The 55600-nt window shown below is 63.3% G+C and carries 55 protein-coding genes, 1 pseudogene and 1 riboswitch (1 of these 57 cut by a window edge); of the genes and pseudogenes, 35 read left to right on the top strand and 21 right to left on the bottom strand.

Annotated elements, in window-relative coordinates; all coding sequences use genetic code 11:
• Positions 1-576: the 3' portion of a LysE family transporter gene (locus E3O65_RS01955; protein ID WP_134362076.1), read on the top strand. Its footprint begins 48 nt before the window's first position; the window shows 576 of its 624 coding nt (coding positions 49-624); its start codon lies off the left edge, out of view; its stop codon occupies positions 574-576.
• Here the strand turns inward: E3O65_RS01955 and E3O65_RS01950 are convergent.
• On the bottom strand, positions 573-1277 hold the full coding sequence (locus tag E3O65_RS01950) for a hypothetical protein (protein ID WP_134362075.1): 705 nt from the start codon (positions 1275-1277) through the stop codon (positions 573-575). The two genes, E3O65_RS01955 and E3O65_RS01950, sit on opposite strands and share 4 nt — an antisense overlap.
• 296 nt (positions 1278-1573) lie before the next feature.
• Here E3O65_RS01950 and E3O65_RS01945 point away from each other — a divergent pair, with 296 nt between their 5' ends.
• From E3O65_RS01945 to E3O65_RS01935, 3 genes are read left to right on the top strand one after another with little or no spacing between them, the layout of a single operon-like run.
• Positions 1574-2290: a hypothetical protein gene (locus tag E3O65_RS01945; RefSeq protein WP_134362074.1), complete on the top strand. Its 717-nt coding sequence runs from the start codon at positions 1574-1576 to the stop codon at positions 2288-2290.
• The gene (locus E3O65_RS01940; protein WP_134362073.1) at positions 2287-2703 is read left to right on the top strand and encodes a phage holin family protein; all 417 of its coding nucleotides are present in this window, start codon (positions 2287-2289) and stop codon (positions 2701-2703) included. Before E3O65_RS01945 ends, E3O65_RS01940 begins: the two co-directional genes overlap by 4 nt.
• A complete protein-coding gene (locus E3O65_RS01935; protein WP_134362072.1) occupies positions 2700-3284 on the top strand; it encodes a DUF3618 domain-containing protein in 585 nt (194 codons plus the stop codon). Before E3O65_RS01940 ends, E3O65_RS01935 begins: the two co-directional genes overlap by 4 nt.
• 99 nt (positions 3285-3383) lie before the next feature.
• Here E3O65_RS01935 and E3O65_RS01930 read toward each other — a convergent pair whose 3' ends face one another.
• Entirely contained in the window at positions 3384-4343 is a 960-nt protein-coding gene (locus tag E3O65_RS01930; RefSeq protein WP_134362071.1) for an NAD(P)-dependent alcohol dehydrogenase, read from the bottom strand.
• 245 nt (positions 4344-4588) lie between these two features.
• Between E3O65_RS01930 and E3O65_RS01925 the strand changes: the two genes are divergently transcribed.
• Entirely contained in the window at positions 4589-6004 is a 1416-nt protein-coding gene (locus tag E3O65_RS01925) for an MFS transporter (RefSeq protein WP_134362070.1), read from the top strand.
• 35 nt (positions 6005-6039) lie between these two features.
• Positions 6040-7416: a serine hydrolase domain-containing protein gene (locus E3O65_RS01920; RefSeq protein WP_134362069.1), complete on the top strand. Its 1377-nt coding sequence runs from the start codon at positions 6040-6042 to the stop codon at positions 7414-7416.
• A gap of 11 nt (positions 7417-7427) precedes the next feature.
• On the opposite strand, the gene E3O65_RS01915 is transcribed toward E3O65_RS01920, so the two are convergent.
• On the bottom strand, positions 7428-8354 hold the full coding sequence (locus E3O65_RS01915; RefSeq protein ID WP_134362068.1) for an aldo/keto reductase: 927 nt from the start codon (positions 8352-8354) through the stop codon (positions 7428-7430).
• A gap of 14 nt (positions 8355-8368) precedes the next feature.
• The gene (locus E3O65_RS01910) at positions 8369-10576 is read right to left on the bottom strand and encodes a malate synthase G (RefSeq protein WP_241985828.1); all 2208 of its coding nucleotides are present in this window, start codon (positions 10574-10576) and stop codon (positions 8369-8371) included.
• A 251-nt stretch (positions 10577-10827) separates the two neighbouring features.
• Between E3O65_RS01910 and E3O65_RS01905 the strand changes: the two genes are divergently transcribed.
• The gene (locus tag E3O65_RS01905; protein ID WP_166785616.1) at positions 10828-12177 is read left to right on the top strand and encodes an HNH endonuclease signature motif containing protein; all 1350 of its coding nucleotides are present in this window, start codon (positions 10828-10830) and stop codon (positions 12175-12177) included.
• 245 nt (positions 12178-12422) lie between these two features.
• Here E3O65_RS01905 and E3O65_RS01900 read toward each other — a convergent pair whose 3' ends face one another.
• The gene (locus E3O65_RS01900) at positions 12423-13220 is read right to left on the bottom strand and encodes a carbonic anhydrase (RefSeq protein ID WP_134362066.1); all 798 of its coding nucleotides are present in this window, start codon (positions 13218-13220) and stop codon (positions 12423-12425) included.
• Positions 13221-13410: 190 nt separating this feature from the next.
• Here E3O65_RS01900 and E3O65_RS01895 point away from each other — a divergent pair, with 190 nt between their 5' ends.
• From E3O65_RS01895 to E3O65_RS01880, 4 genes are all read left to right on the top strand, one after another.
• Positions 13411-13977, top strand: coding sequence for an RNA polymerase sigma factor (locus tag E3O65_RS01895; RefSeq protein ID WP_134362065.1), 567 nt, complete (start codon positions 13411-13413; stop codon positions 13975-13977).
• The gene (locus tag E3O65_RS01890; RefSeq protein WP_134362064.1) at positions 13964-14572 is read left to right on the top strand and encodes a hypothetical protein; all 609 of its coding nucleotides are present in this window, start codon (positions 13964-13966) and stop codon (positions 14570-14572) included. Before E3O65_RS01895 ends, E3O65_RS01890 begins: the two co-directional genes overlap by 14 nt.
• A 122-nt stretch (positions 14573-14694) precedes the next feature.
• Positions 14695-14769, top strand: a riboswitch (cyclic di-GMP riboswitch).
• A 17-nt stretch (positions 14770-14786) separates the two neighbouring features.
• Positions 14787-15641: an alpha/beta fold hydrolase gene (locus E3O65_RS01885; protein ID WP_134362063.1), complete on the top strand. Its 855-nt coding sequence runs from the start codon at positions 14787-14789 to the stop codon at positions 15639-15641.
• Complete coding sequence (locus E3O65_RS01880; protein ID WP_134362062.1) at positions 15638-17092, top strand: sensor domain-containing diguanylate cyclase; 1455 nt, start codon at positions 15638-15640, stop codon at positions 17090-17092. The genes E3O65_RS01885 and E3O65_RS01880 overlap by 4 nt, the downstream gene beginning before the upstream one ends.
• Positions 17093-17236: 144 nt before the next feature.
• Here the strand turns inward: E3O65_RS01880 and E3O65_RS01875 are convergent, their stop codons facing one another.
• Positions 17237-17548 (bottom strand): hypothetical protein, encoded by a 312-nt coding sequence (locus E3O65_RS01875; protein WP_134362061.1) that lies wholly within the window; start codon positions 17546-17548, stop codon positions 17237-17239.
• Between the two features lie 126 nt (positions 17549-17674).
• Between E3O65_RS01875 and E3O65_RS16545 the strand changes: the two genes are divergently transcribed.
• The 5 genes from E3O65_RS16545 (at position 17675) to E3O65_RS01855 (ending at position 22823) form a co-directional block, all read left to right on the top strand.
• Complete coding sequence (locus tag E3O65_RS16545) at positions 17675-17821, top strand: hypothetical protein (protein ID WP_166785615.1); 147 nt, start codon at positions 17675-17677, stop codon at positions 17819-17821.
• Positions 17822-17844: 23 nt separating this feature from the next.
• On the top strand, positions 17845-18030 hold the full coding sequence (locus tag E3O65_RS01870) for a hypothetical protein (RefSeq protein WP_134362060.1): 186 nt from the start codon (positions 17845-17847) through the stop codon (positions 18028-18030).
• Between the two features lie 440 nt (positions 18031-18470).
• Positions 18471-20411 (top strand): beta-glucoside-specific PTS transporter subunit IIABC, encoded by a 1941-nt coding sequence (locus E3O65_RS01865; RefSeq protein WP_134362059.1) that lies wholly within the window; start codon positions 18471-18473, stop codon positions 20409-20411.
• Positions 20412-20472: 61 nt separating this feature from the next.
• Positions 20473-21906, top strand: coding sequence for a 6-phospho-beta-glucosidase (locus tag E3O65_RS01860; protein ID WP_134362058.1), 1434 nt, complete (start codon positions 20473-20475; stop codon positions 21904-21906).
• A 35-nt stretch (positions 21907-21941) separates the two neighbouring features.
• Positions 21942-22823 carry a PRD domain-containing protein gene (locus E3O65_RS01855; protein WP_134362057.1) on the top strand — a complete coding sequence of 294 codons (882 nt, stop codon included), beginning with the start codon at positions 21942-21944 and terminating at the stop codon, positions 22821-22823.
• A 125-nt stretch (positions 22824-22948) separates the two neighbouring features.
• Here E3O65_RS01855 and E3O65_RS01850 read toward each other — a convergent pair whose 3' ends face one another.
• Positions 22949-23428 (bottom strand): DUF6326 family protein, encoded by a 480-nt coding sequence (locus tag E3O65_RS01850; protein ID WP_134362056.1) that lies wholly within the window; start codon positions 23426-23428, stop codon positions 22949-22951.
• Between the two features lie 92 nt (positions 23429-23520).
• Here E3O65_RS01850 and E3O65_RS01845 point away from each other — a divergent pair, with 92 nt between their 5' ends.
• The 5 genes from E3O65_RS01845 (at position 23521) to E3O65_RS01825 (ending at position 27845) form a co-directional block, all read left to right on the top strand.
• Positions 23521-24189 (top strand): TetR/AcrR family transcriptional regulator, encoded by a 669-nt coding sequence (locus tag E3O65_RS01845; protein ID WP_134362055.1) that lies wholly within the window; start codon positions 23521-23523, stop codon positions 24187-24189.
• Between the two features lie 832 nt (positions 24190-25021).
• Positions 25022-25318 carry a sugar ABC transporter permease gene (locus E3O65_RS01840; RefSeq protein ID WP_134362054.1) on the top strand — a complete coding sequence of 99 codons (297 nt, stop codon included), beginning with the start codon at positions 25022-25024 and terminating at the stop codon, positions 25316-25318.
• A complete protein-coding gene (locus E3O65_RS01835) occupies positions 25311-26153 on the top strand; it encodes a carbohydrate ABC transporter permease (protein ID WP_134362053.1) in 843 nt (280 codons plus the stop codon). The genes E3O65_RS01840 and E3O65_RS01835 overlap by 8 nt, the downstream gene beginning before the upstream one ends.
• Positions 26150-27202: an ABC transporter ATP-binding protein gene (locus E3O65_RS01830; protein WP_134362052.1), complete on the top strand. Its 1053-nt coding sequence runs from the start codon at positions 26150-26152 to the stop codon at positions 27200-27202. The genes E3O65_RS01835 and E3O65_RS01830 overlap by 4 nt, the downstream gene beginning before the upstream one ends.
• Positions 27195-27845 carry an HAD-IA family hydrolase gene (locus E3O65_RS01825; protein WP_134362051.1) on the top strand — a complete coding sequence of 217 codons (651 nt, stop codon included), beginning with the start codon at positions 27195-27197 and terminating at the stop codon, positions 27843-27845. The genes E3O65_RS01830 and E3O65_RS01825 overlap by 8 nt, the downstream gene beginning before the upstream one ends.
• Before the next feature lie 97 nt (positions 27846-27942).
• Here E3O65_RS01825 and E3O65_RS01820 read toward each other — a convergent pair whose 3' ends face one another.
• Complete coding sequence (locus E3O65_RS01820) at positions 27943-29247, bottom strand: hypothetical protein (RefSeq protein WP_134362050.1); 1305 nt, start codon at positions 29245-29247, stop codon at positions 27943-27945.
• A 68-nt stretch (positions 29248-29315) separates the two neighbouring features.
• Entirely contained in the window at positions 29316-29888 is a 573-nt protein-coding gene (locus tag E3O65_RS01815; protein ID WP_241985829.1) for an RNA polymerase sigma factor, read from the bottom strand.
• 278 nt (positions 29889-30166) lie between these two features.
• Between E3O65_RS01815 and E3O65_RS01810 the strand changes: the two genes are divergently transcribed.
• Together E3O65_RS01810 and E3O65_RS01805 are read left to right on the top strand one after the other, a co-directional pair.
• Positions 30167-31753, top strand: a complete 1587-nt coding sequence (locus E3O65_RS01810) for a M1 family metallopeptidase (protein ID WP_241985830.1) — start codon at positions 30167-30169, stop codon at positions 31751-31753.
• A 53-nt stretch (positions 31754-31806) separates the two neighbouring features.
• On the top strand, positions 31807-32274 hold the full coding sequence (locus E3O65_RS01805; RefSeq protein WP_134362048.1) for a VOC family protein: 468 nt from the start codon (positions 31807-31809) through the stop codon (positions 32272-32274).
• A gap of 234 nt (positions 32275-32508) precedes the next feature.
• On the opposite strand, the gene E3O65_RS01800 is transcribed toward E3O65_RS01805, so the two are convergent.
• On the bottom strand, positions 32509-32949 hold the full coding sequence (locus E3O65_RS01800; protein ID WP_241985838.1) for a TetR/AcrR family transcriptional regulator C-terminal domain-containing protein: 441 nt from the start codon (positions 32947-32949) through the stop codon (positions 32509-32511).
• Positions 32946-33125, bottom strand: a complete 180-nt coding sequence (locus E3O65_RS17055; protein WP_241985831.1) for a TetR/AcrR family transcriptional regulator — start codon at positions 33123-33125, stop codon at positions 32946-32948. The genes E3O65_RS01800 and E3O65_RS17055 overlap by 4 nt, the downstream gene beginning before the upstream one ends.
• Before the next feature lie 99 nt (positions 33126-33224).
• Between E3O65_RS17055 and E3O65_RS01795 the strand changes: the two genes are divergently transcribed.
• The 3 genes from E3O65_RS01795 to E3O65_RS01785 all read left to right on the top strand — a co-directional run bounded on the left by E3O65_RS01795 (position 33225) and on the right by E3O65_RS01785 (position 35598).
• Positions 33225-33737 carry a DUF6326 family protein gene (locus E3O65_RS01795; RefSeq protein WP_134362047.1) on the top strand — a complete coding sequence of 171 codons (513 nt, stop codon included), beginning with the start codon at positions 33225-33227 and terminating at the stop codon, positions 33735-33737.
• Between the two features lie 21 nt (positions 33738-33758).
• Entirely contained in the window at positions 33759-34751 is a 993-nt protein-coding gene (locus E3O65_RS01790; RefSeq protein WP_134362046.1) for an NAD(P)-dependent alcohol dehydrogenase, read from the top strand.
• A gap of 64 nt (positions 34752-34815) precedes the next feature.
• A complete protein-coding gene (locus E3O65_RS01785; RefSeq protein ID WP_134362045.1) occupies positions 34816-35598 on the top strand; it encodes a DUF2306 domain-containing protein in 783 nt (260 codons plus the stop codon).
• 558 nt (positions 35599-36156) lie between these two features.
• On the opposite strand, the gene E3O65_RS01770 is transcribed toward E3O65_RS01785, so the two are convergent.
• Positions 36157-36552 (bottom strand): dihydrofolate reductase family protein, encoded by a 396-nt coding sequence (locus E3O65_RS01770; RefSeq protein WP_198411718.1) that lies wholly within the window; start codon positions 36550-36552, stop codon positions 36157-36159.
• An 812-nt stretch (positions 36553-37364) separates the two neighbouring features.
• Between E3O65_RS01770 and E3O65_RS01765 the strand changes: the two genes are divergently transcribed.
• Positions 37365-38183: a trypsin-like serine protease gene (locus E3O65_RS01765; protein ID WP_134362044.1), complete on the top strand. Its 819-nt coding sequence runs from the start codon at positions 37365-37367 to the stop codon at positions 38181-38183.
• Between the two features lie 322 nt (positions 38184-38505).
• On the opposite strand, the gene E3O65_RS01755 is transcribed toward E3O65_RS01765, so the two are convergent.
• The 3 genes and pseudogenes from E3O65_RS01755 to E3O65_RS17535 all read right to left on the bottom strand — a co-directional run.
• Positions 38506-39117, bottom strand: coding sequence for a hypothetical protein (locus tag E3O65_RS01755; protein ID WP_134362043.1), 612 nt, complete (start codon positions 39115-39117; stop codon positions 38506-38508).
• Positions 39090-39395, bottom strand: coding sequence for a hypothetical protein (locus E3O65_RS01750; RefSeq protein WP_134426025.1), 306 nt, complete (start codon positions 39393-39395; stop codon positions 39090-39092). The genes E3O65_RS01755 and E3O65_RS01750 overlap by 28 nt, the downstream gene beginning before the upstream one ends.
• Positions 39396-39527: 132 nt before the next feature.
• Positions 39528-39665 (bottom strand): annotated as a pseudogene (locus tag E3O65_RS17535) (helix-turn-helix domain-containing protein); the annotation flags it as partial.
• A 440-nt stretch (positions 39666-40105) separates the two neighbouring features.
• On the opposite strand from E3O65_RS17535, the gene E3O65_RS17000 reads away from it, so the two are divergent.
• The 3 genes from E3O65_RS17000 to E3O65_RS01735 all read left to right on the top strand — a co-directional run bounded on the left by E3O65_RS17000 (position 40106) and on the right by E3O65_RS01735 (position 43763).
• On the top strand, positions 40106-40621 hold the full coding sequence (locus tag E3O65_RS17000) for a hypothetical protein (protein ID WP_134362041.1): 516 nt from the start codon (positions 40106-40108) through the stop codon (positions 40619-40621).
• Positions 40622-40735: 114 nt separating this feature from the next.
• Complete coding sequence (locus tag E3O65_RS01740; RefSeq protein ID WP_134362040.1) at positions 40736-42637, top strand: ABC transporter ATP-binding protein; 1902 nt, start codon at positions 40736-40738, stop codon at positions 42635-42637.
• A 556-nt stretch (positions 42638-43193) separates the two neighbouring features.
• Entirely contained in the window at positions 43194-43763 is a 570-nt protein-coding gene (locus E3O65_RS01735; RefSeq protein WP_134362039.1) for a dihydrofolate reductase family protein, read from the top strand.
• 104 nt (positions 43764-43867) lie between these two features.
• Here E3O65_RS01735 and E3O65_RS01730 read toward each other — a convergent pair whose 3' ends face one another.
• Positions 43868-44812, bottom strand: coding sequence for a hypothetical protein (locus tag E3O65_RS01730; RefSeq protein WP_134362038.1), 945 nt, complete (start codon positions 44810-44812; stop codon positions 43868-43870).
• A gap of 40 nt (positions 44813-44852) precedes the next feature.
• Here E3O65_RS01730 and E3O65_RS17050 point away from each other — a divergent pair, with 40 nt between their 5' ends.
• Entirely contained in the window at positions 44853-45128 is a 276-nt protein-coding gene (locus tag E3O65_RS17050; protein WP_338419162.1) for a recombinase family protein, read from the top strand.
• A gap of 312 nt (positions 45129-45440) precedes the next feature.
• On the opposite strand, the gene E3O65_RS01720 is transcribed toward E3O65_RS17050, so the two are convergent.
• The gene (locus E3O65_RS01720) at positions 45441-46868 is read right to left on the bottom strand and encodes an ATP-dependent DNA helicase (protein ID WP_134362037.1); all 1428 of its coding nucleotides are present in this window, start codon (positions 46866-46868) and stop codon (positions 45441-45443) included.
• 683 nt (positions 46869-47551) lie between these two features.
• On the opposite strand from E3O65_RS01720, the gene E3O65_RS01715 reads away from it, so the two are divergent.
• From E3O65_RS01715 to E3O65_RS01700, 4 genes are all read left to right on the top strand, one after another.
• A complete protein-coding gene (locus E3O65_RS01715; protein WP_134362036.1) occupies positions 47552-50020 on the top strand; it encodes an AAA family ATPase in 2469 nt (822 codons plus the stop codon).
• 527 nt (positions 50021-50547) lie between these two features.
• A complete protein-coding gene (locus E3O65_RS01710) occupies positions 50548-50922 on the top strand; it encodes a TIR domain-containing protein (RefSeq protein ID WP_134362035.1) in 375 nt (124 codons plus the stop codon).
• Positions 50923-50929: 7 nt separating this feature from the next.
• Positions 50930-51889, top strand: coding sequence for a caspase family protein (locus E3O65_RS01705; protein ID WP_134362034.1), 960 nt, complete (start codon positions 50930-50932; stop codon positions 51887-51889).
• Entirely contained in the window at positions 51886-52362 is a 477-nt protein-coding gene (locus E3O65_RS01700; RefSeq protein ID WP_134362033.1) for a hypothetical protein, read from the top strand. The genes E3O65_RS01705 and E3O65_RS01700 overlap by 4 nt, the downstream gene beginning before the upstream one ends.
• Positions 52363-52464: 102 nt before the next feature.
• Here E3O65_RS01700 and E3O65_RS01695 read toward each other — a convergent pair whose 3' ends face one another.
• The 4 genes from E3O65_RS01695 to E3O65_RS01680 all read right to left on the bottom strand — a co-directional run bounded on the left by E3O65_RS01695 (position 52465) and on the right by E3O65_RS01680 (position 55320).
• Entirely contained in the window at positions 52465-52788 is a 324-nt protein-coding gene (locus tag E3O65_RS01695; protein WP_134362032.1) for a hypothetical protein, read from the bottom strand.
• A 229-nt stretch (positions 52789-53017) separates the two neighbouring features.
• Positions 53018-53692: an ATP-binding protein gene (locus tag E3O65_RS01690; protein ID WP_241985833.1), complete on the bottom strand. Its 675-nt coding sequence runs from the start codon at positions 53690-53692 to the stop codon at positions 53018-53020.
• Positions 53693-53877: 185 nt separating this feature from the next.
• A complete protein-coding gene (locus tag E3O65_RS01685) occupies positions 53878-55059 on the bottom strand; it encodes a tyrosine-type recombinase/integrase (protein ID WP_134362030.1) in 1182 nt (393 codons plus the stop codon).
• A gap of 6 nt (positions 55060-55065) precedes the next feature.
• Positions 55066-55320 (bottom strand): helix-turn-helix domain-containing protein, encoded by a 255-nt coding sequence (locus E3O65_RS01680; protein ID WP_241985834.1) that lies wholly within the window; start codon positions 55318-55320, stop codon positions 55066-55068.
• Positions 55321-55600 lie beyond the last annotated feature (280 nt).

Genomic DNA, 55600 nt, shown 5'->3' with positions numbered 1-55600 from the left:
AGCTTCACGCCAGGTGCGGGGGCGATCAACACCATGAGCAACGCCCTGAATGCGGGCTTTCGACGCTCCATCTGGGGAATCCTCGGCCAGCAGGCCGCGCTGCTCATCCACATCGCGGTCGTGGCCCTCGGCCTCGGCCTGCTCGTGGCCAGTTCGCCGATCGCTTTCAACGCGATTCGGTACGCGGGTGCCGCCTACCTGGTCTTCCTGGGCATCCGTCAGTTCCTCGCCAAACCGGAACTCGATGGCGAGCGCACCCGAGCCCTGAGCGACGAGCCCCGCTGGTCGATGTTCCGCCGCGGGCTGTGGGTCAACATGCTGAACCCCAAGGCGATCGTGTTCTTCCTGGCGTTTCTGCCCCAGTTCATCCGGGCCGACCGCCCCCTGCCGGCCCAGTACCTGATCGTTGCCGCCACCACGGTCGTGATCGACGTTCTGGTGATGTGGTTCTTCTTCGCCGGAACGGCGCGTTCATTCCAGCGATTCACCCGCGACGCCCACGGTCAGCGCGTGTTGAACCGCGTCTTCGGGGTGCTCTTCGTGAGCGTCGGCGTGCTGCTCGCGGTCATTCACTAGGAGTCAGAGGATGCGTCCGCCTCGACCCGGGCTGCGAACTCCTCCATGCCGCGAGCGATGTTCTCCTGGCGCGAGTCGTCATCTTCAGGGTCGCGAGGGGCATCGTACGGCCACGACATGTACACGTTCGGGTCGATGATCAGGTACGCGGACAGCGAGCCGCTCGGGATTGCTTCATAGTCGCGCACCTGCTCGTCTGACTGGTCCATGCCCATCCACGCGATGCCAGTGTTCTCTGGCAGGACCACCCAGCCCTGACCGCGGAAGACCTCGGCGAGTTCCGGGGGGATACTGGCGTGCACCTGAGCGAAACCGCGGGCGGTGAGAGCCGGCGCGAGCGAGTTGAGGAGTGCCCGGCACACCTCGGAGGATCCTCCGGTGATCAGCAGTTCGAAGACGGCGGTGCCGTGGTCGCTGACGATGGCGTCGTCGATGTCGTCGTCGGTGGAGTCTTCGTCGAGCTGATCCTCGTCGACATAGCTGTCAGGTTCGGTGACGATAGCGCCGAGAAGCCGGCCGTCATCGGTTTCGGCAACCAGAGCAAGTGCCATGGACTCGGTTTGGAGTTCGATGGTGTCGTCGAAGTAGACCTCCGGAGCGTCATCGATCTCGGCCTGAATGTTCTCAGCGAACAACGCGACAAACGCTGCCCGATGCCCTTTGCCCAGACGTCGGACTCGGTAGCCAGGTTGTTCGCTCATGGTAGAGCCTCTCAAAGATGTGTCTGCGCGCTGTGAAGCTCCGGTATCGGAACACTCGAATTTATCACGCGCAGGGCGTGTCGTTGGTTTCCCGTAAGCCACGGGAGGTCGCTCGTCACGGGGTCAGGAACAGAGGTCTTCGGGACGTGATTCTTGCTGATTCGTCACACTCGCTGGCAGAATTCACCAGTTTTAACAGGTTGCTTGCGTCGTATCCCCGGTCGAATAATGATGAAAACCGCTCGGGAATACCGTCGGCGAATGTCGACGGGCCCATCCAAAATCGAAGGAGAGCCATGTCAAACGCCGATCCAACATTCACCCCCGCTACAGCCGGATATGACTTCAACACCTCGGCAGAGACCACCGGCCCTGGTCGCGGCACAATGCCCTCCACTGCGGGACAGGGCCCCTCCACTGCGGGACAGGGCCCCACCGCCGGTGACCGGGCCGCCGACGTGAAGGACACATCGGTCGCCGCCGGTCAGCACGTTGCCGGTGTCACCAAACAAGAGATCCACAATGTCGGCTCCGAGGCCAAGAAGCAGGCGAAGGACCTCTATCGCGAGACCCAGACGGAACTAGCCGACCAGGCCGCAACACAGCAGAAGCGGGTCGCGACGGGCATCCGATCGCTTGCCGACGAAATCGGCGCGATGGCCACGTCATCCGACACTCAGGGAGTGGCCAGCGACCTGGCCCAACAGGCCGCGACGCGAGCGACCGGAGTCGCGGACTGGCTGGACCAGCGCGACCCAGGTTCCCTTCTCAGTGAGGTGAAGGACTATGCCCGGCGCAAGCCCGGAACCTTTATCGCCATCGCTGCCGTTGCGGGCATCCTCGCCGGGCGACTGACGCGCGGAGTGGTCGAGGAGAAGAAGGATTCAGCCGTGGATGCGGCTGAGGAGACCAAGGTCACCGCCGTCAGCGCCGACCACCGCACCAGCGCCGGGTACGGGTCCAACCCCGAGTTCCACTCCGCCAACCCCGACTTCGGTGGGACGCCGCGATGACCGACCTGCCCTCCCCATCTGAACGCAAGGCCGCCGAGACTTCCCTGGGCGACCTCCTCGGCGAGGTCACCCGTGACGTGTCCACACTCATGCGCCAGGAGGTCGCACTGGCCAAGGCGGAAGTTCGTCAGTCCGCCACCCGGGCCGGAAAGGGCGCCGGCCTGGTCGGCGGTGCCGGGTATGCCGGCCACCTCACCGTTCTCTTCCTGTCGTTCGCGGCCTGGTGGGGACTCGGCCAGGTCATCGATATCGCCTGGGCGGCCTTCATCGTCGCCGTGGTTTGGGGAATTGTGGCCGCCGTGCTGTACGTCTTGGGCCGCAAGGAACTCAAGACCGTTCAGGGAGCGCCGCGCACCGTAGACACCTTGAAGCACATTCCAGACGCACTCAAACGAAATGAGGAAAACCGATGAGCACCGACTTCACTTCCAGCTCGACCACCGATCCGGACGTTCTCCGCGCCGAGATCGAAAAGACCCGCCGCGAACTCGGCAGCGACGTCGACGCCCTGGCGGACAAGGTCACGCCGGACAAAATCATGCAACGTCAGGCTGACAAGGTGAAAGGAGCCGTGGGCTCTGTGAAAGATAAGTTGATGGGTTCGGCATCCGACGCTGGCGATTCCCTGACTGGAGTGGCCGATGACGCCTCTGGCCTCGCACACCAGGCTGCCCAGAAGGCGAAGGGCAATCCCCTGGTCATCGGCCTGATCGCCTTCGGCGTCGGCTGGCTGGCATCCTCGCTGGTTCCAGCGAGCTCCACCGAGAAGCGAATCGCCGGGAATATCACCGAAGCAGCCGAGCCGCTGGTCCAGGAGGTGACCGACGCCGCGAGGCAGGTCGGCGAGAACCTCAAGGACCCGCTCAGCGACGCCGCAGAGGCAGTACAGGGGACGGCCACTGAGGCGGTCGACACCGTCAAGTCCGAGACCACCGGCGCTGCCGGCCAGGTGCGTGACGAAGCGAAGCACGCGGGGCTGACCCCGGCCGGATAGCACCGGTTGATCCCTGAGGCACGGCCGGCGAGCTGCGCGACCCGCTCACGCGGCTCGGCTCGACGGCCGTGCCCTCGGCGTTATGGGCTCTCCGCAGAGCTACACACTCCGCGGGGCGACAACCACCTTGCCGTGCGCGCGCCCTTCTCCCACATAGGCAAGTGCTTGCGGAACCTCGTCGAGCGAGAACGTGCGGTCGACTCGGATGCGGAGGTCGCCCGCGACACACAGGTCGGCCGCGGGCATGAAGTGCTCCGGTCCCGTTCTGACGGCGAGAACACCCATCCGGCGCCCGGTCAGCAGGCCGAGCGCGGCGCCGATCGTGCCGACCCCCAGCAGCGTCGGCACTGCTCCGCCGACACAGAGATAGTGTCCGCCCGGGGTCAGGGCCCGCCGGTAGGCGAAGACGGATCGGTGGGCGACGAGATCGAGCACGAGGTCGAACGGTCCGAGCCTCGTGAAGTCCGAACGGCGATAGTCGACCACTTCATCAACACCAAGGTCGCGAAGGTAGTCGAGCTTGCCTGCGTTGTCGACGCCGGTCACGTGCGCCCCGGCGAGGGCGGCGAGCTGGATCGCGAACGTGCCCGATCCGCCACCGGCGCCATTCACCAGGACACGCTGCCCCGCATGGACCTGTGCCGTGCCCTGCAGCGCAATCGCGGCTGCCTGCGGCAACGTCGAGGCCTCGGCGAACGTCAGCCCCTGCGGTTTGTGCGCCAGCATCGTGTCGGGAGCCACGGCATACTCGGCGAACCCGCCCATCAGGGCCAGATTGTCCCCGTACACCTCATCGCCGACGTGGAACCGGGTCACGCCGGCGCCGACCGCGGCGACACGCCCGGCAATATCGGAACCGAGAACCCGTCGCTTAGGGGCGCGGAGACCCCCGATCCGAGCGTATAGCGGTGACCCCAGCAACCCTTCCCAGTCCGAGAGATTGACGGATGTCGCGACGACCTCCACGAGCACCTGGTTCGCGGTAGGCACTGGCACCGGTATGTCCTCGATTCGCAGCACGCCGGGCGGGCCGTAACGGTCGTAAACGACGCCTCTCATGCCGATCGGCCTCTGGAGTCCGTGCGCGGGGATTTGGACATGCTCGCAGTGTAGGCCCGGGGGCGTTTGGAGAACCCTGAGGTGACACCGCGCAGGGGATCCCCCACCAAAATCGCCCGCGACATGCTCGCTGTGCCTCAATAGACTGATGTCGTCGGTCACCTGTTCAGCTGGGACGGTCGAGTCGAGCGGCGCCCGTTCGAACTTCCGACGCGACTCTCAACGCACCCGGGGAGGACGATCACATGAGCAGCACAGACAACGCGCCAGCCGCGTCCCCGTCTCACACTGAACCGCCGCCGGGTGGTGCCCGAACGTTTGCGCAGGTGCTCGTGAACACGGCGGTCGCGAACGTCACGACGAGTTTCCTCTGGTTCGCGCTCACCTTCTGGGTCTACCTGGAGACACGCTCAGTGCTCGCGACCGGCGTCATCGGCGGAGCGTACATGCTCCTCGTCGCCGTGTTCTCAATGGCGTTCGGCACGATCGTGGACCGGCATCGCAAGCACCTCGTGATGGTGTTCGCGGGCCTGGTCACCTTGATCGCATTCGGCATCGGCGGCGGGTTGTACTTGCTGTTCCCGGAGTCCACGCTGCTCGATATCGGTGGGCCGATGTTCTGGCTGTTCAGCGGGATCATCCTCTTCGGGGCGGTCATCGAGAACATGCGCAACATCGCGCTGTCGACGATCGTCACTCTGTTGATCCCGACCGAGCGGCACGCGAACGCGAATGGGCTGGTGGGCACGGTACAGGGGCTTGCTTTCATGGTGACGAGCGTCTTCAGCGGCCTCGCGATCGGGTTGCTGGGCATGGGTTGGACGCTCATCATTGCGATCGTCCTTTCGGCCGCGGCCCTGCTGCACTTGCTGTTCCTGCGCATCCCGGAGGAGCAGCCCCAGCAGGATGTCGAGCGGCGTCCGCTGATCGACCTGCGCGGCAGCATCACGGCGGTGCGGGCGGCAACAGGGCTCTTCGCGCTCATCATCTTCTCGACGTTCAACAACTTCATCGGCGGCGTCTTCATGGCGCTCATGGACCCCTACGGCCTCGAGCTCTTCCCCGTCGAGATGTGGGGAATCGTGCTCGGTGTCACGTCGACCGGGTTCATCATCGGTGGCCTGCTGATCGCGAAGTTCGGACTCGGACGCAACCCGATCCGCACGATGCTGCTGCTCGTCGTTCTGATGGGTGTGATCGGGGCGCTGTTCACGATCCGGGAATGGTGGTGGCTGTACGCGGCGGGCATCTGGCTCTACATGACGCTCATCCCTGCCGTCGAGGCGTCAGAGCAGACGGTCATTCAGAAGTTGGTGCCGTTCCGCGCACAGGGGCGCGTGTTCGGGTTCGCTGCAGCGTTCGAGTCGGCGGCGGCCCCCATCACCGCGTTTCTCATCGCGCCGATCGCCGAGTTCATCATCATCCCGTTCATGAACTCGGATGCCGGTCGAGGCAGCCTCGGCTGGCTCCTGGGCGACGGGGAGGCGCGGGGCATCGCGCTCGTGTTCCTCATCGCGGGGATCCTGATGGTTCTCGCGGCCATCGGTGCGTTCTTCACCACGTCGTATCGCCGCATCTCGGCGCGGTACCTCGACCAGGACGAGTCAATACCCGCAGACCACTCACAGGACCCGACGGCAGAGGCCCAGCTCCGACACTGACCGTGGGCATCCGCTCGACCCGGCAGAATTGGACCATGACCCCGCTCCCCTGCAGCACCCCCGAAGCCGAGGGAATCTCCTCCGCCGCCATTCTCGATTTCGTCACCGCGGCGGAGGAACAACTCGAGAGCCTGCACAGCCTGATGGTCATTCGACACGGCCGCGTCGTGGCGGAGGGCTGGTGGTATCCCTTCGCGGCGCAGCATCCGCACCTCATGTTCTCGGTGAGCAAGAGCTTCACCTCGACCGCCGTCGGGCTCGCCATCGATGAGGGCCGGCTCACGCTCGACGGCCTCGTCATCGACCTGCTCCCCGACGACCTGCCCGCCCAGATCGACGCGCACCTGGCCGCGCTGACCGTGCGCCACCTGCTCACCATGACCACCGGGCATGCGACCGACACGGTGTCGCTCGCCGACGACGCGCCTGGCGACAACTGGGCGCGCGCCATTTTGGCCCAGCCCCTCGAGTTCGCGCCGGGCAGCCACTACGTCTATAACAGCGGCGCGAGCTATCTGCTTTCCGCGATCCTCCATCGGCTCACGGGTGAGCGCCTGTTCGACTATCTCGCCCCTCGACTGTTCGAGCCGCTCGGCATCGTCGGCGCCACCTGGGAGAGCTGCCCGCGCGGAATCGATGCCGGCGGCTGGGGGCTCTCCCTCACGACCGAACAGCTCGCCACCTTCGGCCAGCTGCTGCTGCAGCGCGGCGAGTGGAACGGCACGCAGCTCGTTCCGGCCGAGTGGATCGACGAGGCCACCTCGCTGCAGGTGGACACGTCGGGCACCGAGCACGACGTCGACGGCCGCCAGGGCTACGGTTACCAGTTCTGGTTGAACCGGCCCACGGGTTACCGCGCCGACGGTGCCTTCGGCCAGTTCTGCCTCGTGCTTCCAGAAACGGATGCCGTGATCGTGCTGACCTCGGCGCTCGCCACCGCGCAGCGCGCCCTCGACCTCGTCTGGGAGCACCTGCTGCCCGCCTTCACCGACCGGCCGCTGCCCGAGGTCTCGACCGACCTTGCTGTGACGCTGGCTTCGCTCGCCCTGCCGACTGTGATCGGCGAGCCCACGTCCCCGACGGCGGCGCGGGTGGCCGGCATCCGCTTCGACTTCGACGATCCGGAGATGACCGCGGCGACCTTCGAGCCGGGACTGCTCACGATCATCCGTGGCGGTGTGAGCACGCTTCTTGACTTCGGGCACGGTGAGTGGGTGGCCTCCGACGACGTCATGGTTCGAGCGAGCGGCGCCTGGGTCTCCCCCGGCACCCTGGTGGTGCGGGCGCACGACGTGGGCACGCCGTTTTCGCGCACGTTCACCCTGGAGTTCGGGGATGACGCACTGACCCTCGACATCGCGCAGAACGTCGCGTTCGGCGACCTGCCCCGCACTCGCCTGGCCAGCCGGTAGCCGGTAGACGTCTACGGGAGGGAGTGCCCCGCAGCCGTGAAGAGGCGGTACCACTCTTCACGGCTGAGCGGGATGTCGGACCCCGCAGCAGACTCCACCACTCGTGCCGGCTTGGTCGTGCCCAGGACCACCTGAATGTTGGCCGGGTGCCTGGTGATCCAGGCGACCGCGATCCCAGTCGGCGTGACGCCGTGGGCGGCAGCGATCTCCTCGAGCGCGTCATTGAGCGGACCGTAATTCACCCGGTCGCCCACGAACACGCCCGTGAAGACGCCGCTCTGGAACGGCGACCAGGCCTGCAGGGTCATGTCGTTTAGTCTGCTGTACTCGAGGAGACCGTTGTCCCTGACAACAGACTGGTCCAGCCCGGCCATGTTGGCCGCGACCCCCTGAGAGATCAACGGCGCGTGGGTGATGCTCAGTTGCACCTGGTTGAAGGCAATCGGCTGGTTGACCGAGCGCTTGAGCAGTTCGATCACCCCGGGCGTCTGGTTGGAGACACCGAAGTTGCGCACCTTCCCGGTGGCGTGCAGCACGTCGAACGCCGACGCGACCTCCTCGGGCTCGACCAGGCTGTCCGGACGGTGTAACAGCAAGATGTCCAGGTAGTCGAGGTTCAGCGCCGCAAGCGACTCGTCGACCGAGCGGAGGATGTGCTCCTTGGAGAAATCGAAAAAGCCCTGGCGGATGCCGACCTTCGACTGGATGATGACCGACTCACGCTCTGCGTCCGTGAACGTGACTGCGTCACCGAACCGCTGCTCGCATCCGTGCGCCCCGCCATAGATATCAGCGTGATCGAAGAAGTTGATGCCGGCATCCCGGGCGGTGCCGACGAGAGTGCGGATCTCCTCATCCCCCATATCCGAGATCCTCATCAGGCCAAGAATGACATTCGACGCCTGCAGGTTCGTACGAGGAGGGATATATATCTTCATCAATCCATCGTGCCCTACTGAAGCTTCTTGGCCCGCCGAACCTGATGCAGGATCGGCTCGGTGTATCCGTTGGGCGAGGATGCGCCCTCAAGGATAAGTCGACGGGCAGCCATGAACGCAAGCCCGGGACCAGTCGAGCCGATCAGTGCTTCGTAGCTCGGGTCTCCGGCATTCTGCGCATCGACGACCGCCGCCAGTTGCCCGAGGCTCGCGTCGACATCCGTCTTGCTGATGACGCCGTGGGTGAGCCAGTTCGCGAGGAGTTGGCTGGAGATGCGCAGTGTCGCACGGTCCTCCATGAGCCCGACGCCGTGAATGTCGGGAACTTTGGAACACCCGACGCCCTGATCGACCCATCGAACGACATAGCCCAGGATCGACTGAACGTTTTCGTCCAGCTCGGTCAGGCGCTCCTCATCGCTGAGCTCTCGTTCGGCGAGTGGGAGGACCAGTATCGGGTCCAGCGACTGGCGAGTGCGCCCGGCCAGTTCTCGCTGGCGGGCGGCCACGTCGACCTCGTGATAATGGGTCGCGTGCAGCGTCGCCGCAGTGGGAGACGGCACCCAGGCCGTGGTTGCGCCGGACAGGGGATGCGCGACCTTCTTCTCGAGCATGTCGTGCATGAGATCGGGCATGGCCCACATGCCCTTGCCGATCTGAGCCCGGCCGGGAAAACCGGTCGCGAGACCGGCGTCGACGTTCGCGTTCTCGTAGGCGGCCATGAAGGGCATGGAACGGATATCGCTCTTGGTGGCCATCGGCCCGGCGTGCATGGAGGTGTGGATCTCATCGCCGGTGCGATCGAGGAATCCCGTGTTGATGAAGACGATGCGCTCAGCGGCAACGGCGATGCAGGACCGCAGATTCAGCGTCGTTCGCCGTTCCTCGTCCATGATCCCCACCTTCACGGTGAGTGGGGGCAGGCCAAGGAGCTGCTCCACCCGCGCGAACAGGTCGACAGTGAAAGCCACCTCATCAGGGCCGTGCATCTTCGGCTTGACGATGTACACCGAGCCGGTGCGTGAGTTGCCGCCGCGGGCCGCGCCGACGAGATCGGGGAACGCACCGAGAACGGTCAGCACCGCGTCGAGAACGCCTTCAAAGACTTCGACCCCGGATGCGTCACGTACGGTTTCGGTCTGCATCAGGTGCCCGACGTTGCGCACCAACAGCAGGCTCCGGCCGGGCAGCGTCACCTCGCCGCCGCCAGGAGCCGTGTAGACGCGGTCGCCGTTCATGGTTCGAGTGAAGACGCCGGCGCCCTTCCTGACGGTCTCACTCAGCGTTCCGCGCATGAGCTCGCGCCAGTTGCGGTAGCCGAGCACCTTGTCGTCGGCGTCGACTGCGGCAACCGAGTCTTCGAGGTCCATGATCGTCGTGACCGCGGACTCCAGCACGATGTCCTGGATGCCCGCAGCGTCCGTGGCCCCGATAGGTGCGGCCCGGTCAATGATCACGTCGAGGTGTAGTCCGTGATGAACGAAGAGCAGAGACGACGGTTCCAACGGCTCGCCCAGATAGCCGACCAGCGCGAGGGGGTCGGCCAGTCCGACGGATGACCCGTCCCCCAGAGCAACGACCAGCTCGCCGTTCTCGACACGGTACGCGACAGCATCCGCGTGCGAACCACTCTCGAGCGGGATGGACTGGTCGAGGAGAGCCCGTCCGCGGGCGATGACCCGTGCGCCCCGGACGGCGTTGTAGGCGTCTCCCCGGGCCGCGCCGCCATCATCCGCGATCGCGTCTGTGCCGTAGAGCGCGTCGTAGAGCGAACCCCAGCGGGCGTTCGCCGCGTTGACAGCGAACCGCGCGTTGAGCAGCGGAACCACAAGCTGCGGCCCGGCCTGCGACGCGATCTCCGCATCGACGTTCAAGGTGGTGATGGTGAAGTCTCCGGGTTCGGGCGCGAGGTACCCGATCTCGGTCAGGAAGGCGCGGTACTCGGCCGGATCCGGCTGGCCGGGGTGAGCCTGGTTAAAGGCGCCGATCCGCACCTGCAGGTCATCCCTGATGCCGAGCAGCTCAATGTTCCTGGGCGTGAGGTCGCTGATCAGCGCGCTCAACCCCTGCCAGAAGGCGTCCGCGGCGATACCTGTGCCCTGCAGCGCTTCATTCTCGACGAACGCGGCGAACGAGGCGGCGACATCGAGGCCTGCGCGCTGTTCGCGGGGCGCGAGGCCGGCGACAGGCAGCGATGCGGATGCTGCGACGGGCATGTTCATCGTTGAACTCCTTCGTAGGAACAGCTGGTGCGGGGTGCGCCCGCCGGGCTGACTGTGCCTGGCCAGTCTCTCACCCGACACCGACGCTCCGTGACGAACGCCCGTCGGGGCGGCCGCCTGACCGAAATTCGGCGCGCGCTCCGCCGCCGTCTTCTCCTCCACAAACTACGTTTGATCAGGTTATCCACTGGGCGCAGCAGGGTCCCCGCGTGCGCCGTCGAATGTCAGTGGGTGCCCGTAACGTGTGTCTCATGAAGCCCTCAGCTGCAGAGCAGATGGAGACCCTCGGTCGTCACTTCGACGCGATCCGGGAGACGCAAGCCGAGGCCGCGCGGGTGCACGCGCGCCTCGTCGAACAGGTCGATGAGGCCCGCCGGTTCGCCGAGGCCGCGGCATGGGAAGCAGCCATGGTCCCGGTGAAGGGCGCGCTAGCCGCGAATGTGCCCCTCGCCCGGTGGGACGCCGCAATGATCGCCGAGCGGGAGTTCGTGACAGAGCTGGCCTGCACCCTGCGACTGCCGGTGCGGTCGGCTGAGACCCTGATCGCCGAGAGCCAGGCCCTCATCCACGACCTACCGGCGACGCGAACGGCCTTGCAGAACGGGTTGATCACCTACCGACATGCACAGGTGCTGATCAACCAGGCCTGGTCCCTCCCGGCGGAGGCACTGGCCGGTTTCGAGCAGACCCTCCTGAAATCTGCCCCGCACCTGACGGCCTCGAACCTCACGCACAGAGCCCGCGTGATGCGGGAACGACTGCACCCGGAATCGATTAAGGCCAGGCACCAGAAGTCCGTTTCCGACCGCAGGGTCTTCTTTGAGCCGGAGCCCGATGGCATGGCATCGCTGCACTGGTACGACTCGGCTGAAAAAGTGCAAGCCGCATACGACCGGCTGACGGTGACGGCGATGAGTTCTCAGTGCCCGGAGGAGGCCCGCACCCTGACCCAGCTGAGGGCGGACACGTTCGCCGACCTGATCCTCGACGGGGTCACCGCGAACGGTGTGGGAAAGGGTATCCGCGGCACGGTGCACGTCACCGTTCCGGTGATGACCCTCCTGGGCCACTCCGAGGAGCCCGGCTACCTCGAGGGCTATGGACCCATCGACCCCGACACCGCCCGTGAGATCGCGGCACGGGCGCCCAGCTTCATCCGGATCCTGACCCACCCGGAAACCGGGGTGGTGCTCTCGGTCGGGCGCACCCGGTACAAGGTGCCGAAACACCTGAAACTGTACCTGCGGGTGCGGGACGAAACCTGCCGGTGGCCGGGCTGCCGTCGGGCGGCGGCGCATTCCGACCTTGACCACACTCTCGACTGGCAGTTTGAAGGAGTGACGGCGCACGATAATCTCGCACATTTGTGCCCGGCCGACCACGCGCTGAAGTCGGAGACCCGGTGGACCTACGTGCACCTGGGCGACGGCACACTGGAGTGGACGTCCCCGACGGGGCGCAGCTTCATCAGCGAGCCGGCCACGCTCATCCGCTCACCAGAAAAGGGAATCAGATCGAAGGATGACTCCGGGCCGGCTCCGGTGCGGCCGACTGACGCCACAATGGGGCCGCCGGAGCCGGGCGAACCCCCACCGTTCTAACCATCACCCACGATTTCGTGATCAACCGCCGGTTGCCATGTCTATTCAAATCGCTCAGGTGCTCAACCGAACGGGTCACGCCACCAGGTTCAGCGGCACATCGTCTTTGAACACAGAAACCGCTCCTGGGAATTCTCAAGAGCGGTTTCTTTGTATGCGCTGATCACGATACCCGTGAGGATGCGGCCAACGCCCGAATCCGCTATCCAGGGGCAAGGCTATTCAGCGCCGGCGTGACCCGACCGTTATCCCTCGACCCCGAGCTCCGCGGCTCCGCCGACCACATCCCGGCCCCCCAGCGGCTGGGTCGGCCGCGCATTATGACTATGTGCGCGCTCGAGCGTGCCAATCTGCTCCGCCGACATCGAGATCGGCGTGCTCATCACGACCCATTGCACGTCCTCGGTGCACGGCGGTGTGGTCAGGCTGCCCGAGTACTCGTAGTTCGCCAGCGACGGCGGCAACACCGCCGAGATATCCATTGCCACCTCCTCGTCGTCAGCAACATGCGTGGCCGCCTCGATGAACGGAGCCAAGGCATCTGATGCCGGCCCCTCGGTCACGAGGATGCCCAGCACCAGCAGTTTGCCTGCCGCATCCGCGTGCACCAGGTGCAGCTCGGCCGCCGCCGGCTGGCCGTTCACAGTGTGCTCCGACGGCACGTGAGCGTGCAGCTGCTGCAGGCTGTACTCGTCGCCGGCCAGAGTCAGCGTCTCGCCCTCGCCGTCGGCCTCGAACTCCACCGCGTGCCCGGTGTCGAACACATCGGCCTCCGCGTTTTCCGCGCTCAGCTGGATGACCGTGCTCGGTGCGGGCACGGTCGCGGGCAGGTCGATCGGGGATTGGGCGGTGCCTTCGGCACAAGCCGCGAAGCCGGGGTCCAGCTTCGCCCACGACGGTGGTCCACTCGCGCCGTCGTACGACCAGTGCACCGGCTCCGCCACCGGTGGCACGCTCAGCTCCGGCGCGGGCTGGGCGCAACCGACAAGGGTGATAGCGGCCACCGTGAGAGCTGAGGTGATGAGCCAGGGTCGTGCGGACATGGGTACTCCTAGAGAACAGCATTGAAAAGCGCCACACCGAACATGTGGCGTGACCACCCTTGTGACAGAGCCGCCTTCCCGAATTATCCTCTCGCTGCACCCGGCCCACGGTCATCGCCGATTTCCCCCAGCGAGCGCAGCTGGCATGAAATCCCCGTGACTGTGCCGGACATGCCTCAGTATGAGAGTTGTGACCGACACCGATCGCGAGAAGCGGATGCGCAATCTCGTCGAACTCGTCGCCGACCCCGTGCGCCGCTACCTGAGCCGACGCACCGACGCCGCGACGGCCGACGATGTGATCGGCGACACCCTCCTGGTGTGCTGGCGCCGACTCGACGAGGTGCCCGACGACGCGCTCCCCTGGGCGATCGTCGTCGCTCGACAGTGCCTCAGCAATGCTCAACGCGCCGAGCGTCGCCGCAACCGTCTCGTCGGCCGCATCATCGCCATCGATCCGCCGCCGGCCGCTGCGCACGAGAACCCGGCAGCATCCATCGTTGGCGGCACACCCGAGGCGACCCGCGTGACCACCGCTCTCGCCGGCCTGCGACGAAGCGACGCCGAGATCCTGCGGCTGTGGGCGTGGGATGAGTTGACGAGCCCGCGCATTGCCGTCGTGCTCGGCATCAGCAACAACGCGGCAGCGATCCGCCTGCACCGCGCGAAGGCGCGACTCAAGCAGGAACTACTGAAATCCGGCAACCCGACCGGACATGTACCTGACGACGGAGGGAGCAACGATGCACGACGATGACCGTGTGCTGCGCGATCAGCTGCGCGCCGCCGATCCGGCTCGCACGCTGCCCCCGACCTCGCCGACCTGGCTCGACCACAGAATGGAGCAGATCATGACCGACCAGTCCCCTCCCACCACGGCTGTCAGACCCAAGGCCCCGCGACGCGCCTTCCGGCGGTGGATGCCTGTAGTCGGCATCACCGCCGGCCTCGCCATCGCCGCCGCAATCGTCGTGCCCCTCGTCGTTGTCGGCCCGGAACCCACCGTGGAGGCGTTGCAGCCTCCCCTGGGCGGAGGCCTCGCTAGCGGTAGCTGCCTCATGCTCGAGCCGGCGACCGTCGCGGCGCAGGAGCAGGCGTTCGCCGCGAGGGTGCTGCAGATCCAGGGCGACACTGTTCTGCTGGAGGTCACGGAACGGTTCGCCGGCGACATCGCCGACCGGGTGGAGGTGACGCAGGTCGACGCGATGACCTCCGACTTCTCGGGTGTTCCCTTCGAGGTCGGCCAGACCTACCTCGTCGGCGCTGTCGATGGAACGATCAGCGGATGCGGCGTCACCGGGACGGACAGTGATGAGCTCCGCGCGGTCTACGACGCAGCGTTCCTTGGCTGATCCACGACTGCGAGAGCTGCTGAAAGGGGCAGCGCCTGAAGTCGTCACATCGGGTTGTTAGCCCCGCGGCGGTCAAGGTGATTGGGTCCCCTGATAGAGTCAGGCGACGTATGGGCATTTGCTCATCATGCAGGCAAACCCGGCGCGAGCCGGGGACGCAAAGCCACGGGGCACACGTTGTCAGCCGGGCTACCGAACAGCGAAGGCCACACGCATGCTCATCGAAGCTGGGCCACCCTCTTCCGAGGCGACGACTGCTGCCAGTGGCGTGCCCTCAGCGGTCTCGCGGCGCAACAATGTCACGGTGAGTGGCAACCCGGACGGCCGTGCAATCGTGTTCGCACACGGCTTTGGGTGTAACCAAAGCGCATGGCGACTTGTCACCCCCGCCTTTCTCGCGGACTACAAGGTCATCGTGTTCGACCACGTCGGAGCAGGCAATTCCGATGCGTCTGCCTACAGCTTTTGGAAGTATGACTCGTTGCTCGGGTATGCGGACGACCTGCTGGAGATCCTTGATGAGCTGGACGTCACCGACGTTGTCTATGTCGGTCACTCTGTCAGCGGGATGATTGGTGTGCTCGCCGCGAACCGAGACTCGTCCCGCTTCGGCGCTCTCGTACTGGTCACCCCGTCCCCTCGATACATCAATGCGCCGGGCTATGCGGGAGGATTCGAGGTCGAAGACATCAACTCAATGTTGGACGATCTGGATTCGAACTATTTCGGCTGGTCATCGATTATGGCACCACTGATGATGGGAAACCCGGACCGACCTGAGCTGGGAAATGAGCTGACGGAGAACTTCTGCAGCACCGACCCGACGATCGCCCGCCATTTCGCTCGTGTCACGTTCCTTTCCGACAACCGGGAGGACCTCCCCCTGGTCACCACGCCGACTCTGATCCTCGAATGCTCCGCCGACATCGTCGCCCCCGCCGCCGTCGCGCGCTACGTTCACCAACAGATAGCAGGCAGTACCTTGGTCACTCTCGCAGCCACCGGCCACATCCCTAACCTGTCGGCACCCGACGCTCTGACGGATGCCATTTTTGCCTACCTGAAATGAGTGACGCTGGCGATCGTGGGGTCGAGAGCATATTCGAGGATCTCTATGAGCACGCGCCGTGCGGGCACCTCTCCACAACGATCAACGGCATCATCATCCGGGTCAACGAAACTCTGCTGAAGTGGACGGGATATCAGCGCGAGGAACTCGTCGGCCAGCCGTTCGTCTCGTTCCTCCGACCTGGCAGCCAGTTGATGTTCGAGACTCGATATCTCTCGGTTCTCCACCTTCGAGGTGAAGTAAAAGAGGTGGCGGTGTCGTTCCGGCACGCGAACGGCACCGCGCTGCCGATGATGGTCAATAGCACCGTGACCACGGATGGAAATGGGGAACCTGTCACCATCCGGACGGCCGTCTTCGATGCCAGCGAGCGCCAGGAATACGAGCGAGAGCTCCTCGCCGCCCAACGCAAGGCGGAGGCGTCGGAAACTCGGATAAGGGTTCTGCAGAACGCATCAAGAGTGTTGACCGAGGCCACTACCGACACAGCGCTGGCGAATCAGCTGACGAAGATCACCCGTGAGGCGTTCGCTGCGTCCAACGTCTCGATGTATCTCCTGAACGCTGAGGGGAAGCTGGACCTGGCATCGGGAAATCCCGCGCTCGGACTGCTTGATCTGTCCGGCGACGGGCCAGCCAGGCTACTGGCCCGCCCCGAGGGCACGATGATTCTGTCGCGCGCTGATCCCTTGGCCAAGTCATCAGGGCTCGCCGAAGTGATGCGAGGCGCCCAGGTGGAGACACTCGTGTCCGTGCCGTTGTCGGAAGAAGCATCTCCGCTCGGTGTCCTGATCAGTTCCTTCGCACGTTCAAGGAGCTTCGAACCGGACGACATCGGGCTCTACGAAGCCCTCGCGCGTCAGTCCACCCAGGTGCTGACACGCATCCACCTCCTCCAGCAACTTGAACGGCTAACGCTCATCGATCCGCTCACGGGCCTTGCCTCCCGTCGCCTCATCCAAAAACGTCTCAGCGACGCGGTGACCCTCTCACGGCTCAACCACCGTTCGATCGCACTTCTCCTCATCGATCTGGACGGTTTCAAACTCATCAACGATGAGTTGGGACACGCCACCGGTGACAGTGTGCTGAGCGAGGTCGGCTCCAGACTGTCGTCGGTCGTTCGCCATGGCGACCTCGTAGGGCGACTCGGCGGGGACGAGTTCGTGGTCCTCTGCGAGGACGTGACACCCGATGAGGTGGACCGTGTCGTCGAACGCCTGCATGCCACCCTCCGCAAGCCGCTCACCGGGCGCGCGAGCCAGAAGCGGGTCACCGGGAGTATCGGCACCATCCTGTATCTCGGCGGAGTGCCGGATCACATCCCTCCCGACCTGATTCTCGAACAAGCCGATGAGGCGATGTATCGGTCCAAGCGCGCGGGGAAAGACCAGGACACCACCGTCATAGTCGGCGACGCCTCGCCCGCGGAGGGCCACCCAGTACTCTGATTCGCGACATGGTGCCCTATTCGAGATTGGTCCCGTCTAGTCCGTGGGCCGCAGACCCAGGGGCGCCATGCCGTCTCGTCACCGATACCCTCCGGGCGTCCACGTCAAGGCCCGGTGGTTCGAGGGTCGGTAAGGAAGCAGTGTCTAGATTGCGATCAGTTGCCATGAACCTGCCTTCTTGCAGGTTGGGCAGCTGATCTTGGCAACACAAGCGTCGTACCCAGCGCGGTCGTTCGGGTTCCGGTCCTCGCAGCGCTCCCGCTCAACGATGCCGCAGATGATGCAATTTATGTCATCTTCTGATGGCCCGAAGCCGCCGTTGTCCCTGAGGCGAAATGCCATGACGCGACCGCTGTCAGTTGCCACCGCGCCAATTTGAATCTCGCCAACGCTCACCCGCTGAACTTTCATCCGACCGATTTCTTCGGGAAATGTTGGCTCACGCTCTGTGGTCATGATGACCTCTCCGAGAATAATGCTCCCTGTCAATTCAAATTTCGGTTTAGTACGCGTCCACAGTTCTGTCAATGTAGGTCACTGATTGAAGCGCTCCGAATCATTCTGAAGCGCCGCGTAGTGGGCATGGTCGACGCCCCGTCGGTGGTCTACCCGTTCGAACACCCGCCGAACAGCATCGAGCAGTATCGAATCATCGTCGGCGCGGTGACGACCGTCGGCCTCATCCTGAGCGTGCTCGTGTCATGCGGCGCCGCGATCATCACCGGCTGATCAGCAGAGAGGGACGTGCAGTCATGCACGGACAAGTTCGAGCTGAGTACCCATTCGCGCCGGCGCAGTTCTCACGACTGACCAAGCGGGGCATCCTTCTCGGTCTTTTCGTGCCGCAGCTGGTTGCCCTGTCAATCGGGACGCTCACCATCGTCACCACGCTCTACATTGCGGGCACCGCCGGCATCGCTTGGACGAGCCCTGTGTGAGGCACCGTGGCGGTGATTGCCGTATCCCGATTGGCGGCCCAAAGATCGTCGAATGGATGCCGATCATCAGCCGTTGGGTATGGCGTCGACTGAGCAAGCCGCCATCCAGAGCTCGCGCGAAACGCGACGGCTCGTTGGCCAGCAGGGTGTGTGTGACGGGCCACATGCTAGGCTCGCCACAGACTGTCGGGCGTGTTACTCATCCGAGGCAAGAACCCGAGGTCCGGTACTTCATTGCTGACTGCCGACCTCACCTGCTTCGAGGCCTCCATCGTTGTCGATGTCCCCGACCTCTTGTATTCCTCGCAAAGTGCCCCACGGGCACTGTCCGGCGGATCCACCGCCTGGAAACCGTTCGGCCATCAGGCTTGTTCGGAAGAGGAATCCCGTGCCGGGATGTGCCGCCGAATGCTGAAACCCGACAATAAGGGGATCCCACCGTGGCAACCGTACGAGATTATCCAAAGCTGGGACGAGATATCATCGATCTCGTCGGTGGCGAGAAGAACATCGACCAAGCGACTCGGTGTGCAACCAGGCTGCGGCTCGTCCTGAGCTCCACACCACCGAACGCGAAAGCCAGAATCGCCGCCCTTCCGGGGGTGATCACCGTTGTTGAGAGCGGTGGGCAGTTCCAGGTTGTCATCGGCACCCACGTCGGAGAGGTCTATGACGCCGTTGCCCAAGAACTGAAGCTGGAAAATCGGGCGGATGCCGGCGCCGGGCCGAAGCTGAGCATCGTCAGCCGCGTCATCGCGACAATGTCCGCCGTCTTTGCGCCGTTCGTCTACATCCTGGCCGCCGCTGGCCTTCTTCAGGGTGCACTGATCGTCATCTCCATGGTGTGGCCTGGATTCACGGAGACGGGCAGCGACGAGGTCTTCTCGTTCATGTCGTGGACTCCGTTCACGTTCTTGCCTATTCTGATAGCGATCACGGCATCTCAGTATTTCAAGACCAACATGCTGGTCGCCGTGTTGTGCTGTGCAGCCATCATGAATCCGACGTGGAACGAGATGGCCGCTCGGATCAGCTCCGGGGAAACCATCACACTGTTCGGTATGGCGCTGAGTCCGACGACCTACACCTCATCGGTCCTGCCGCCACTGTTCCTGGTGTGGTTGCTCTCCTACTTGGAACGGTTCCTCAACAAGCACCTGACCGGCGTTGGCAGGTCAATCCTTGTGCCACTAATTTGCCTCGTGCTCTTAGTGCCTTTGACTCTGCTCTCAATCGGCCCGGTCACATCGGCCACTGCCATGGGTATCGCGACCGGATATAACTGGCTCTCGGCCGACTTACCAATTTTGGCTGGTGCCCTGATCGGTGGCTTCTGGCAGCTGGCCGTGGTGTTCGGTATTCATTGGGGTATCACCCCGGTCGTACTCGCCAATTTCGAACAGTATCAGAGCGACTCCTTCCAGGCTTTCCAGACCGCCGCCGTCATTGCCCAGGTGGGAGCCGTAGCCGGCGTCTTCTTCAAGACCCGTAACCGCGAACTCAAGAGGGTTGCGGGTTCAGCCGCAATTCCCGGGCTGTTCGGCATCACCGAACCGGCAATTTACGGTGTGACCTTGAGGCTCAAGAAGCCGTTTCTCCTGGCGTGCGTCGCCGGGGCGGCCGGCGCCATCGTCATCGCCCTCTTCGGCTCGCGCTACTACGCCTATGCCGGTCTACCGGGTCCGTTGACCATTGTGAACGCCTATCAGCCCGGAACCACCTCCCTTCTCGGCGAGATCATCGGCTGCCTTGTTGCATTCTTCGGCGCCATGGTCCTGGTCATCGTGTTCGGCTTCAAAGACCCGGTGATCGAGCTGGATGCTGAGATCCACGAGCCCGGAACCCCGCTTTCTTCGGCCGTTCTGACCAGGGAGGCGTACACCGAAATGGTTGCCGCCGCCGGCAGCCGCACCAGCATTGCCAGTCCGGTCACGGGCAAGGTGGTCCCAATGTCGGAAGTACCAGATCCTGTATTCTCCACGGGGGCCATGGGTGCCGGCGTCGCGATCGCACCGACCGATTCACGGATCTATGCCCCCTTCGACGGGACCGTGGTCGTGGTGATGCCCTCCAAGCACGCTCTCGGCCTGATCTCCGACGATGGGGTGGAGCTGTTGATCCATGTCGGGATCGACACCGTGAAGCTGAACGGTGAGCATTTCACCGTCCACACCCACACCAACGCGAAGGTCAAAAAGGGTGACCTGTTGCTGGAGTTTGACCACGAAGGGATCTCACGGGCCGGGTATTCACTGCTCACCCCGGTCATTGTGACCAACTCCCAGGACTTCGACGACGTCCTGCCGTACCCGCGAACCGAAGTCACACACGGAGAAGAGCTGGCCACGGCCGTAAAAGCTACCGTTTCCATCGCCGAGTGACGAACACGGTAGGGGGTCCCCCTCGGGGGACCCCCTACCGTGAGTGAGAGGAGAACAATTCATGAATGCATTGCCTAAAGATTTTCTGTGGGGTGGCGCCGTGGCGGCCCACCAGTTCGAAGGTGGCTGGAATGCCGGCGGAAAGGGGCCCAGCGTCGTTGACGTGCTGACCGCTGGCGCACATGGCGTGTCCCGGCGAGTCACGGAGGTGGTTGACCCCACCGAGTACTACCCGAACCACGAGGCCATCGACTTCTACAATCGTTTTCCCGAGGATGTGGCTCTGTTCGGTGAACTGGGACTGAAATGCTTCCGGACCTCGATTCAGTGGACTCGGATCTTTCCGCGGGGTGATGAAGACGAACCCAACGAGGAGGGCCTGGCCTTCTACGACGAGGTCTTCGACTGTCTCTTGAGTCAAGGCATCGAGCCAGTGGTGACACTGTCGCACTTCGAGCTCCCTCTGCACCTTGCCCGCGCCTACGGCGGTTTCCGGAACCGGGCGCTCGTGGACCTGTTCGCTCGCTTCGCGCGAGTGTGCTTCGAACGTTTCCATACCAAGGTGCGCTACTGGATGACGTTCAACGAGATCAACAACCAGATGGACACCAACAACGCCCTGTTCCTTTGGACGAATTCCGGTGTCACCCTCACAGAACAGGATCGTGCGCGTGAGGTCCTCTTCCAGGTGGCCCACCACGAATTGCTGGCCAGCGCCCTGGCGGTGCGGATCGGTCACGAGATCGCACCGGACCTGCAGATCGGATGCATGATCTCGCATGTGCCGGTCTACCCGTTCTCCTGCGACCCGGAGGACGTGATGGCAGCCCAGGTAGCGAACCGCGATCGTTTCTTCTTCTCGGATGTGCATGTGCGCGGGCACTACCCCGCCTACGCGCTGAAGGAAATCGAGCGCGACGGCTACAACGTCGGTTGGCAACCCGGTGATGAGGAGATCCTTGCCGCCGGAACGGTTGACTACGTGGGTTTCAGCTACTACATGTCGACCGTCGTCAGGGCAGGAGTGCACAACGACGAGGAGAGCCTCAACGGTGCTCTGTCGAACTCGGTTCCGAACCCTCATGTCAAGGCCAGTGATTGGGGCTGGCAGATCGATCCCGTGGGCCTGCGCTACTCGCTCAACGTCCTGGCCGACCGGTATGAGAAGCCGCTGTTCATCGTCGAGAACGGATTCGGCGCCGTCGACGAGTTTGCAAGCGATGGAGAAATTCACGACCAGTCGCGGATCGATTACCTCCGAGCTCACATCGAGCAGATGACAGTCGCGGTGGAGCACGATGGGGTCAACCTCATGGGGTATACCCCTTGGGGCATCATCGATCTCGTGTCATTCACCACCGGCGAGATGAAGAAGCGCTACGGCATGATTCATGTCGATCGTGACAATGCCGGGAACGGAACCCTCGCCCGGAGTAAGAAGGACTCGTTTAATTGGTACGCCCACGTAATCGCCTCCAACGGGCTGGCCCGGTAGAGCGCGTGGACGTCGGCGGGGGTGGGGTGAATCCCATGTTGCAGGGTGAACTTGACGATGCGGGGACACCAGACCCAGAAACCGTCGACGTCCTCCGGGCGCTGAGCAACAACGCTCTTCTAGCGACGGATTCCGCCGGTGCCAGGAAGATTCTGCTAGGGCGAGGAATTGGTTTCGGTAAGCAGTTGGGAGATCGAATCGATCCGAGCTCAGCATCGGAAGTTTTCATCCCGGACTCGCAGTATCCGATGGCCCAGCTGACGGCCTTCATCAGTGAGACTCCCCTGGCCGTGATCCGTGTTGCCCGCCGTGTTGTCGAACTTGCCCAGGAACGGGCAGGGATCCGACCCAGTCAAAGCCTGTTGCTGGGGGTGGCGGATCACCTCCATTTTGCAGTGCAACGTGCGCGGCAAGGGATAATTGTCGCGTATCCGCTCCACTGGGAGGTGGCTCAGCTCTACCCTGGGGAGATGGCCATCGGCCTAACGGCCGTGGAGGTTTCGTCGGCCGAGTTCGGTGTGCCGATTCCACCCGAGGAAGCCACTGCCTTCGCCATGCACCTAGTGAACGCCCAGTTCGCGAGTACGGACATCGGTGCCACGGTGTCAATGACTGAGCGCATTGGCAAGATCGTCGCTGTGGTCACTGCGGCACTTGGCCTCACCGAATCTGTGGAATCCATGTCCATCGCCCGGTTCGTGACGCACCTACGCTACCTAGTCGCCCGGACCCAAAGCCAAACGCAGATCACGGGATGTCCTCCCGGTTTGGCCAGACTGATCCATGAGGACCACACGCCGGCATTTGAGTTGGCACAACGAGTGCAGACGATTCTCGAGCTGGGTGGATCGCCGCTCACCGACGCTGAGATCCTCTACCTCGCCATGCACATTGCCCGGCTGGAGTCCACGCGATAAAGCGCCGTTGAAGTCCCCCCGCGAACCCGTGGTAGGCAGGTGGAGGGAGGCGATTCCGACATAGGCCAACACCTGCAGCAGGTGATAGTCGCAGGACTTCCCGAGGCGCGTTTTACCGGGCGAAATCAATTGGTCGTCGCGGGACCGGCTGGGACGGCGGGGGTTCGAGGCCATGTCCAGGCGGAGCGCAGGATGAAGGCCAAGAGCACCACCTCGATTCCGATGGAGAGGCCGTAGAACCACGACCAGTCCCAGGACTCCCCTACCGCGTTGAACGCGGAGACGGCAATGTAGAGCGATGCGATGACGAGGTTCGTGGCGCGGTTCACGCGGGCGGGGAGCGTCATGGAGAGCAGCACCATCAGGATCGGGATCGCGATGAGTGCGACGAAAATGGTCAACAACGTTGGGCTGATGTCGAACTCGAAGGTGACGCCGGCGCGGAGGTTGTCGATGACGCCGGGCTTGTAGAGGTGGAAGTAGTCGATGTAGATGTAAAAGAACATGAAGCTGGTCCATGCGGCGGCGAGCTTGGCCTGCACGGGGATCGGCGGGTTGTCGAACAGGTTCGGGGTGTTCGTTCGGATGGTGCTGGTTCTGGACATGGCGGACCTCGCGAGTTTTCAGATGATACTTACGGCTGTAAGGATTGATCGCCAGCGTAGCCTTACGAGCGTAAGTGCGCAAGGATGGGAGAATGACGCCGCGCGCACCGCTGAGCAGGGAGCGGATCATCGCCGCCGCCTCCACCGTCGCTGACGATGCGGGTGTTGGCGCCGTGAGCATGCGAAGTGTCGCGAAGGTGCTCGGCGTTGAGGCGATGTCGCTCTACCACCACGTCCCAAGCAAGGAGGCGCTGCTCGACGACCTCGCCGACTGGGTGTTCGAAAGTATCGAGCTGCCCGAGGTCGGCGATACCTGGCGGGAGGCGCTGACCGCCCGGGCACGATCGGCACGGTCGGTGCTCACGGCTCATCCGTGGGCGCTGGGGATAATGGAATCGCGCCCAATCCCCGGCCCGGCGCTGCTACAGCACCACGACCGGCTACTGGGCGTGCTGATGGCCGACGGCTTCAACGCCGCGCTTGCGACACACGCGTTCTCGGCGATTGACGCCTATGTGTACGGGTTCGCGCTGACCGAGACGAGCCTCCCGTTCGAACCGGGGGACGGCGCCGAGGAGGCGTTCGCCGTCAAGGTCGCGGCGCCGGCGGAGCTGTATCCGCACATTGCGCGCTCTCAAGCCGAGCTGTTCGGCGATGGCGGCTACGCGTTCGCGGACGAATTCGACTACGGGTTGGAGCTGTTGCTGGAGAGCCTGGAGCGTCGGGTCGCCGACGCGAACCCCGCACTGCGCGAGCGTTAGCGAACCCGCCGCAGGACTCGCCTGCCAAGCGCATCGAGAACGGTTACTGGTCCTGAGCTAATGGCTGCCGTGAGGTCGCCCTCCGCATCATCGAAAGCCAGTTCCCGTCCAACCTCTCCGACGAAGATCGTGAAGTCCTGGTCAGAGTCCTCAACCAGATCCATCTGCCCACAGGGCGACCTTTGGGCAGACCCTCCAATCGGGTTGACGAGATGCGCTTTGGCGACGTGCCACCGGGACCGTACATTGCCCAGGGGTGGTTATCTCGCGTGCAGGTCTCACCTGGACATGTGGCGGCACACATGGCGCGAAACGATCATCACCACATGTGGTGATGATGCATCATCATGCGCAGCCGGAGATTTCGCGGAGATTCTTCGGCATCCGCTGGGGACGAGACGGAACCAGGAAGGGGCTCCGTGCCTTTGCGTCCCCGGTGCCCTCAGGCGTCCGAGTCGCTACACACCGGGAGGGTCACAATGCTCATGGAGGCAGCGGGAGGAATCATCGTCGAACCTTGTCCCGCGCCCCACGTTCATGTGAATCGTCCGTCGCGTGACCCGCAACGACGCGGCTGAAGTCGCCGATCGGGCCGCAGTCTCCGCCCTGGTCGACCGGCACACCCTCCCGCTGGACACGGCCGACACCGCAAGATCGACGAGCAGGGCGACGACTACCTGGTGGCCGGGCACATCCAGCCGCGTACGTCGTCGACGTCAGGGATCAGGGCTGATCCACCGCGTTGGGCCAGATCGGGGCAAGCCGCTAGCGCAGCCCTCTCAACCCTCGATCGACGCACCCTCGAGGCTGCGCGGCTCGAGCGCGCGAGCGCGTGAGCGCGTGGGAGACCACCCGCTTTGTCGTCATCCCGCAACTGAACCGCACCACGGTGCTGCTCGGCCTGCTCAGCATCGTGCTCGCCGGCCAGTGGGTGTTCACCAACGTGTCGGTGCTCACGCAGGGCGGGCCGGACGGCGTCACCGACAACGTCTACTACCGCATCTACACACTCGGCTTCGAATTCTTCGAGACGGGAATGGCGTCCGCGGCTGCGGCGGTCGTGCTGCTGTTCTTCGGCATCGCCAGCCTTGGCTGGGTCTTCCTGAGGCGTTCGCGTGCGCATGGCTGACCGCGGCGCGCGGCGCACCCACCGCCGCCGGGTGGCGGGAGTCGCTTGGCACCTCACACTCAGCGTCGTCACTCTCACGATGATCTTCCCCGTGCTGTGGGGTGTTCTCACCTCATTCAAACCCACGAACGAGATCTACTCGCTGAGCCCGTTCTCGGCTAGCCCGACGCTGGAGCACTACGCCCACGCCATCAGCGACTGGCCGGTGGGGCAGCTCATCGGCAACACCTTCGTGATGGCCGCCGGTGTCGCGCTCGGGCAGCTGGCGATCGCCATCCTCGGCGCCTTCGCTCTCGCCTTCTTCGCACCGAGCGCACGCGGGCTGATCCTCACGCTGCTCACCATCTCGCTCGCGATTCCACCGCAGGCGCTGATCATTCCGCAGTTTCTGCTCACCGCAAAGCTCGGGTGGCTCAACTCTGACCTTGGGCTCATCGTGCCGCAGCTCGGCGCCTCCGCGCTCGCTGTGCTCCTGCTGCTGCAGCACGTCGACGCGCTGCCGCCATCCCTGCTGAACGCCGCTCGCCTCGACGGCACCCGACCTCGGGAGGTGCTGTGGAGCATCGTGCTGCCCGCCCTGCGACCGGCGATTGCCGCGGTGACGATCCTCGTCTTCATCACGACCTGGAACGAGTACCTTTGGCCGCTGCTCGTCGCACCGCGCCAGATCGACACTACGGTGCAGATCGGCCTCCGCCAGTTCGAGACTGCGGAAGGCACCAACTTCGGTGGTCTGCTCGCGGCCGCCACCCTCACCAGCCTGCCCATCCTCGTCGTCTACCTCGTCGCCTCCCGACGGATAACCGACGCCTTCCTCCAGTCGGGAATCAAATGACCAGCAACACCATCGCTGGAGACATCCAGCTCGTCGGCCTCACCAAGAAGTACGGCTCGAGTATCGCGCTCGACGCTATTGACCTGCACATCCCCGCCGGATCGCTCACGGTCATCGTCGGGCCGTCGGGCTGCGGCAAGTCGACGCTGCTGCGCGTGATCTCCGGACTCGAGACGGCGACGGATGGCGAGCTGCTCATCGGCGGGCTTCCTGTCGCCGACCATGATGCCGGCGACCGCGACGTGGCAATGGTCTTCCAGGACTACGCGCTGTATCCGCACATGACGGTGGCCGCGAATCTGTCGTTCGGGCTCCGACTGCAGGCGCGGCACGACCGTCGCGGTGGACCGTCGAAGTTTGACATCGCGGAGCGGGTGGCGCAGGTCGGAGACCTGCTTGGTCTCGAGAAGCTACTCGACCGCAAACCTGCCCAACTGAGCGGCGGCCAACGCCAGCGTGTCGCGCTCGGGCGCGCCATCATCCGCCGTCCACAGGTTCTCCTGCTCGACGAGCCGCTCTCCGCCCTCGACTCCCAACTGCGTGCCAGTGCCAGGGGCGAGATCCTACGACTGCACCGCGAGATCGGCGCCACCCTCGTGCTCGTCACCCACGACCAGCACGAGGCACTCTCGATGGCCACCCACCTCGTGGTCATGGACTCCGGCACCGTCGCCCAGAGCGGAACCGCCGAGACGCTGTTCCACTCGCCTGCGACCGAATTCGTCGCCACCTTCGTAGGTTCGCCCGCGATGAACCTGCAGGCCTCCGGCGGCGGCCGAGTGGGCTGGCGGGCAGGGGACGCACGGCTGCTCGGGGCGGATGCCGCGGGTACGGCCGCGCCGGATGGCCTGCTCGTCACGGGCATCACCGAGATGTGCGAGTTCACCGGCAATGGCCAGCAGGTGTCGGTGCGCGACGGCGACCGAAACTTCGCTCTCGCCCAGCGCGAGGGCGAGCGGTGGCTGCGCGTCGGCGACCCAGTGCGCGCAGTGATCGCACCCCATCAGCTGCATCACTTCGACCAGAACGGAATCCGCCGCAATGTCTGACAACTGTGATCTCCCACTCGAGGTGGTCTGGTGCGACTTCGGCGGAGTGCTCACCCCACACCTCAACGAGGCCATCGACCAGGTGGTGGAAGCGAGCGGCATGCCCTGGAGGGTGCTCGTGGCCGCAGCCGACGAGGTGGCCCATGAGCTGGGAGTGACCGGGCTCGGACCGCTCGAGCTCGGTCTGCTCAGCCAGGCGGAGTGGGGCGCTCGTGTCACGCGGGCACTCCCTTCGGAGCACGAGAGCCGCGTCGACCTGGGCCGCTGGGACGAGTTCTGGTACCGCGACCGCCCCGTGAACGTCGAACTGTTGGATGTACTGGGTGAGATAGCCGCTGGCGGCGTGCGCATCGGCATGCTGACGAACAGCGTCGCAGAGTGGGAGCCGCACCGTGCCAGAATGCTCGCCGGCGCTTCGTTCTTCGATGCCTACGTGCGATCGCACGAGATCGGCATCGCGAAACCCGATCCCCGCATCTACGCGCACGCCGACGCCGCACTTCCCGCCGCACACGGACGGGTCGTACTCATCGACGACCTCACCTCCAACTGCGCGGCGGCCGAAGCCAACGGTTGGCTGGGCATTCACCACACATCGACGGCCACCACGATCGCGCGGTTGCGCGAGTTGACTGCACGCTAGAAATGCGGGGACTGCCAGATCATGATCGAGTCCGCCAAACTGCCCACCATAACTCGATGCCCCGATCCCGCCCGGTGTCAACGGTGCAGCGGACGGCCTAGAAAGCCCGGAAATCGAGCATCGATTCCTCAACGGCGAGAACCGACCAGGTGCCGCCCTCGGCATCCGTGAACGCGTATGCGGGGACGACCAGGACACTCCCGTCGGGCTGCCACTGGCTGGTGAGACCGAGCTGTGCGCTGACGATCTCGACCTTGTTCACCGGCCATGAGACCGAGGTGCCGGCGACTGGTGTCGCGGGCGGTTCCGTCGGTGCCACCCATTCCTCGGTCGTCGACGCTTGATCGCGGAGGGCGATCGGCAGAGTCGTCGGTGAGCCGTTGAACCGCGGGTCTGAGAGTCGTTCGAATCCCTCTTGCTCGCTGACCACCGGGTACGTCCCCAGTGCGACGACGTCGGCGAGGGCACCGTTGGCGGAGACGACACCATCTTTTGCCATTTCCAATGCCCAACCTTGGTCGAGCTGCTGCCCGTCGATGACCGGTTTTGCCTCGGCGGTTCGCGTGGGAGAGCCTTCCCACACCTGGGAGCTGAATTCGAACGCGCCGGGGTCCCGGCCGGCGGCGCCGAGGAGCTCGCGAAGTGCTCCGATCGCAGCGTCTTCGGTGGGCGGCTGGCCACTCGGCTCACAGATTTGGTCACCCTCACACTGCCACGGGTTCACCTCCGGGTTCTGGAAGTAGAAGGAAAGCATGCCGTCGAGACTCACTGACAGGCTCGGGGCGCTGCCGTCCTGCGGGCCGGCGACCCAGCTGCCGTCCCGCTTTTCGACTGATGACCCGATGCCGAGCGCCGCGGCGAGCGCGGTGACCTTGTCTGTGTTGGACGCCGAACGGGGGTCGTAGGCGTAGGACTGAGCCGTGCCCGCCGTTGTGCCCAGACTGGAGGCGCTGAAAGCATTCCGGCCGGATCCGTAGGGGTAGGTCAAGGGAGACATCTTCTGGTCGATAGCGGCGCCAGAGCCCACGGACGGTTCTATTGCGCCTTGTGCCACGCTTTCGGGGCCCCCGCCTGACTGCACAGTGATGGGCGGAGCTGCGCCGTCGGCGAGGCTCATCGGCCCGCCTGTCGTCGCTCCGATCCCGTATCCCGCGGCACCCACGATCGCGATCGACGCCGCGACTGCGACGAACGGGAGCCAACGGGGCCTGCGGCGTGCTCGTGCCGTGTCCAGGTCGGCCAAGGGTGCCGTGTCGCCCGTCGGTTCAGCCGGGTCAGCCTCAGGGCCGGTGACCCGTGCGACGACCTCGTCGGCGAACCCGGCACGCGCTTCGATATCCCCCGCCGGGTCGGCGGCACGCAGCCGGGCGATCGGGTCTTGTTGTTTGTCGTCGTCGTTCATGTCGATCAGCCTCCGGAATTTCGGTTCACTTGGGATATGTGCGGGGCATGCCGAATCTTGCAGAAGCGCTAGAACGACATCCGCTCGCCCCAGGCGTCTCGCAGTCGCTTGCGCGCGCGCGACAGCGCGGCGTCAGCCCCGGATCGGGAGATACCGAGCACGCCGGCGAGCTCGGCCCCGTCGAGACCTTCCCACGCGTGCAGGAGAAGGATCTGCCGGTCGCGCTCCCCCACGCTGGCAAGCGCGCCGCGGAGTTCCGCATCGAACAGGAGGTTCAACTCCGGATCGCCGTCGACTCGCACCGCCCCCGACTCGGGCACCTCGTCGACGGGAAGATCGATATGCTTCCGGCGCGAATTCGCGAGCGTGTATCCCGCCGTGCGGTACAGCCACGGCAGCACCTCATCCCGCGGCAGATCGTTTCGGCGTCGCCAAGCCGTCGCGAAGACCTCAGCGGCCAGGTCCTCGGCATCCTGACGCGGTCCACGGCGGGCGAAGTAGCGCACCAGCGCAGTCGAGTGCGCCCGGACGATCACGGTGAACCAGTCGACATCGGCCGCCGCCGTGGGCGGGTCTGCGCTGTCAGGCATCGCCGCTCCCTCGCTCGTGTCGGCGGCGGCTGGGGTGTTGGCGATGCTCACGTACTGAATATGTCGCTTCCGCGGCAAGTCTTGCAGGCAGCGCGCCGAATATTCTGAGATCGCGTCACGATCCTGCGAGGAGTGGTCTGAGCCCCGATGAGACGGTCAGCCACACCGTCCGGGCTTCACATCCAGGTAGATTGCGGCTGTTGCTGTGGCTGGGGATGACCACTAGATTCTTGACTGACTGCAGGCGATCGCCTGAACGCTCGTCTTCGCACTTTTCTCCAGTGCCGCCGGTCCAAATTCGCCCTCACTTCCAACGAAGAGGATGTCCCGTGGATTCATTGAGAAGGCTCCAAGCCGTGGCGCTCGCGGGGTTGACAGTGTTCGTGCTGACTGCCTGCGGGACCGCAACAACAGCGACCCCCACCTCTTCCGCCGCCACGGCGAATATAACTCCCGCGGTCGCGATCGGGCCGGCAACTGTCGGGTTTGGGACGTTCCGTTCGCAGGCATCTTCCGGGAAGGATGGGGCACGCTACGCTTCCGGCGCGGCCGGAAGCGGTGACGCGTACTTCCCCTACTCCGGCAACGGCGGGTACGACGTTCAGCACTACGACCTCGCCCTCCGTTACGCGCCGCCGACGGATCCCACGGTCCTCACCGGCAAGCTCAGCGGCGTCGCGACCATCACACTCCGCGCGAAGCAGGATCTGCAGTCGCTCAACTTCGACTTGCGCGGCCTCGACGTCGCAGCGGTACGGGTGGACGGCAAGGCCGCGGCACACGGGAATTCGCAGGGCAAAGACCGCGCCGAGTGGTCACAGCTGCAGGACGATGCGAACAGATCCTGGGAACTCACCGTTGGGCTGCGGCCGAAGCTCAAAGCAGGTCAGACGACGACCATCGTGATTGCATATGGCGGGATCACTGGGCGGTCGCTCGACACCACCGAGGCCCTCTACGGGTGGGTCACTACCGCTGATGGCGCGATGGTGCTCAACGAGCCCGACGGGGCGGCGACTTGGTACCCCGTGAACGACGACCCGCAAGACAAGGCCACCTACCTGTTCCGTATCACGGTGCCGGCCGGCAAGACCGCTGTGGCGAACGGGCTGCCCGTCGGGATGCCCGCCACGAAGGCCGGTTGGACAACCTGGACGTGGCGGGCGTCCGACCCGATGTCCAGTTACCTGTCGACGGCGAGCGTGGGTGACTTCGCCTTGTCCCGCGACGGGACGTCGGCCGGCCTGCCGATCATCAATGCCATCGACGATGGAGTAACGGATGCGTCCCTTGCAGAGACGAAGGCGGCACTCGCGCTGCAGCCCCAGATGATCACATTTCTGGAGACCCAGTTCGGGCCTTATCCCTTCGAATCGTTCGGCGCGATTGTCGACGACGACTCGGTTGACTACGCCCTGGAGACCCAGACACGTCCGGTGTACTCAGAGGTCGCGGACGAATACACGGTGGTGCACGAACTGGGGCACCAGTGGTTCGGCAACTCCGTGACCCCGTCGGATTGGCAGGACATCTGGCTGAACGAAGGCTGGGCGAGCTATATCGAGTGGCTGTGGGCCGAACATCAGGGCACGGCATCCATTCCGGACCAGTTCGCCGACACGGTGGCATACCTGGACGCAAACGACGGCTGGGCGCTCAACATCGCAGACCCAGGTCGCGACAGTCTCTTCGCGAATCCGGTCTATCTGCGGGGTGCAGCTGCCTTGTACGCTTTGCGCGCCGAGATCGGCGACGACGCTTTCTTCGCCGGCGCCAACCTGTGGCTGACTCGGTACAACGACTCGAATGCGACCACTGAGGACTTCCAAGCCGTGATGGAGGAGAGTTCCGGCCAGCAACTTCAGACCTTCTTCGACGACTGGCTGCGCGAAGGCGACCGCCCGGCAATGCCGTAGCCCCAGCCCGTCTGTCTTGAATGCACCGCAACAGTGCGGACGAGGAGGTTCCCATGGCCGAGCTCTCACCCATCCAGCCGTGTTTGTGGTTCAACAACCAGGCCTGCGAGGCGATGGAATACTACGTCGACGTGTTCCCGAACTCCCGCATCATCTCGATCGATGAGTATCCCGACGAGTCGCTCGACGAGCATTTCGTTGGGATGACCGGCAAGGTGCTGAACGGCCAATTCCGACTGAACGGCGTGGACTTCATCTGCCTCGACGGAGGGCCGGCCTTCAGCTTCAACGAGTCGATCTCATTCGTCGTATCCTGCAGGGACCAGGAGGAAATCGACCGATACTGGTCGCGTCTCTCGCACGTGCCCGACTCGGAGCAGTGCGGATGGTGCAAGGACCGGTTCGGCCTCAGCTGGCAGATCATCCCCACGAACATGGGCGAGTTGATCCGTCGCCCGGAGCAGGTACAGGTGATGATGCAGCAGAAGAAGATCGTGATCGCCGAGCTCGAGAACGCTTGATCGGCGTCACCGGCGCCCGCAAGTCCCCCGCGAGGCCGACGGATCGTCGCACGGCAGCTTTGGCTCACTGACCGAAAACTCCGACACCGGGGACCAGCACACACCGGCAAAACTTGACCAGGGTCCGGCTCCGGCCTAGCCAGTTCCGTAGGGGTCAGGGGGCTCCACATAGCCGGATCTGGCCCCACTTCGCTCGCGCTGGCATGCGCTCCCATCGCCTACGCCGCCCGCTCTTCACTGAGAACGCTCGCGTAGCGCGGGGATATCGTCGGCGACCCGACGCTCCAGGCACTCCAGCAGCAGCTCCAACCCGTAGTCGAACTCGTCGGCGAACGCGTAGCCGCCATCGCCGAACAGTTCGTTTTGAGAGCGCGCAATGTGCGGATACAGCTCCGCCGGCGCCGCGACCTTGACGGCGAACGCCTCCTCGGCGCCGTCCCCCGGTTCGAACGGCAGGCTCGTCTCGGTCAGCGCGAACCCGTACACATAGGCGTCAATCGCCGAGAACGCGTGTGTCGCAAGCGCGGCGCTGAAGCCGTCGGCCATCAGCACGCCCAGTAGCCGGTCGTGGTGCTGCAGCAGCGCCGGGCCGGGGATTGGGCGCGATTCCATCATCCCCAGCGCCCACGGATGAGCCGTGAGCACCGACCGTGCCGATCGTGCCCGGGCGGTCAGCGCCTCCCGCCAGGTAGCGCCTCCTTGCTTGGGACGTGGTGGTAGAGCGACATCGCCTCAACGCCGAGCACCTTCGCGACACTTCGCATGCTCACAGCGGTAACACCCGCGCGGTCGGCTACCGCGGCGGCCGCACCAATGATCTTCTCCCTGCTCAGAGGTATGCGCGGCGTCATTCTCCCATCCTTGCGCACTTACGCTCGTAAGGCTACGCTGGGGACCGGTTCTTACACCCGTAAGATTCGATCTAACGAATCAAGCCAAGGAGCATTGTGATGAGAACGCCTCAATCCCACACCGCACTAGAGAATCCGCGGTCCCAGAGCACGCTGGAAGATCTGCGCATGCTCGTGCAGGCCAAGCTTGCGGCAGCCTGGACCAGCCTCATGTTCCTCGTCATCTACATCGACTACTTCCACCTCTACCAGCCTGGTGAAATCGACGAAATCCGGGGTGGCGTCATCTTTGAGTTCGACATCAGCGGGACGTTGATGTCCATTTTCTTCGCGATCATCGCGATCCCGGCCCTGATGGTGATGCTCTCCATGACGCTTCCCGCTCGGGTGAATCGCGCCACGAACCTCGTCGTTGCAGCGCTGTACATCCCCGTCATGGTGTTCAACGCGGCAGGTGCATCCTGGGACTGGGCCTTCTACTACGGCCTCACCATCGGAGTCGAGGTGCTGATCCTGGCCTTCATCCTGCGCTCCGCCTGGACCTGGCCACGCCGCACCGCATCACCGGCGACCCTGGCAGCCAGCCTCGACAGTGCCGGTCAACGGACTTGACCCCGAGGGGCGCTGAGAACGGTGAAGGCGATAACCCAATACCGCTACGGCGGACTTGACACTCTCGAATACGAGACTGTTGCCCGGCCCGTAGCGGCGAAGGACGAAGTCCTCATCCGGGTTCAGGCAGCATCCATCAACGCGGCCGATTGGCTGCTCATGCAGGGTGAACCCTTCGTTGCGAGGTTGGCGTTCGGCCTGCGGCGGCCCAAGGTCGGGGCGCGGGGCAGGGATGTGGCCGGCGTGATCGAGGCTGTGGGCGACAACGTGCGCCGCTTCAGCGTGGGCGATGAGGTGTATGCCGAGGTGGATGCCGGCAGCTTCGCCGAGTACACCGTCGCCCACGCGAAGCGCCTCGCTCACAAACCTTTGCGAATCAGCTTCGGCGAGGCGGCTGCCGTGCCGATCGCCGCAACGACGGCGCTGCAGGGGGTGCGGGATGTCGCGAAGATCAAGCCGGGCGACAAGGTGCTCATCAACGGGGCGTCCGGCGGAGTCGGCTCCTACGCCGTGCAGCTGGCCAAGGCGTTCGGGGCCGAAGTGACTGGCGTCTGCAGCACCGCAAATCTCGAGTTCGTGCGGACGTTGGGCGCAGACCACGTCATCGACTACACGGCTGAGAACTTCGCGACGGGCGAGGCTCGCTACGTCGTCATCTTCGACCTCGTCGGCAACCGATCGATAGCCGAGTGCAGGCGGGCCCTCACTCGTCGCGGAACTCTGGTGCTGGCTTCGGGCAACGGGGGACGCGTGCTCGGTCCGATCCGACGGATGCTTGCAGCGATGCTGCTGGGCATGTTCGTGACCCAGAACCTTCGACCCCTCTCCGCAGCCGCGAGCGGGGCCGACCTCGAAGTTCTTCGGGAACTCATCGACGCCGGCACCATCACGCCGGCAGTCGACCGCAGCTACCCGCTCGCTGAGACGCCTGAGGCGATCCGCTACTTCGTTGAGGAGCACGCCAGGGGAAAGGTGACCATCACCGTCACCAGCCGGAACCACACCAAGGGGTAGGCCGCAAGCTCTTCATCCGCGACGGGCGCGCTGTGCGCTCCCTCGAAACCCAAGGAGTCACAGCATGAACCCTCTCGACAAGAGCTTCTCGATCGACCAAAAGATGACGGCCACCCGCCCGATTGCTCAGCAGACGGGCGAGCGGCAGCGACCGAGGAGCGGATGGCTCGCCATAACCGGCCTCTTGATCCTCAGTGCCCTTCCCGTGCTCGGCGGTGTGCTTCGCTTGACGGACGGGATCGCTGAGCCCGAGAGCGAAATGCTGGTGGCCACATCCGTGGCGGTCGTTGCGCACATCGTGGCCATGAGCGTGTTCTGCCTTCTCGGCGCATTCCAGTTCTCTCCAGCCCTGCGAATGCGGCGCGGTTGGCACCGTACCGCCGGCCGTGCACTGATCCCCGCTGGATTCATCGCGACACTGTCCAGCATCTGGCTCGCAGTCTTCTTCGGTGGACCCCCTGATGAGTTCGCACTCGCGATGATTCGACTCGTATTCGCCGTGCCAATGACAGTCTTTCTTGTGCTCGCCGTGATCACGATCACGCGTCGCGACTTCGCCGCGCACGGAGCATGGATGACGCGCGCCTACGCGATCGCGATTTCCGGCGGAACCCAAGCACTCGTCGTCACACTGTGGACGCTCTATCTCGGTGAGGTCAACGCATTCGGCGAGGCATGGCTGGTCGCCGCGGGCTTCGTGATCAACAGCGCCGTGGCGGAGTTACTAATCCTGCGACGGACCAGCCGCCGGAGGCGCGGTCGTGCGAGGCGTGGCGTGGCGCGCTCACATCATGAACCCCCTCGACAACGCGCCGGGCATCCGGTCGCAACAAAGGAGGAAAAATAGAAATCACCGAAGAACACCGCCACCAGGCCAGCCCGCAGTGGGTTCGCTCGAGGCCGGTTCGTCGGTTCCGCGGCGATCGCTTTCGCTGTGTTGGTGGTGATAGAGAACGTGTTGTTTACGGTAACGGGCGCTCCGGGCCATGGCGATCCGATCGAGGAAGTGCTGGCCTACTACGCGACCGACCGCGACGCGGTCGCGATCATTTCTGGTCTGGTGGCCCTGTACCTGCCGCTGCTGCTGGTGTCGCCGCGGGCTCGGCAGCCTCGCGATCGCAGACGGCTCGGCACTGATCTTCGTCGGGCTCCTAGGGTTCGCCGCCTGGCTCATCTGGCTGCTCGCGACCGGCGTGCGCCTCGTCCGGTCGCGACTCCGTGGAGGGCCGCCTGCTGGTACCGGGGGCGAGTCCTGTCGGCGCGGCGACGATGCGGGCCGCCGTCCAGCACCGCTACGGCCCGCCCTCAGCGCTTGAGTCATCCGACGCGGGATCCCGAAACCAGGTCGAGGCCATGTGCGCGTCCAGGTGGGCGCGGCCTCGGACCAACTACTTGCAAGTACGCGTTAGCGCGCCACGCGGTGGCGAAAGTAGACGACTCCCGACTTGAAGGTGCGACTTTCGATAAGTTCGAGATCCACCCGGCGCGCCTGACTGGGAAAGAACGGGATACCGCCGCCGACCAGCACCGGGTAGACCATGATCTGGTACTCATCGATCAGACCCTGAGCGGCGGCCTCGGCTGCGAGAGTCGCGCCGCCGATGGCTATGTCGCCCTCCCCGGGCTCGGCCCGCAACCGCTCGATTTCCTCCACGACGGTTCCGGAGGCCAAGCGGGCATGACCCTGGACCGAGGACAGCGTGGTGGAGAACACCACCTTGGGCAGCGTATTCCAGAGAGCGACCCACTCGAGCTCTGCGTCGTCGAGCGAGGAAACCTCAGCGGTCTCCCAGTACAGCATCGTCTCGTACAGCGGCGCCCCAACAGGTGCACGCCGATCGTTCGGATGTCGTCGATCCAGAAACGAAAGACCTCCGCGTCGAAACCGGGCCAGTCGAAGGTGCCGTCCGGGCCGACAATGTAGCCGTCCAGTGAAACGCTCATTGAATAGGCAACCTTGCGCATCAGCCGTCCTCCTCGATAACGGGTTCGAGAATACGCCGGACGCCACGAACCGCAACGCCACGTGCGGGATCCCCGACCACCGACACTCCTCCAACGTCGCGCGGTCGCATGCGCGCGAGGCGTGCTCCGGACATGAACCACCTCAAGAACGACGAATGCGTCGCCGTGACCAAGCCGTGACGGTCACGGCGACGCCCTCGACGATGGTAGGGGTGCCGGGCCAGGAACCGCGAACTGGGCCTGGGTGAAGCGCCGCGCAGAGCGTGTGCGTCGTGGGGACATCCGCTGTGACTATGGCGCCCTAGCCGAGCCGGGCGACGGTGTAGCCGCGGCCGGTACCACGATGGGCACGGAACCCTCGTCGGTGGTCATGACCGTGGGCCGAGATGCGTATCGGACAGCGGGTCCGGAGGCGGTTTTCACCGTTCTTGGAATGCGCAGATTTCTGCCGTTGGCGTGCTCGTTTCCGCCTGAGTCCTCCTGGGTTGAGTGGAGCGCGGTTGCTCCACCACAGGGGCCAGAGCAACTACTCAACCACGCTGCGCGTCACTAAAATGAGCCCGACTCGTCAAACCGTGTCGTCCGAACGGCTGGATGTGGGGTGTCGACTAACCCGAAGATTGACCCACTCGAAGAAAAGAGTCCACCATGCGTCACAAGACTCTCACCGCGACCGTCGCGGCTCTCGCCCTGGTAATTCTTGCTGCCTCTCCCGCGTATGGCATCACCGATGGTGCACCGGACGGCGACGACCACCCGTACGTCGGCCTCATGGTCGCTCAGGATGCGGCGGGCGCACCGCTAACGCGCTGCAGCGGCACACTCATTTCGCCTACGGTCTTCCTCACGGCCGGGCACTGCACGTTTGGGGCCTCCCACGTTGAGATCTGGTTCCAGGCTGATCTCGAGCCCGATCCAGCGGCCTTTGGCTACCCGTTCACCGGTCAAGCGGGCGGCTCACCGTACACGCACCCCCAGTACGACGACACGGCGTTCCAACTCTTCGACCTCGGCTTGGTCGTGCTCGACGACCCCGTCGTCCTGCCGATCTACGGAGCCCTTCCGGCGCTTGACCAGCTCGACGCCTTCTCCGCGAGTGGCAAGAAAGGCGCGACGTTCTCAGCAGTCGGCTACGGGCTGCAGACGAGCTTCCCCATTGCGGCGAAGTGGGACAACCAGGCGCTGTTCACACGCATGGTTTCGACGCCGAAGCTCAACCAGATCAACACGGGATTCACCGGAGATGGCTTGTTGCTGCTGTCGAACAATGCCAACACCGGCGGGATCTCCTTCGGTGACTCCGGCGGCCCGAATTTCATCGGCTCGAGCAATGTCATCGCGGGCGTCACATCATTCGTGCTCAACATCACCTGCGCCGGAACGGGTGGCGTCTACCGCGTCGACCGCACAGATGACCTGGAGTGGCTTGCCAACTTCGTCGGCAACCGAGCACAAGTCGAAAAGTGAGGGTCGGTACGTCGTAGGGACTTTGCCGTGCACAGGCCAGTCGTAGACCGTAGAGATCGGTATGCCCAAGTAGAGGACGCCAACTCGAAGATGTCCATCAGGGGTTCCAGGCCCCACACGTCGGTGGAGGCGGTAGAGGAGGAGGTTGGGTATTCGTCGTGGTGCTAGCACCCAGAAGGTGCGCACCGCAATCCCGGACGAAAAGATGGCCGGCTGCTCACGGTAGAAGCTGAGCACGGAGACTGATCCGGCACCGAGAGTGATTTGAGCACCGAATCGAGAGGCCATCCTCAGGCATACGGCGGTGAGACGGCAAGGCGAGTCAGATGTTTATCGGGCCGGGCGACGGCGGTGCCGGCGTTGGTTCGCCGTTGAGGATGGCGTTCACGATCTTTTCCGCACGTGGAACTAGGGCATCACCGGGGTAAAACTCCTCATAGAGTTTCTCCGCGTCCTCGAGTGTGTGCACCTGACAGAGAGCGAGCAGAAGCCGGATGTCGCGAGTGTCGCGTCCGGGACGGTTCGCACGAAGCTTCATTGCGAGCATCCCCTCTTTGGATGCCACTTGAATGACGATGCCGTCCTCATCGTAAATTGTCTCCCACTGGACGACGCGGCCGAGGGTCGGGACGGCGTCGGCCTTCGTGACCTCGAAGTTCAGCCACTTCGCGTCCCACCCATGCTTCAGTGCGACTCGTTCGGCGGCGGCAGCGACGGCATCGTCCGAGCCGGGGCGGACGTGAAGGACATCCAGGTCCTGTGTGGTCCCCCGATCGAAGTAGCGCAGGGCGAGTGCCGCACCGCCCACGAGCCGAATGCCGGCCACCTCACCCGAATTACGAAGCTCGGCGACGAGATCACGGAGGCCGATGATGATCGCGTTGCGGTCCAGCGCAGTGCCGGACATCAGACGCTCGCGAAGGTATCTGCCCATGCAAGAACGCCGCGTTCGGCGAACTCGTTCGGCACGTCATCACGTTCGGGCGCGGGGTCGGCCGGGTCGACCCGGAACACGACAGGTTCGGCCAGTGCGCGATCGGGGTTGTTGACCCATCCCGGCAGCGGGATGTTCTCTTGATTGAGCCGCCAGGCCACGAGAGCCGCGATGGCGGCATCCCACATATGATCGCCGGTGGGTTCCGGCTCCGTCAGCCCAAGGATTCCTCGAACGAGTCCGTGTTCGGCGGTGAGATTATCGTTCAACTGAAGCAAAGCCCGGAGCGCACGGTCTGTATCCTTCGCGCGAAGATACGCTCTGATCGCCTCTGCGGCACTGGCAGCGTCATCACGACGCGTGGGAGCGGCATACAGGCGGTGGCCGGCGCCGGCGAGCAGCCGATCGACCGTACTGTAGGCAGCATCCCGTCCACGCTCATGATGGGAGACGCTGGCCTGGTCAATGCCGGTTAGCTCTGCCAGTCTCGCCTGTGTGAGGCGTTTGCTCCGGCGAGCGGCGCGGACAAGAGTAGATGAAGCTGCCACTATCGCCTCCTCCTTATTTCCAATATGACTTGTGCATCATATTCTAGCGCGCACTCGCAACCCGTGCCTGAGGGTCTGGCCTGCACCGGCAGGATCGGCCTGCAGGGACGCCACTACCCCGAGGTGTCGATACTCAGGTCTCGACGAATTCCGGGTCAGGGCTGCGGGTCAGAGCCAGCGTCTGTGAGTGACGGGGCCGTGACGGGGACATCGCCGCCCGCGACGTTGCGAAGCTCGTCGACTAACCGGCGCTGTAGGCGGTATTGCGCCGGGCCAGGCGGAGCCGAACTCCGAGACTGGCTCCACCTGGCTCGCGTCCAAGCTGACGTCGACGGGCGAGCGCCGCTGGGCCTGGTCCTCGCTGACCTTGCCGACCACGCCGGGCCACGCGAAAGCCAGCGGATCAAAGAGCTGCTGAGCAACCGACGACTCTCATCGATATGCCGGTACTCGATCAGAGGTCCTCGCTGGCTTGGCACGCCCTTTTCGACCTATCCGAGAAGGTGCCGAATAACTGGTGCCTGGTTGGCGGCCAAATGGTGCACCTTTGGTGCGTCGAACGCGACAACACACCGAATCAGCCGACCGACGACGCGGATGCTGTTTTGGATGTGCGCGCGCAGCCGACCATCCTCCATCAGGCCACCAAGGCCCTCGTTGACATCGGCTTCGCGTCCGCCGGTGAAAGCCCAGAAGGCCATCAGCACCGGTGGAGCCGCGGCGATGCCACCATCGACCTCCTCATCGCCCGAGCACGTCGGAGAGAAGGCCGCAGCACGACGAGGAGTCACGGCTGCGATGGGTGGGAGGTAGCTGCGTCCCTGGGACGGCCCTACTCCCGGCCCCGCAGCGCGACCACCTCCGTCGCGCCCTGGTCCGCCAAGTCCATGAGCCTTCCTGTCACACGAAGTTTCTGGGTCATGACGGGGGAAAGCCGGCGCACAGTCGTGGAATGACCGCGGACCCGACGCGGTCCTGACCGGCGCACCGCGCGTCACCTCGGCAGCCGCGTCGCAAAGCGCGGGCAACTCGCCATCTAAGCTGGACTGTTGCCCACGGAAGGATCCTCAATGAGCATGGAAAACGCGGCCTGGAGCTCGCTGTACAAGATCTCTACCGCCAGGGGCGGCAAGCACGGCTTCTCCCGTGAGTCCGTGCGGCGGATCATGAAGTTCGCGGTGCCCTACCGGTCCAAGCTGCTGATCTTCATCGCCCTCTCCATCGTGGGAGCTTTCCTCGCGGTCGCGACGCCGGTACTCGCCGGCCAGGTGGTCGACGTCATCGTTGCCCAGGGCGAGGTCACCACGATCGTTTGGATCGCCGTCGTCATCGCCCTCGTGGCCGTGGCCGACGCCGCCGTGTCACTCGTGACGCGCTGGTACTCGGCGCGGATCGGCGAAGGCGTGATTTTGGACCTCCGCACCTCCGTCTTTAACCACGTGCAGAAGATGCCGATCGCGTTCTTCACCCGCACGCGGACGGGCGCCCTCGTGAGCCGCCTCAACAACGATGTGATCGGCGCCCAGCAGGCCTTTAGCGGCACGCTGTCCGGCGTGGTTACGAACCTCGTGGCGCTGATCCTCACCCTGATCGTCATGCTCAGCACGTCCTGGCTCGTGACGGTTCTCGCCGTGATCATGCTCCCCATCTTCCTGGTACCCGCGCGCCGCATGGGCAGCCGCCTCGCCGCGCTGCGCCGCGAGGCCGCCGATCACAATTCCGCCATGAGCACGCAGATGACCGAACGCTTCTCAGCGCCCGGCGCCACCCTCGTCAAGCTGTTCGGCCGGCCCGACGAGGAGGCCGAGGAGTTCCGCGTGCGCGCCGCCCGCGTCCGCGACATCGGGGTCCGGACCGCGATGCTGCAGTTCGTCTTCTTCACCGCACTGATGCTCGTCTCCGCTCTGGCCCTCGCGCTCGTGTATGGGCTCGGCGGCTTCCTCGCACTCGCCGGCCAGCTGAACACCGGTGACGTGGTTACCCTGGCACTCCTCCTCACCCGCCTCTACGCGCCGCTCACCAGCCTCGCAAACGCACGGGTAGAGATCATGAGCGCGGTGGTCAGCTTCGAGCGCGTCTTCGAGGTGCTTGACCTCGACCCGCTCATCAAGGAGAAGCCCGACGCCATCGCCGTCCCCGAAGGCCCAGTGGCCGTCGAGTTCGACAACGTCCGCTTCGCCTACCCGTCCGCGGACAAGGTGTCCCTCGCCTCTCTCGAGGAGGTTGCCACGCTGGACACCCGCGGCGGCGAGGAGGTGTTGCACGGCGTGTCCTTCAGGATCGAGCCGGGGCAGACCGTTGCCCTCGTTGGTACGTCCGGTGCCGGAAAGTCCACAATTGCGCAGCTCCTCTCGCGCCTGTATGACGTCGACAGCGGCGCCGTGCGCCTCGCGGGTACGGATGTCCGCGATGTCACCTTCGTCTCCATGCGAAACACCCTGGGCATGGTGACGCAGGACGGCCACCTGTTCCACGAGACCATCCTCTCCAATCTGCGCCTCGCGAGGCCGGAGGCGTCCGACGACGAGGTGTGGGACGCCGTCCGCCGGGCGCGGCTCGAGCCGCTCATCCGATCCCTGCCGGACCAGCTGGACACCATGGTGGGAGAGCGTGGCTACCGGCTGTCCGGGGGTGAGCGCCAGCGGATGACCATCGCGAGGCTCCTGCTCGCCCAGCCGCGCGTCGTCATCCTCGACGAGGCGACGGCGGCGCTGGACTCGACGTCTGAGGCCGCCGTGCAGGCGGCGCTCAGCGAGGCGCTCAAGGGACGCACGGCGATGGTGATCGCACACCGCCTCTCCACCATCCGCAGCGCGGACCTAATCCTCGTGGTTGAGGACGGCTCGATCGTGGAGCGCGGTACGCACGAGGAACTGCTGGCTGTGGGCGGGCGGTACGAGGAATTGCACCGGACCCAATTCGCCGTGCAGAAGGATGTTGCGGCCGATGAGGAAGCGCTGAGCCGGACCTAGTCGCTGAGCTCGGTGCCGCCGCCCCGAGCGTCTCGGAGAGTTGTCTCATCACGTTTCGTGTCTCACCGCCCTACCTGGGGTTGTTCGAAGCGGAACAGGATGGAGACCTCCAACGCCCAACTGGCGTGTACCCGTGCCTGCACTTGCTTCATTTGAACCTGCGACCCCTTGAAGGTTCTGACCTTAATTTAGTCGTTACCGAATGTGTCCGAAAACCCTCGGATTCCCTTGTCTTTACAGGGAACCGGGCGGTTCTCTGCCTCCGATTGTACGTCATCGTTTTGGGTCAAATAGAGATGAATTAGATGGGTAAATGATGGATTCTGGAGGCCTCTTTGAGTGATCCATGACCCCTCGCAACATCCCCCATGTGCCGCTGCATGGGACCGGTCATCACCGGAGATGGCGATCGGTTGTGCACTCGGTCCGCGGCCTGTCTCGCATCACTGACAACGCTATACACTGGGCGCGATTTAGCAGGTCGATCAGACAGCCCCGGCACTTGATCGAGACCGGTTTGACAAACGCGGGGTGTTCATCGAAGGAGAGCAACGAGATGAGACCACTCCGATACTCGATCAACGTCACGCTCGATGGCTGCTGCCACCACGAGGCAGGACTCCCCCCGGACGAGGAGTCGATGCGCTTCTGGACCGCTCAGCTGGAGCGAGCCGATGCCCTGCTCTTCGGCCGGGTGACCTACGAGATGATGGCGTCGGCGTGGCAGAGGCCGGCCACGGGCACGTGGCCCGACTGGATGAAGGACTGGCAGAAACCGTTCGCCGAAACCATCGACCAGGCGAAGAAGTACGTCATCTCGAGCACACTGACCGAGGTCGATTGGAATGCCGAGCTGGTGCGAGGCGACTTGGCGCAAGCAGTTCAGCAGCTCAAGCAGGAGCCAGGCGAGGGCCTGTGGGTCGGCGGCGTGACGCTCCCTCTGGCGCTTGCTAACTTTGGACTGATCGACGAGTACGAGTTCCTTGTGCAGCCAGTCCTTGCAGGACACGGCCCGACCTTGCTCGCCGGCCTGCGCGAGCACATCCAGCTCGAACTCGTGGACCGCCATGAGTTCCGGTCAGGGGCAGTAGCGGCGCGATACCGGCCCACGCGAGTTGCGGCATGACGCGATTATGCTGGCGCGTTCGGCGCTCCCTCGCGACGGTACAACGGCTCGGGGTCGGGTTACCCCGCACGGGCTATCCCCTATAGGTTCCAACCGCCCGCGACTCAAGATAGTCGAGCTGCATAACCATCAGTGCCCAGGGAGTAACCGTCGGACTCCCGCTCTCGGAATCGATCAAAGCCGACTGGGAAGGCCTCGAACGAATCGTCCTTCAAGTCATCGAGAAGGCGTCGCGCGATTCCAAACTCTGCACCGCCCCCCTGATTTGTCATGAACAGATACTCAACTCCCTCGACGACGACAGGTGACAGGTCCTCGCGACGGAGATCGACAAACGGTCGGTAGTAAGCCAAATTGGCCAGACGGACGTCGACTTCGACGAACGCCGGAGCCCTCTCAGCGGGCGGGTCCGTCAAAGTTGTGTCGAAGCCGTCGTAGCTTATGAGTGTCCCAGCGACAATTCGAGTGGACGGAATAACGCCGTTGATATCCTTTATGTTGGCAGCCTGAACCTTGCCCTTTTCCATCGCGGCGCTGAGGTTGCCTTGCAATGAGACTCCCTTCGCTTCCAACACGTGCCACGCTCCGTCTGGCGTGTTCCCTATCATGTCCGGTTGTTTCGGCCGCCCGACGTTGGGGTTGTGGAAGTGCACCTGTGCCGCGTTTTGTGCCCGAATGGACTCAAGTACAAACAGTTTGGATACACCGAGCAACTTCTGCGCATAGAACCGCGCGAAGGCCTCGCCCAACTGCCGGCTAATAGGCCCCTTCTCGGTGGGTGTCAGCACCCTGAAGTTCTGGTGCACGGATAGCCGGCCGATGCTCGTCGTCACGTTTGAGTAAACAAACAAAGCCGGTTCAACTGCGGAGTCAAAAACGGCACGCGTGGGGCTGCGGGACCATCTATCGCTGAAGGACGCGGTTTGCAGCTTATTGGCCACCGCAAATCGAAACAGATCTAGTCCGCTGCAAGGATGGTCAATGCGCAGGGTATTCAAGTGATCGTATGGGTGCGGGAACAGTTCGACCGAATAGGAAACGTTGGGCATGAGGTGAGGCTACTGCAACGGGCAGTATCCATAAATTGGATTGGCCGGGGATTTTCTACGAGATCGACCTAAAGACAACGAGGCTACGGTTGCCGCAGCTCTCGCCCGACTACACGTCATCCCTAAGCGCCGCGACGTGGACGGCATTCTGGTCGCCAAGCTAGATCGGCTGAGCCGCAGCGTGCATGTTTTCTCGAGCATTTTGAAGCTCGCCGCTGTGCGTAAGTGGGCTGTCGTCGCCATCGACCTGGGTGTGGACACCGGCACGCCGACCAGCAAGCTTGTCGCCTACGTGATGATGTCGGTCGGTGAGTGAGAGTGCGAGGTCATCGGCGAGCGCACGTCTGTCTCCATGCAAGCCGCCACGCGTCAGGGCAGGCACATGGGGCGAGTGTCTGCGCTCCCGCCGAGCACACACGACCGTCTGCTAGCTCTCCGAGCCGGTCACACGCTCTCTGGCACCACTGCGCAGCTAAACGCCCAAGGCCTCACCACTGCGACGGGTGCGCCCTGGTCCGCCAACACGGTCGCCATTGTGCAGAAGCGCCTGTTCGTTGCCTGAACACGCCTCGACTAGTCCTCGGTCGTCACATACCGGCCATGCTCGCGATGCCTGGACTCTGGCGGCCTAGACGGGTAGGCGGGACTTGGTCAGCTTCTGACGCGTAGCGACCGGCGTGACTCCCGTACGCTTTCGCAAGATCAATTCGTCTTTTGAGTTTTCGCGGACCGCCATCTTGCTGAGCATTCGTTGCTGCACTTCGGCGCTCCAGAAAATATTAAGGTCCTGACGCGCCCGCGTGATCGCAGTGTAAAAGATCGCGTGCGAGATGCGGTCATCATTCGCATCGGTGATCACTACCTTGACCGAGTCGAATTCGAGGCCCTGAGCCTTGTGAATCGCAACTGCATAAGCGATCTGGAACGGAACGATTGTGGCTGACGCGTCGTCGTCATCGTCGGTGTTGCCGCGCTGGAAGACGTCGAACTGCACTATCGAGCCACCTGTCCATCGAATGTCCATCGCGAACGCAAAATCCGATAGTTTGAGCGTCCGGTCGATGTCTACGTCGAAGGTGATTCGCCCCTTGTCCGTGGCGATCTTGACGATCTTCCCCTTCAAGTTGTTGAACACGATTCCGCTGAATCGGTCGGTGTCATTGAACAGGATTGGGTCGTTGACCTTATAGGTCGACTCTCCCCACTCCACCGCGAGGCTCCGATTGCTCGCCTGTAAGAATCGGTTGACGTTGTTGATTCCGTATAGGCCGTCATAGTTCAGACACAAGATGATTTCGTCGGCTTGGCGAGCTTTGAACAACGAGTCACCCAACACGGTCGCGTATTTGTTCTTGGAGATCGACTCTTCGATCTTGTCGTCTAGGTTCCGCACGCGGTCCCACAGGGTGAGCAGCGCTGCATCCGTCGTCCGAAACGGCTTGGTCAGCTCGAACACCGACTCCGGCGGCAAGTATGAGCGGATCGTTGTGAACCAGTTGCCGAACTCGATCGACTCAATTTGGTATACGTCCCCTACGAGCACAAGCAGGTCGAATGTCGTAGAACCGAGGATCTTGAGCAAACTCGCGTTACTGACCGTGCTGCACTCATCGATGACGATTAGCCTGTAGTGCCGACCTGTCGGGTACTTAGTGTGGCTGTAGATGGTGCTGAACTCTGAGTTCGACGCTGACACGCGTCTCTTGAAGTTGTCTACGGCCGGATTCGTATGAGCCAAGAACAGCTTTGAATCTCCGTCGAAGTAATTCGCGATCAGGTCGACCATCGTGGTCTTGCCGGTTCCAGCGGTGCCATAAATTAATGCAACAGTCGACTTCACGAATAGGTCTTTCAGCGCCCCAGCTTTGAGCGGGTCGTCGAACGTCCCTGGGTTCGCCGCGATCCACGTACTCAGGTGGCGAAGACACTGGCATTTCTTGGAACCGGAGTGGCGAACGATCCGATCGAGACCATCATTGGCGACATCCCGATGGTGCATTCGACATACGGCCACATCGCGAGCGTGCAGGAGGTCGAAGAGGAGCTCCGCGCCCATGGGCGAGTCGGGTCGATCCCCTCCGACATGACCAGATCCGATCGAGGATGGCTGCAAAGATTCGGGCCTCAGAAAGTGTCGCCAATTCGAGGCGTCACTCAGTAGTCGACAAACTCGGTCCCGTCCCTCAGGCTCCTTCCGCCCAGACCCTCTCCGACGCGTCGCCTCATGACTTGTGTCTCATGTACTCCAGGGGTGACCTTCTCAAGAAGGACCTTATTCGCTTGCTGGTCAGCTTCGACTGCGCCACTCCTGCAGCTTCTGACCCCGGTCGTTCGGAGTCGGGAACACCGAACACTTGGCAAGAAGTTGAAGAGGCCCTGGCCGACAGGGTAATCGAGCCGGGTCTGTACGCGATCTTCCGAGAGAGTTTCTCTTCGGTCCACGGACCAAATTAGCCAGCGTCCTGACGTCCTGACGTCCTGAACTGGCTCGATAGCGAACTCGCCTTCCAATTGGTGGATGGCGAGTTTTGCCAGTTAAGCAATGCAGCTGTCATGGTCGACCGAGGAGCGCCCGGACCGCAGCGAAGCGAGGACCGGACGCACCGCAGGTCGGCCCCGCCGGGCTTGCCCGGCGCTTGAATGAGTAAAGAAAGTTCTCACCGTCCCGGCTCCACCCGCTAGCACTGGCAAGATGAGCGGCAAGGGCGATCACTCTCGCCCATTCAATGGGGGGAACCTATGGATACGGCATCGGCCGCGTTGAAAGAGCTGACGCTTGATCAACTCGGAACCAGCCTTACTGCCCGGTTTGACGGCGCAGCGACCAAAGATCTGACGGCTTGGCAGCTCTTGGTCGACCTTGCGCACGCGTTGGCCGCTGCAACTCGTGATGACGAACTGGTAAATGGTCGGCGGTGGCTCCTGCGCAGTCTGACTGTCACCGGATTTCGCGGCGCTAAGGACAGGGTCGAACTCGTGTTAGAGCACGATCGCGGCCTAACTGTTTTGCACGGAGAAAACGGTTCAGGAAAATCCAGCATCGCGGAGGCCCTACGGATGGCGTTGGAGGGGCGCACTGGAGCGACCCATCTCGGCTCAGTAGACAACAAGGGCGTCCACCAGATCTGGGGAAACTCGGATGAACGTAGCCAAGGGGTCTCCTCCTCGCTTGTCGTCGTCTCGCTTTGCGACGAATTCTCCGGTGACCTCTTTGAGATACGTGCGACTGTCGGGAACGACGAAGTTACGCGCCATGGAACGCTTATTTCTGGCGGCGACGACAAGACGTTTGATTCTGATTCGAACGCTTGGAACTCTTGGAATGAAGCCGTCAGAACCTCACCTCCGGTTCTTGCTTACGCCGAACTTGCCGAGGAACTGCAGAAGAAGTCGGACCTTAATACATGGCTAACGTCGTGTCTCGCCATGGACAACGCAGTCAGACTGTTTGAAACTCGGGTAAAAGAGCGCCACGAAGCGGCGAAGTCTGCCTTTGAACGTATCGAGTGGGCACGAAAGGAAGCAATAGTCCGACTAAGAAATGCCGACACCGCTGGAACCGTCTCTGGATTGGTCGACATTGTTGAGGTGGCGTGGGAAGAGCTTTCGACCGTTGAGGCGCGGGATGATTGGCTCGCCCGCCAGAGGTTGCGACCTCAGCTGCGAGGAGATGAAGCACTCCCCCTTTCAACTGCGTCTGACATCTCGACGTGGGTAACGGATTTCTCAGCCGCAGAGACGGCGTACGTTGAGACCTCCCTGTCTGCCCTAACCACGCAAGTTGCGAATGCTCTGGTGGACTTAGATGAACAGGTCCGGGGGTCGCTTCAGGACGCGAACCGTGATCGTTGTCCAGCGTGCGGATCACAGTCTGACAATTGGAGAGAACATCTTCATCGGCAAAGCCTGTCTCTGACGGTTCAGCGCGAAGCTGCAAGTAGCCTCCGGCGGGTCGTCCGAGAGGCCGGCTCAAAATTCCTCAAGCCTTTGGCGGCTTGTATGCGGGTTCTCAAGTCCTTGGACACCTCCGAGGCGGACTTCAAGCATGGGCTTAGTCTTCTGCAGCAGGTGGACGAGCAGTCGGGCGCCGCCGGTGAGCTCGATGTGCCGTATCTGAGGTCGCTGCGGGAACTTAGTTCGTGGGTCTCAAGCCCCGTCGCTACGGGTTATATAGTCCGGGCTGTAGAAGCATCCGGACTGAAACACGAATGGGAGTGCAACCGCTGGGACGCTGTTGCGGACTATGTGGATACCTGGAATCAGGACTGGTCGATGGCATCAACCGCCGCAGATTGGAAGGCGGCCGTCGGAAAATGGAATTCCGAGCTGGGCAGTCTGCGAAAAGCTAGGGCCCTTGATCTGAGGCTCTTGGTCGCACCTGCTGTCGAGCAACTTCTTGGAGACGTTGGGTTCACCCTGGACGGATTGGATATCACCAAAGCAGCAAGCAGCCTCAAACTGAAGAACAAGAACCTTGAGGACGTTCAGCTCTCACATCTGAGTGCTGGTCAGCGAAACGCACTCATCCTCGGCCCCGTCCTTGCGACAGCCGAGGGCGGAATCTTTGCGTTCACTCTCCTGGATGATCCCGTGCATGCCTTTGATGATTTTCGAGTGGATCGCCTCGCCGCGACACTTTCGGCCATGGGGACGCGACAATCCGTGATCCTCACCACACATGATGGTCGTTTCGTCGAGTACCTAAGAGTGCACGCCCCCAAAGAGTTTTCCGTCGTAGTTACAGAACGTGACGCATTCGGAACGATTTCGCTCCGCGAGTCTGCAGCGCCCTGGGCTGAATTGATCGACTTTGCTCAAGAACTTGCGCCCAAAATCGCGAAATCAGGTGCAATTAGCGGACGAGCGGATATCGCTACCCTGTTGAGGATGGCTGTTGATGAAGCACTTGAGGCACTTTCACTCCGCCTCTTCGCTCAAATGGTTCCGAGCCGGGCGGCCATGGAAAGACTGCGATTTGCAGAGATCGGAACGACCAAGGATCGGGCGAGCTATTTGCGTGATGCGGTGAAAGATGTGCCATCGCACAAGGCAGAGTTCAGCAGAGGATGGAACGCCATTTCGCCTTTGATTAGGAGTTGGTCGGACTCAGTACACAATCCGAACCTCGCACCTGGCGGCGCAGATCTCCATAGCCACATCGCGGCTGCGAGACAAGCGAGCACAAGCTGGCAAAAGATACACGGGTGACCGAAATTGATTGAGCTAAAGCGCCAGGCTCTCGTCGTGCGCCGACGAATCGAATCCATATCAAGCGATCTATGGTCGCTTTCTGGAGGGCAGGACCGCATCGACGTGCGCACCGGTGCCGTAGAGAGTCGGTTAGTTCTCGTTGTATGTCGTGTCGGCAGCTCGGATGCATTGCCTGCATTCCGCGCGGCCCGGAAAGTCGGTCATGTTTATCGAGAGACGTCAGACGTTTTGCATGGGCGGTTCATTGCTGCTCACCTAAACATGACCCGTGCAGAAGAATGGAACGCCGACGTCGACAGGCTCGCGTTGCTTCCGACTCGCAATCTGGACCTGCGGAAATACCTGTCCAACACGGCTCAGCTCGATAAAGGCCAAGTAGCGTAAGGCATCCGAGCACAGCCCGTTTCTGCGGGATCTACCTCGGATCGATATCGTGAGTTTCCCTAATTCATAGCCGGCTCAAAACTCAGTAGTCTGAGCACCAGTCGTGTAACTGCTGGATTTCAACGAAGAATGTGGGCCTCATGTCAAAGACGGTATTCATCGCGTTCGCCAAAGAAGACGAAGGGATCCGCAATCTGTTCACCGGACAGCGAGTGCATCCCAAGACTCCATTCGAGTTCACCGACATGTCGGTTAAGGAGCCATATTCTTCGGATTGGCAGGCCAGAGTCCGGACACGAATCCGTCGCTCAGATGGGGTCATTGTTCTGATCAGCAAGAACACGCCCAAGGCGACTGGTCAGCTATGGGAAATAAAGTGTGCCGTCGCTGAGAAGAAGCCTCTTCTCGGGATATGGATTGAGGATGGTTACCGCGTGAAGCCGGCGGAAATGGGAACTGCCCCCGTGAAGCAGTGGACATGGGATAACATCGCGGCATTTATCGACGGCTTGTAGACTCACAATGAAGCGGGCACTCCTCGTCGGCATTGATTTTTACGAGAACTTCAATAGCTTGGCGGGATGTGCCAATGACGCTGTCGCGCTGCATCCGCTTCTTGCCCGGAACGAAGATGACAGTCCCAACTTGGACTGCAAGGTTCTAACGGCCAAGAACCAGACAAGTTTAGTTACCCGCGACGCGCTTCTCTCGCTTCTAGACGAACTTCTCGCACCCGGCTCAGACTTCGCTTTGTTTTACTTCGCTGGCCATGGCGCACCCGTGAATGGCGACGTCGCCCTGGTTACTTCCGACGGCACCCCCATGACCCCCGGGGTGGCCTTTTCCGAGGTCCTCGAGCGTATTGGCCATTCTGCAGTCAAAGAGGTCATCGTAATATTGGATTGCTGCTTCTCTGGCGGCGCTACAACCATCGGCGCTCTCGGCAACAAGCTTGCGAATCTGCCACAGGGGCTATCGGTGTTGACAGCTAGCCGCGACGATCAGGTCTCTATGGAGACGGAGGACGGCCGCGGACAGTTTTCGACTTACCTGGAAGGCGCTCTGGACGGCGGAGCAGCAGATGTCATAGGGCACGTCAATATGTCGGGCCTCTATGCCTACTTGTCCGAATCTTTCGGAGCGTGGGAGCAGCGGCCTACATTCAAGGCCAATATCGATCGGTTGCACGACATCCGATTGTGTGATCCCCGAGTCCCATTGGCGACTTTACGTATGCTTACGAACTGGTTCCCAACTCCGGGATACGACCTGGCCCTCGATCCTTCTTTCGAACCGACCGAAGAACCAAGCGACGCTGAGAACGAGCGAATATTCTCCGGCCTGCAAAAGTACAGAGCATGCCGCCTAATCGAGCCCATCGACGAGGAGCACCTCTACTACGCAGCTATGCGTTCGACCGGCTGCCGGTTGACACCTCTCGGCAAGCACTATTGGCATCTTGTGAATGCGGGACGCGTATGACCAATATTGGAGTTACCGGGCATCAGCAGATTCCCGCTCAGGCGCTTGAGTACATATCCTCGGGTATCCGAACGATCCTGCGCGGCCAACCGCGGCCGCTGGTGGGCTTCAGTAGCCTGGCCGTGGGTGCAGATCAGTTATTCGCCGAGGAGATACTCGCTGAAGGAGGAGAGCTTCACGCCGTAATCCCTTCGGATGATTACGAAAGCACTTTTTCAGGCGAGGAGCTCCACAAGTACAGGCGATTGCTTGCTGCTGCACTATCAGTCACCCGGCTGCCACGCACACAGCCGGATGAAGCCGCCTTTGATGCAGCAGGTCTTTGGATCGCGGAGAACTCCGAATTGATGGTGGCGGTGTGGGACGGCGCGGCCTCCAGAGGACGGGGTGGAACCGCGGATGCAGTGGCGCACGCCCGTCAACTCGGAAGACAAATACGCGTCGTGTGGCCTGAAGGTGTATCTCGAGACTGAACGCCCGTCCTCCGTTATGCCCAGACCTAAGGGAGCGAATTCTCGCCAGATTCGGAGGGGCATCTGAGCGTAATGGCGGCCGCAATTCGGCTCTAGAGTCAGCTAACGCCAGATGTTTCTTTGACCTGGGATGAAGACGAGAAGTCCGGCTATTCCGACAGTGAAGCAGGCCAGCATAATCGTCATCCATTCCTGTTCCTTCCCCAGGAAGACCACCGCAGAAACGTAGGTCACGACTAGGGGAACGGCGATAGCGAGTCCGCCGAGCAGGAAGGACAGGTCACCCTGAATCGTTGAAGCGAAAAATCCGAACGAAGCCACGAGAACGGCCGCGCTGAGGGAGACGCTGTAGAACGGGGTAGCTTCAATCACCCTTGGTACGACCGCGACAATTAGAGCAAGGATCCAGCTAAGAACCGCGCTCACTTGTCTGACCCTTGTTCCAAGGTGCCCGGGTCCAGTAATCAATGTTGTCGTTGTCATAAATGGACCTTATCGGGGATTTTGACCCCAGCATTCGAGCGACTTCGCTTGGTCCCGCTAAACGGCGCACTCTGGCGACTAGCACCAGTTGGAGCGCCAGTCAAAGTAAGTGGTAGCGCCGTTCTAACGAGGTGGTAGCGGCCCGGGCGCGGTGCCCGGGCCGCCGCCGGCGTCATTCCCAGTAGGTCTCGTGGGCCCGGGCCTGGTCGTTGCGGTGCCGGCGCATGTCGATCTGGCCGAGGTTGATGATCCGGGCGTTGTTGGCCAGGCGGTTCACGATCGAGTCCGCCGCGACCCGGTCGGGCAGCTCGGCAACCCAGTGTGCTGGTCCGGTTTGCGAGGCGATCATCGTTGGCAGCCGGTGTTCACGGTTCGCGAGGATCGCGAACAGGTCGCTGGCGGCGTCGCTGTCGATGCCGACGGTGAGGAAGTCGTCGATGATAAGCAGGTCGATGTTGGAGAGCTCGTTCAGCAGGCTCTGGTGGGCGATGCCGTCGCCGCGGGCGATGACGAGCCGGCGGGCGAGGTCGCCCATCCGGAAGTAGAGAACCGAGTGTTCGCTTTGGCAGGCGCCGATGGCCAGCGCGCAGGCGAGGTAGGTTTTCCCGCCGCCGGTGGGCGAGATGATGAGCAGGTTCGTCGCATCAGAGCGCCAGTCGTGGGCGGCATAGCGTCGCATGCGGACCGGGGTGATGCCGCGGCCGTCGCGGTAGTCGACCTCGGCGACGGTCGCGCCCGGGATCGGGAACGCGGCCTGGCGGATGAGCTTGTCCACTTTGTTGATGCGCCGCGACTCGAGGGCGTCGTCGACGGCGGTGAGGAACAGCTGCTCAGGGCGTGCGACCACAGTCTCGATTGCTGGACTGAAAACTGAGATGTGACGGTGCTGCCGCGGTGACAACACTGTGGTCAGTTCGTCCCTGCCGACTTCCAGTCGACAATCACAGCAGCTGTCGCGCCACTGCGGGTCACTTTGGGCGGCAAAACTACTGATGGAACGGTGCTACTTGTCAGGCAGTACCGTGCCTAGTTTTAGTCTTTCGGGAATGCCCGGTCCAGGAGCGCCGCGGTAGCCGGGTTCACCAGTTCGCTGCGCTGGACATAGTGCATCACTGTAACCCTGGTGTCCGTGTGGCCGAGCAGTTCTGCGGCGAGTTCGATGCTGGCGTTGGCGTTGACCGAGGTCGCGACGGTGCGGCGGAACATGTGCGGGGTCACCCCGTTGATGCCGGCGCCCTCGAGCACCTGTCGGAGTTGCCTACGCACGTTCGCGGTGGTCAGCGGGGTGCCGTCCCGGGACTGGAACAGCAGGTCATCCAGACCCATGCTGCCGACCTTGGCGAGCCGCCGGCGGACTGCGTCGGCGGTGAAGGTGGGGATGGCGACGACCCGAGTGGACTTGGCGGTCTTGGGGTGGTCCTGCCGGAAGGTCTGCTCGCCCTTGCGGCTGACGATGGTGCCGGCCAGGCGGATGGAGGGCACGGGGCTGGTGATGTCGACGTCTCGGCGGCGGATGGCCAGGACCTCGCCGATCCGGGCGGAGGTGCCGAGCATCACCTCGATGATGGCGCCGAGTTGGCCGTCGGGTTTGGGCCCGGAGGTGTGGTTGACGGCGCTTTCCCATTGGGCGATCGCGGCGCGGATCACGTTGACCTCGGGGGCCATGAGCGCGGCGGGGACGTGCGGCTCGCGGTGGAGGCGGGCGACGTGGTCCATCGGGTTGCGCGGCAGGACTTCGTGCCGCACCGCCAGCTCGAGGGCGAGCCGCAGCACTACCCGGGCCTGTTTGGCGCGGTTGTAGGAGATCTTGGCGAGCTGTTTGATGAATTTGTCGCACCGGGCCACACCGATCTCCCGCAGCGCGAGGTGGTCGAACGCCGGTGAGACGAGGGTGCGCATGTTGCGCTCATACAAATTGCGGGTGGTCCGGGAGATCCGGGCCTCCAAGTCGATGTGCTCCAACCAGTAGGTCACCAGGTCGCTGAACAGGCTGTCCGGGGTGAGTGATGTGTCGGCGGGTTGGAACAGGTCCCGGTCGGCGATCTTGGCCTTCAACGCCCGTTCGGCGGCCTTAGCGGTAGTGCCGCTGGCCTGCACCAGACGGGCGTGACCGTCCCAGTCGCGGTAGCGGGTTCGCGCCGCAAATCGGCCGGACGGCAATTTGCGGGTGGTGATGTCGCCGAAGGTGCCGACGGTCAACCGCTGCCGGGGCATCTCAGCTCACCGCCGATACGGGCGCCTGGGCTCGCTGGTGGGCTCCCGCTGTAGGGCGATCCAGGCCCGCACATCCGAGATCGCGAACTTCAGATGCTTGCCGAACCGGTACGCGGCCGGGCCTTTGCCGTGCACCCGCCAGTCGTAGACGGTGGAGATCGGGATGCCCAGGTAGGCCGCCAGCTCGGCAACGTCCATCAGGGGCTCCAGGCCCCAGTCGTCGGTGGGAAAAGTGGTTGGGTTCTCGTTGTGAATGCTCATACCCAGGAGGTGTGCCGGGCGATCCCGGACGATCGGGAGGAACCGAAACCGACCTCAGTGCCTCGCACGGCCGGGCCGGCTCAGCGGCGGAATTGGGCTGAAAGTGATGACGTAGTGATGACACAATCAAATCTCTTAACCAAAAAAGTCCCGGAAACCCTTGGGCGGTTTCAAGGGGTCGTAGCAACACCGTATGAGTGAGGTGTTGTTGATGGCGTCGAGAGTGGTGTTGAAGGATCGCGAGAACTTGTTCTGGGTTCGGGTTCGCGAGGGTATGTCG

The organism is Cryobacterium breve (assembly GCF_004402375.1).
Lineage (GTDB): Bacteria > Actinomycetota > Actinomycetes > Actinomycetales > Microbacteriaceae > Cryobacterium > Cryobacterium breve.
The sequence above is the reverse complement of the archived record's forward strand: the minus strand, read 5'-3'. Positions and strand labels throughout refer to the sequence as shown.

What these genes read in the sequence shown, in the direction of transcription:
- E3O65_RS01820 (WP_134362050.1), bottom strand. Translation starts at nt 29,247, where the DNA reads ATGAACGACGACGACAAACAACAAGACCCGATCGCCCGGCTGCGTGCC.
- E3O65_RS01920 (WP_134362069.1), top strand. Translation starts at nt 6,040, where the DNA reads ATGACCCCGCTCCCCTGCAGCACCCCCGAAGCCGAGGGAATCTCCTCC.
- E3O65_RS01870 (WP_134362060.1), top strand. Translation starts at nt 17,845, where the DNA reads ATGCACGGACAAGTTCGAGCTGAGTACCCATTCGCGCCGGCGCAGTTC.
- E3O65_RS01700 (WP_134362033.1), top strand. Translation starts at nt 51,886, where the DNA reads ATGACCAATATTGGAGTTACCGGGCATCAGCAGATTCCCGCTCAGGCG.
- E3O65_RS01825 (WP_134362051.1), top strand. Translation starts at nt 27,195, where the DNA reads ATGTCTGACAACTGTGATCTCCCACTCGAGGTGGTCTGGTGCGACTTC.
- E3O65_RS01860 (WP_134362058.1), top strand. Translation starts at nt 20,473, where the DNA reads ATGAATGCATTGCCTAAAGATTTTCTGTGGGGTGGCGCCGTGGCGGCC.
- E3O65_RS01950 (WP_134362075.1), bottom strand. Translation starts at nt 1,277, where the DNA reads ATGAGCGAACAACCTGGCTACCGAGTCCGACGTCTGGGCAAAGGGCAT.
- E3O65_RS01785 (WP_134362045.1), top strand. Translation starts at nt 34,816, where the DNA reads ATGAACCCTCTCGACAAGAGCTTCTCGATCGACCAAAAGATGACGGCC.
- E3O65_RS01805 (WP_134362048.1), top strand. Translation starts at nt 31,807, where the DNA reads ATGGCCGAGCTCTCACCCATCCAGCCGTGTTTGTGGTTCAACAACCAG.
- E3O65_RS01890 (WP_134362064.1), top strand. Translation starts at nt 13,964, where the DNA reads ATGCACGACGATGACCGTGTGCTGCGCGATCAGCTGCGCGCCGCCGAT.
- E3O65_RS01830 (WP_134362052.1), top strand. Translation starts at nt 26,150, where the DNA reads ATGACCAGCAACACCATCGCTGGAGACATCCAGCTCGTCGGCCTCACC.
- E3O65_RS01740 (WP_134362040.1), top strand. Translation starts at nt 40,736, where the DNA reads ATGAGCATGGAAAACGCGGCCTGGAGCTCGCTGTACAAGATCTCTACC.
- E3O65_RS17055 (WP_241985831.1), bottom strand. Translation starts at nt 33,125, where the DNA reads ATGACGCCGCGCATACCTCTGAGCAGGGAGAAGATCATTGGTGCGGCC.
- E3O65_RS01940 (WP_134362073.1), top strand. Translation starts at nt 2,287, where the DNA reads ATGACCGACCTGCCCTCCCCATCTGAACGCAAGGCCGCCGAGACTTCC.
- E3O65_RS01770 (WP_198411718.1), bottom strand. Translation starts at nt 36,552, where the DNA reads ATGCTGTACTGGGAGACCGCTGAGGTTTCCTCGCTCGACGACGCAGAG.
- E3O65_RS01925 (WP_134362070.1), top strand. Translation starts at nt 4,589, where the DNA reads ATGAGCAGCACAGACAACGCGCCAGCCGCGTCCCCGTCTCACACTGAA.
- E3O65_RS01710 (WP_134362035.1), top strand. Translation starts at nt 50,548, where the DNA reads ATGTCAAAGACGGTATTCATCGCGTTCGCCAAAGAAGACGAAGGGATC.
- E3O65_RS16545 (WP_166785615.1), top strand. Translation starts at nt 17,675, where the DNA reads ATGGTCGACGCCCCGTCGGTGGTCTACCCGTTCGAACACCCGCCGAAC.
- E3O65_RS01935 (WP_134362072.1), top strand. Translation starts at nt 2,700, where the DNA reads ATGAGCACCGACTTCACTTCCAGCTCGACCACCGATCCGGACGTTCTC.
- E3O65_RS01945 (WP_134362074.1), top strand. Translation starts at nt 1,574, where the DNA reads ATGTCAAACGCCGATCCAACATTCACCCCCGCTACAGCCGGATATGAC.
- E3O65_RS01880 (WP_134362062.1), top strand. Translation starts at nt 15,638, where the DNA reads ATGAGTGACGCTGGCGATCGTGGGGTCGAGAGCATATTCGAGGATCTC.
- E3O65_RS01855 (WP_134362057.1), top strand. Translation starts at nt 21,942, where the DNA reads ATGTTGCAGGGTGAACTTGACGATGCGGGGACACCAGACCCAGAAACC.
- E3O65_RS01885 (WP_134362063.1), top strand. Translation starts at nt 14,787, where the DNA reads ATGCTCATCGAAGCTGGGCCACCCTCTTCCGAGGCGACGACTGCTGCC.
- E3O65_RS01705 (WP_134362034.1), top strand. Translation starts at nt 50,930, where the DNA reads ATGAAGCGGGCACTCCTCGTCGGCATTGATTTTTACGAGAACTTCAAT.
- E3O65_RS01850 (WP_134362056.1), bottom strand. Translation starts at nt 23,428, where the DNA reads ATGTCCAGAACCAGCACCATCCGAACGAACACCCCGAACCTGTTCGAC.
- E3O65_RS01910 (WP_241985828.1), bottom strand. Translation starts at nt 10,576, where the DNA reads ATGAACATGCCCGTCGCAGCATCCGCATCGCTGCCTGTCGCCGGCCTC.
- E3O65_RS01720 (WP_134362037.1), bottom strand. Translation starts at nt 46,868, where the DNA reads ATGGGCGCGGAGCTCCTCTTCGACCTCCTGCACGCTCGCGATGTGGCC.
- E3O65_RS01765 (WP_134362044.1), top strand. Translation starts at nt 37,365, where the DNA reads ATGCGTCACAAGACTCTCACCGCGACCGTCGCGGCTCTCGCCCTGGTA.
- E3O65_RS01755 (WP_134362043.1), bottom strand. Translation starts at nt 39,117, where the DNA reads ATGGGCAGATACCTTCGCGAGCGTCTGATGTCCGGCACTGCGCTGGAC.
- E3O65_RS01875 (WP_134362061.1), bottom strand. Translation starts at nt 17,548, where the DNA reads ATGACCACAGAGCGTGAGCCAACATTTCCCGAAGAAATCGGTCGGATG.
- E3O65_RS01680 (WP_241985834.1), bottom strand. Translation starts at nt 55,320, where the DNA reads ATGAGCATTCACAACGAGAACCCAACCACTTTTCCCACCGACGACTGG.
- E3O65_RS01715 (WP_134362036.1), top strand. Translation starts at nt 47,552, where the DNA reads ATGGATACGGCATCGGCCGCGTTGAAAGAGCTGACGCTTGATCAACTC.
- E3O65_RS01685 (WP_134362030.1), bottom strand. Translation starts at nt 55,059, where the DNA reads ATGCCCCGGCAGCGGTTGACCGTCGGCACCTTCGGCGACATCACCACC.
- E3O65_RS01900 (WP_134362066.1), bottom strand. Translation starts at nt 13,220, where the DNA reads ATGTCCGCACGACCCTGGCTCATCACCTCAGCTCTCACGGTGGCCGCT.
- E3O65_RS01845 (WP_134362055.1), top strand. Translation starts at nt 23,521, where the DNA reads ATGACGCCGCGCGCACCGCTGAGCAGGGAGCGGATCATCGCCGCCGCC.
- E3O65_RS01930 (WP_134362071.1), bottom strand. Translation starts at nt 4,343, where the DNA reads ATGAGAGGCGTCGTTTACGACCGTTACGGCCCGCCCGGCGTGCTGCGA.
- E3O65_RS01730 (WP_134362038.1), bottom strand. Translation starts at nt 44,812, where the DNA reads ATGCCCAACGTTTCCTATTCGGTCGAACTGTTCCCGCACCCATACGAT.
- E3O65_RS01795 (WP_134362047.1), top strand. Translation starts at nt 33,225, where the DNA reads ATGAGAACGCCTCAATCCCACACCGCACTAGAGAATCCGCGGTCCCAG.
- E3O65_RS01735 (WP_134362039.1), top strand. Translation starts at nt 43,194, where the DNA reads ATGAGACCACTCCGATACTCGATCAACGTCACGCTCGATGGCTGCTGC.
- E3O65_RS01915 (WP_134362068.1), bottom strand. Translation starts at nt 8,354, where the DNA reads ATGAAGATATATATCCCTCCTCGTACGAACCTGCAGGCGTCGAATGTC.
- E3O65_RS01835 (WP_134362053.1), top strand. Translation starts at nt 25,311, where the DNA reads ATGGCTGACCGCGGCGCGCGGCGCACCCACCGCCGCCGGGTGGCGGGA.
- E3O65_RS01905 (WP_166785616.1), top strand. Translation starts at nt 10,828, where the DNA reads ATGAAGCCCTCAGCTGCAGAGCAGATGGAGACCCTCGGTCGTCACTTC.
- E3O65_RS17000 (WP_134362041.1), top strand. Translation starts at nt 40,106, where the DNA reads ATGCCGGTACTCGATCAGAGGTCCTCGCTGGCTTGGCACGCCCTTTTC.